Source organism: Flavobacterium akiainvivens, from assembly GCF_001278115.1.
In the GTDB taxonomy this organism is placed as follows: domain Bacteria; phylum Bacteroidota; class Bacteroidia; order Flavobacteriales; family Flavobacteriaceae; genus Flavobacterium; species Flavobacterium akiainvivens.
Genome location: NZ_LIYD01000005.1, coordinates 2,342,983 through 2,393,485, shown reverse-complemented (window position 1 = coordinate 2,393,485; position 50,503 = coordinate 2,342,983). Strand labels below are relative to the sequence as shown.

Sequence of the window (50,503 nt, the reverse complement as noted above, 5' to 3'; positions counted from 1 at the left end):
CCGCTAATGCGGATTTTTTTTGTTTTGCAGGTAGGGTATTTTAATTGTGGCCTGTTATATGGGCAGCAACAATCCAATTTTAAGTTAGGTATACATCACCTCAACAAGCTTAGATTAATAGAAAGTTTAGTTAAAAGTAGCAAACCCCATCTATACAGGTGGGGTTTTGTTATTTTGTTACCTTTTTACTCCGTTTTTACCCTTATGCCCTGTGTATGCCCGCTAAACTCAGGCGCATACATACTTTGTATGGTGGTAATGCCGTTGCTGAATTCGCCTGCATTATTTACGCGCAGGTCATACTCCAATACATAAGTGCCACGATTTACACGGTCGAAAAAGAAATGCGTGGCGGCATCGCGGGTGCTTTGGTAGTAGCCCAGGCCGTCTTTGTAATGATGGCCGCTTAGTACATCAACCGGTTCAAAGGCAGCGGCACGCATATCTTTAAGGTGCACATATTCGGCATCTTCGGTAAGGGTAACCACCAGGCGCACGGTAACCAGGTCGCCCACCTTAAGCGGCGATTTTTCGGTTATGGGCTCAAGGGTTATGTTTTGCACGGCGGTGTTTTTGCGGTACAGCTCTTTCTTTACACTCATGATGCCCTTTTGCGCAGGCTTTATTTTATCAAGGTTTTCAAAATACTGCCAGTACAGTCCGCCATATCCGGGTACTTTTCCATTATTCTGAACGGTTAGGGTAGCCATATCAGGCGTGATTTCCTCCGGTTTCCATTGCATTTTTATGTAGCCGGTACCGGCCTCTTTTTCAGTTTCCGAAAGCTTTTTGTCTAAAACCGCGGTGCTGCCCAGTGTAAACGTTGTTGTACCCTGAACGCTTAGCCAGTCGGTGCCTTTCATAAGCAGTGCATAAACCGCTTCGGTAGTAGCTTTTGTGGTGGGCCAGTGCTTGTTTTGTTTTTGCTTAATCAGCCACACGCGCATGGCATCTACACTTTTGGCGTCGTTATCAATTTCGGCGAAAGCCTCAATAAGCAACGCCTGTGTTTCTATGGGCGATTGGTACCACCACCAGCCCGGCTTGTTGCTGAGCCAGTGCATGCCTATCTCTTCATTATTAGCGCTTGACCCTTTAAGGTAGGTAAGTATTTTTTGTGCTGTGGCCTTTTCGCCAAAGCGGTGCATAACCAATGCTGCGAGGCCTTTTTCATAGAGGCTGTAGGTGCTCCACTTTTGTTTGGTATAAGCCAGGTAGGGCTTTATTGCCGCCTTTAGCGAATCGCCCACAGGGTACTGCTCCAGGTAAAAACTACGGGTGTATAAATAATGCAAATCGCTATACGGATTGATTATCTTAAACGCATCGTTTTTCTTACGGTTTTTTTCCTGTTGCTTGTGCCAATTTATAAACTGCCCGTCTATATACTTTACAGCCTTTTGGGTTATGCCAAATATGCGGGTACTGTCTGCCGGGGCTATGCCCAGTTTTTGCAGGTGGCCCAGCCCGGCGGCAATGTGGCGGGTAATGTACTCACTATCGTTATACCCCGGAAACCATGCAAACCCACCTGAGGCACTCTGGCGTTCTTCCAGCTTTTTGAGGTTGGCGGTAAGGCTGTTTTTAATCTTATCGAGGTCAAACAGTAGGGCCAGGCGGCTGTTTTGCTCTTCCTCAGTTTGGGCATCCAACACCCACGGGGTTTCGGCAAGGAGTATGTTTTTAAGTTCCTCATTTTGTTCCAGCCTTGGGGTAATGCCCGCCTTGCGCCATTCGGCAAATATGCCTGCAATTTTGGGGTTGCTGTTTATAATGTGTGCGGCAATGCTGTTAGCATAGTAGTGGGAAAACAACTGCTCGCTGCAATCGTGCTCATACTCCATAAGGTAGGGCAGCGATTTAAGCGCCAGCCAAGCCGGGTTGCTTGTGTACTCCAGCGTTATGCCTTGGTGGCGCAGGGTAGAGGAAGTGTTGCCTTTAAAATTCTCGAGCGTGTAGGTTTTGGTAGTGTTTTCGCGCACCCACAGCGGCAGGCTTTCGGTAACCAGCATGCTGTTGGGCAATACGGGCAGTATGTTTTCTTCGCCATCGGTAAAATTACCGGCCTTAGCCACTACTTTATATTGCACACCTTGTAACCCTACGGGTACGGCCACCTGCCAACTTACCGATGTATTGCCGCCTGCGCCAACGGTAAACGGCCTTGTGCTATTGGCGTTTAGCATTTGTGCATCTACAGGCTCAAAGGTAACGGCATCAAACAATTGCAGCATGGCGGTACCGGTTTGGGGCTCGGTGCCCAGGTTGGTTATTTTAGCCTGTATGGTAACAGTATCGGTTTCCCGCAGGAAACGCGGCATATTAGGCACCACCATAAGGTCTTTCTGGGTAAAGAATTTATTTTCAAAATAACCGCCCACGCCTTTTTTGGTATGCGCAAGCAGGCGCAGCTTCCATTCGCTTAGCGCTTCGGGGGTGGTAAAGCTAAAGGTAATGCTGCCGTTTTTATCGGTAGTAAGCTGTGGGTAAAAGAAAGCCGTTTCGTTAAAGTTTTTACGGGTTTGCACTGCGGCAAGTTCTTCTGCTGCTTTTTTGGTACTGATGATAATAACCCCGTTAGCGCCACGGTTGCCGTATATGGCTGTAGCCGATGCATCTTTAAGCACACTGACAGAGAGCACATCATTAGGGTTTATTTCCCGGAACTGGTCGGCATTTAGCGGAACGCCGTCTATAACATACAGCGGCTGTACACTGGCATCCATAGCAGCGTAGCCCCTTAAAATCACTGTACCATCTGCACGGCTTGAAGCTGTAGAGATGTTAAGCCCCGGCACCTGTGCCTGTAGGGTTTGTATGAAGCTGGCGTTTGACCTGCCTTCAATTTCCAGTGATGCAGCGCTTAAAGCCGCACTTTCAGATCTTTCATTCCACACCCTTGCTTTACGGGTTAGAGGCTTAAATTTTACTTCGTAGGCTACTTCATAATTTAAATCTCCGGCAACAGCAACGCTATCTGTGGCAATGGCATAATAGTTTTCTTTTACTCCGTATCCTATTACATAATCATCTACATCTACATCCAGTATTACATTTTCTACGCGTTTACCGGGTGTATATTCTACAGTTTTCCAGGTGTTGTAGTAACTAAACATAAGGTCTTCTCCTTTGGCTACATAAAGGGTATATTTACCGTTATAATCAGTTTTTGTACCTTCATGTGTACCTTTTATTGTTACGTTTACATCAGGTAAAGGATTTCCATCCGGCAGGGTTACCGTGCCTGTTACCTCCTCATCGCCCGGTTCTTTAATTTGCGATTTCGGTTCAAATTGTATGAAATAATTGTCCCTGCTTACAATATCAAAGCCATACATATAAAACCTATCGCTCTTTTTCTGGGGGTTATCTATGTCAACATCGCCATTGTCAAAACTACCGTAACGTGTGCCTTCTGTTGCAAACTCTTTATTGCCAATATAGCTTAACGGATAGTAATAGGTTTCAGGCTTATCCCACCCGGATACCCTGAACTGGTCGAGGGAGGCATCATACATACCTGCGAGTACCTCGGCTTCGTTGTTTTTGCCGTTTTTTATGGTAAACGACCATTTTTGTTCGCTGCCCGGGGCCAGTTTGTTACTAATAGTTTCGGTTTCTATGGTAACAGGCTCAGGGTCTTTGTACATGGCTGCAATTGCCTGGCCGGTAAAAAGCTGGTTTTGCCACACAAAGTCCATATTTATGCCCATTTGTGCATTAAGGTTTTTTGGTGCAGGGATTTTTACCACAGCCCTGCCGCCTTTAACCGTTACGGCCTGTTCGTGCAACACTTTATTATTGGCATGGGCTACAAGGTTGGCATACAATATGGGTAGGGCGGTGCGTATTTCCACTTCGGCATACCCCTTGTTGTAGGCGTCTTCATTGTTTATGATAGTGAAAGTAAATAGTTCGTAATCGGGCAGGTAGGTGTCTTTTTTGCGGATGAGCGTAAAGTCTTTGGTGCTTTTTTCTTCGCGCCCCAGCGAATCTTTTACCACAAACTCCATTTTATATGTGCCCGATGGCCAGTTTTTAAAATCAGTAAGCTGCAGGTTTTTGTCTTTGCCTGTGTGTATTTCTTTTACCAAATAAGGCTTAGCTTCAAACAGGGTATCGGCCTCACGTTTTTCATAAGGCACGTGCGGAAACAGGCGGATAAACTCCTCTTTAGGTATGGTTTGTAGTTCGGGTGCCTGCCATGGCCTGTTTGTAAGCAGGCGGCCTGCGCCTGTATTTTTATATACCTTTAGTGTGCCTGCTACTTTTTGCGGCTGGCTGTTGCTATTGTTTACAGTAAACATTACCGTGCCTCCTTTTTGTTCATCAATAACCTGGGGTACTGCCAGCTCGGGGAACAGCAATATTGAGCTGGCCTTTACCGAAGCCTCACCGCTGCGGGTTTCGCCGTTTACATCGGTAACATTGGCATATACGGTATAGATAAATGTGATGCCCGACTTTACGGCCTTATCATCGGCAGCTGCCTTAAAAGTTATGGTAAAATTACCCTGTGCATCGGCAGTAATGGTATCTTGTGCCACAAGCCCGCCTGTGTAATCGTTTCCTGAGCTGTAATCGCGCGAGTAACCAAAACGGTGCTGTACTGTGCGGCGAATGGTATAAACTACCCGGGCACCACCCAGCGGAGCCCCGCTAAACGATTTTGCCGTTGCGGTTGTGGTTATGCTGTCGTTAAGGGCATAGGCGCGGGTAACGGGGTTAAATTTAACCTCAAAGGTGGGGCGCTTGTATTCTTCTACACTAAAATAGGTGTAGCTGCTGCTTAGCGAAGCGTGGCCCCAAAACGGGTGCTCGTCTTTAGCGGCATTGTAGGCCGGGTCTTTTTCGGGCTCTTCATCTTCAGATACTTCAAACGTATAATCGCCTGTCATGCCGTTTTTAGGCAGGGCAAATTCACCTGCAAAAGAACCAAAATCATTGGTTTTTAAGCGCGCTTTATACACTACATTGTTATTATCATCAGAAACTTCAATATTAAAAAACACATTGGGCACAACGCTGTATTGCCCGTTTTTTCTTTGTGTGGCAATGGCTTTAAAAAATACCTTCTGGCCGGGGCGGTATATGGCACGGTCTAAATATTGGGCTACGCTTACATCTGTTTCGTCATCATCATTATTGTTATAATTGCGGTAATAGTTGTAAAAAGATGAGGTAAGGGTATCGCCCTCAAAGGTTATGGTAACCGGTGTGTACCGGTTGTTATCAGGATTATGCGCCAGGTCGGCACGCCCGTTTTTATTGGTTTTTACGGTTAAGGAGTCATACCGCACCAGGGCATCCTGCACGGGAGCGCCGGTAGTGGCTGTAGTTACAAAATACTGCGTTGTTTTGTTTGCTTGTTGCTTAGACAAAGACAGCCCTGTAGCCTGTATGCCTACAAACGCATATTCGTTACTGTCGGGATTTGTTGTGGCGGGGCAAAAGGCCACAATGTAACATCCTTTTTCCAAAGCAGGTAATGCCACCTCTGTAGTATAATTAAAGTAAGGCTGTGTTTTGGGCAGGGTATATTCTTTAACCAGTACAGGTGTGCCGTGTTTCAGCAGGCTGTCGTTATATGAGCTATTGTTGCCATAAGCCCCATACCTGTCAGTGTTTTTAGGGTAAGGCTGTTTGTAAATGGCAACGCGCACTTTGTCAAGGTTTTTAAAATCAAATTGTGCCAAAGAGGGTTGCCCCGGTAAAACATAGCTTTGTGCCTTTACCCTAAGTGTGGTGCTAACAATGGGCGCCCTGCGTGCTTCGGCTTCGGGGGTAACATCGTTTTTATCTTTAGCGGATATAATGGTGTTTAAAATATTTAGCGCCTGCCGTTTGTATTGCGGGTTTGTTTTTTTATCGGCCAGGTTAACCAGCAAATCAGCCTGTTGTATCATGGCACGGTAGGCAAAAGGGCTGTCTCCCCAGCGGGTTATTAGCTGCCCATAGGTTTGTAGCTGCATGGTACGGGCTTCGGGGTATTGATACCGGTAACGCTCTGCATAGCCCAGGCGGCGCAAAATGGCACGTTGCAGGCTGTAGCTGTCGTTTTGTTTTATGTAAAAAGCCTCGGTATCCTTACACAGCTTTAAAAGGGGCGCACTCTCAAGGCTGTCGTTTACTACCACCTGCTGAAAAGCGTGCTCATCGCCCAGCACCTTTGCCAGTTGCTCTTTTGGCAAGCTGTTGCGATAGGGAATGTTCATATTGAGGTAATTGAGGTAAGGCTCCAGCAAAAAGTCATACAGCGAACGTTTTGTTTTTGCCAGCACGGGTGCAAAATCTACTACTTCGGCATAGGCAGAAAGCGGTGTTTTATACAGCAGTGCGCGGTTGGCAATGCTGCGGGCAAAGGCGGCTGTTATGGCATCGGTAAAATTTTGGTTGCCCCATTCTTTAAAATTATCGGGGGTGGGGGAGGCCACATTGGTGCGCTGCGAGTAATTGTAGCCGTTATCCATATATATGGCGTAGAGCATCTGGGCATACAGGCTCTCCATATAAGCGGCGGTGGCGGGTGTTGCGGTTTTAATTTCGGCCTGCAGGTTTTTAAGTATTATAACCTGGGCATCGGCCTCAAGCATTTGCAGGTATTTGCTTTTATAAAAGAAAGCCTTGAGCAGCTGGGGCTCGTTGCGTTTTTTGCGGGCAAGGGCATAAACGGCATCGGTAGCGGCGGCGGCTTTTTTAAACTCACCCTGTGCTTCGAGTTTCATAATGTTATCCCATTGGCCGGTAAAATCCTGCGCGGTGGCGGCCAGGGTAAAGAGCAATGCAATGATGAGGTTTTTCATGTGGTTAACAGTTGATGGTTGTTGGTTGCCGGATTGCCCGAACGGTGCAATTAATGTACGGCTTTTTTAATAACGCTACAGTAGTGCCTGTACGTATAAGAGTACCTTTTTTTGCAAAAGGTTGGGAGGCAGTTGTAAAGTTTGGGTACAAAAAAGCCCCACACAGGGGACTTGGGTTATTTATATAAAAATGTCCTTATAGAAACCAAACGTTTTTCTGCGGTTGCCTTATCCGGCTTTGGCGGTAGCTGAGATGTTTGGGCGGCGGTTTCAATGGCGTTTAAAAGCGATTCGGCGGTGTGCATAAGGTGGTCATACTCTACATTGCCTGCCTTGATGTTTAATAGTTCATCGCGGTTAGGCACTTTTACGTTTAGTGTACCTTTGGTTAAAATGTGCAGGGCACTTTGCAGCAGCCTTATGGTGTGCATCATGTTTTTGCTGTCATAATTTTTGCCATGCCCGCTGTTTGTGTTGTAGCGCTCCTGGTTGCGTTTTTCTACCCAGTCCCAATACTCCCTATACTCTTTGCAGTAAGAAGAGTAGGCATCTTTATTGCAGTAAAGGTAAGCCGCTTCTTTTTGTCTGTTGGGTATAGGCGAAAGGAGTACCTGGTTGCTATGGGCATCGCGCACTATGCCTTTGTAGCCCAGGTTGCCGGTGGTGTCTGTAAAAAGGGCATATACGTCTTTGCTGTGCGGTATATTAACCAGGCCGCACTGCTCTTGTTGCAGGTTGTTTTCTACAAGCCATTGCTGTAGCGGCAGGGTACTGTAACCGGAAAGGATATAGCAAAAATCGGCCAGGCTTTTGCGCTCTTTGTCTACCAGGTTTACAATTTTCTTTTTAAGGCCTGTGGCTTTTTTTATTTGTGTGGCGGCATAACCGGCAAAGGTTTCCTTGCAAAGTTTTGACAGGAAATCGCTGAGCTGCAACTGCTCCATAACCGGATGGCGGTACAAAATACAGTCTTGCGGCGAGGCCAGAAGTTCGAGTATATTGGGGTTGTTTTTAGTGAGCAGTTCTACAAAACGGCCTATTTCATAATATACAATGTCGTTGGTTTCGTTACTAACCTGCGGAATGTATTCGGTGCCGTAAAAGACTTCTTTAGGCAGGTAGAAAACACCTTTTATATCAGTGTCAGACATGGGTGTGTCAAGCCCGAAGGACTTGCTGCCCGCTATGGCTTCAAACAATATAAGGTTGCGGTTTTTAAGGTCGTCTATGGTCATGCACGTTGTATTTCTTCGCGGAAAAAAGTTTCCAATTGGGCGTTTATCTTATGGCCTGCGCCCAGCTTAGCGGCGTTGTTACGGTTGTACTCTATGATTTCTTTAAGGAAATTGGTAATTACCGCCTCACGCGGATGCAGGTATTTTTCATCCTGCCCGGCTTTTATGGCCAGCAGTTGCTGTGCTTTTTGCTGTACTTCATGTGGCGCAAGGGGCAGCAGTTGGGCGAAAGCCACGGGCGGAATGGTGTTGTGGTCAATAATCCACTTGCCTGCCAGAGCCGACCGCAATGCATAAAAGTAGCTTTTAAGCTTAACGTGTTCGGCATCGCAAACCTCCATAAAGTTTTTGGTGGTGCCCAGGTAGTGGTGCAGCGTGGCAACGGGTGAAAAGCACTGCGCGGCAAAATCCTGCATTTGTGCCAGGAATTCCGGGTTAGTATAATAGGTTACCGGCGGAAAAAGCCACTCCAGCAGCGCACCGTTAGACTTAGCCAATAGTTGCAGGGTTTTATTGATGTCCCACCCGGAGCCGTCGAGGTCTTCGGCGGTCATGAATTCTATAACATCGGGTTTTTCCCAAAGGGAAAGGTATTCTACCGCCGGGCGCTTGTATATAAACCGGATATCATAATCGCTGTCGGGGCTGGCAAAACCCCAGGCGCGGCTGCCCGATTCTACGGCGTGCAGTATGGTTATGTTGTGCTGTTTTTCTATTTCAGATAGCTTGTTGAGGATGCTTTGGTGCATGGTGTGGTATTAAAATGTAAAAATAATCAGATTTTCCTTTTGCGCAGCGCCAGGTCATACTTTGTGGCATCGGTAAAAACAGGAAACTCAGGTACCTGGCCTTTTATAACCTCGCAGTAGGCGACATACATTTGGTATGCGGCGGTTTCAAAAGGCATTTTGCCCGTGCCGGTGCACAGGCCGGGTACGGCAACGCTGTGTATTTGGGGGCGCGAGGTGCAGGCCAAAAGTATGGCTTTCATGGCCAGGTAAGCATTAACCGATTCTGCCACCGGGCCGGGTACGTGCATGGTGGGGGCGCATACTACATATTGTGGCGTGGTGCCGGTAGGTATAATTTCGGCCTGGCCCACAAGGAGTTCGCCCAGTGGGAGTTGTTTAATCCTGTTTTGGAGCTCGGTTTGTATGCCCCAGCCAAATGTGCGCGAAAGGGCAAGGTCGAGCCCGCCATCCATAAACCCAAACGAGTTGCCGGGGCTTACCACGGCATTGCAGTCAGTAGTGGTTATATCGGTATTACGTATAGTAACGCCGGGCTCAAACTCAAAATGGGTGCCCCATGCCGCACCAAGGGCAGGTGTATTGTAATGGGTGAGCTGTATGTTGAGGTTTTTGGGCATGGGTTTAGTATTGTACCCAAATATAGTGTATTGGTTTTATTCTATCATGTTATCTGTAATTACGGCAGTGTGAATCCATTTGCCGTTTATTTTTTCCATAATAATAAGGTCTTTATAGTCAATTAAACTTGAAGCAGACGATATGGGTATCGCCCTGATATCTAAACAGAATAAAGCATATTTTTTATCTTTAGTATATACGGGTTTAGACAAGTATAAAACGTGATTTTTAGGAGATAAATGGCTGCTTATGAATTCATTTGTATTTAGGTTGCCTGTAGCAATTTGTACAGGTAGCGTAAAGTCTTCTTTTGTCCAGTTAACTTCTTTCTGAAATAATGTGTCTAATTTATTAATTTTTAGGCTGTCGAGTGGCATGGCAAGGTTTTGGTTGCCAATCTTTATTAAAGTATATGAATTATATTCATCTTTATTTGGATTTTGAAAGAGTTTTAGAATTCCACTTGAAGGTACAGGTTTTTCAACAACAAAAATAGTGTCATACTGTTTTTTGGTAAGCTGTGGATCTAAAAAAGCATTTATTACCTGCCTGTCTCTTTTTACAGATGAGCAGGAGGCAAGGGAAAGGATTAATAAGGAGTAAATGATTAACCATTTCATATTGAGGGATTTTTATAAAGGTACAAAAAAGCCCCGGTTGGGGCTTTGGATTTTAAGTATAGTAAAGCTGAAATCTTTTGATTAAATGCCATTTTCCATCCATTTCTTTATAAATACTGAGTATTCCTCCATAATGCTCACTAAAGGTTTCTATTAAAGCATATTTACCGTCATTTTTTATCCATGGACAGGTTAAACTCAAAATATTTATACCTACCACCTTTTTAGTTTCTTTATTGCGTTGGGTTGTATACGTTGTATGTATGTTTTTATCAAATAAGATTACCTTTTGGCCTTTAAAAATGTCTTTACTCCAAATTGAGGGGCAGTTGGGCTTAGGGTAAGATTTTTCAGGTATTTCACCAAAAATTTCATTAGCCTGCTCTTGTGTTAATTCCCCTGTTTTTAAACACCAGGTTTTTAACGCAGCAATATTATCATTAAAATTTGCAGTTTCCGGACGAATTACAATAGTATCTGCTAAGCTTAAAGATTGGTTTACAAGATCTGGATATTGGGTTAATTCGAGTTTTAATATATTCATTTCTGCATCTTTATTTTGTGCAGAAGAAATACTAACTGTTATTAAAAATACTAACCATTTCATATTGAGGCGTTTTTATAAAGGTACAAAAAAGCCCCGTTTGGGGCTTTTGGTTATGGTTGTTTTGTGAGAATGTATTCTTGCTGTGGTACACGCACTTCAGTAAACGGGCCGTCTTCTTCACGTACATAGTTTAAGAGCCCTCCCCAGTTTACTTTGATTTTTGCAGGTGTTCCAATCATTGCATCAATATGGGTTACAATAATGCTTACATCAAGGTAATTACGTTCAGGATCTTCAAAATCCAATATTATTTTTTTTCTGTTACCAACAGTAGAAGTGTAAATGTCTACGAGCGATGTTAGTACTATATTGTAGTCATATTCATCTGGATGGTTTATGTTTAAATTTGATAACGTATTAACAATTTCTACACCGTTTTGCACATACTTATATTCGCCAATTATCAAATCTTCATAATGATTAAATTGTGAAATATAAAACGCCTCTTTCTTTTGCAATGTTATTGTGAAAGAAGTGTTTGTGGCAGTGTTTTCAAATTTCCATGTACCAATGAATTTTCCAAATTCATTATCTAAATCTTTATACCATGCACCTGCAATGTCGTTATCAGCAACATCCAAAAGAGGTAGTACTGGTGATTGGCAATAGCAGGTTGATACGATTAAAAATACTAACCATTTCATATTGAGGAGTTTTTATAAAGATACAAAAAAGCCCCTTTTGGAGCTTTGGGTTATGGTTGTTTTGTGAGAATGTATTCCTGTTCGGGAACCCTTATTTCAGTAGGTTGGCCTTCTTCAACAAATGATAGCTGGCCTCCCCAGGTTACGTTAATTTTTGCAGGTGATCCAATCATGGCGGGTATAAACGTTACAATTATATTTACATCTAAGTAATCTCGTTGAGGGTCTTTAAAATTTAGTAAAATTTTTTTTCTACTACCTAAAGTAGCTGTGTTAACGTCTAATAACACATATCCTGTAATGTTATAATCGTACTCATCTGTATGTAATACATTTAAATTTGAGAGTGTGTTTACAATCTCCACGCCATTTTGTACATATCTGTATTCACCTACTAACAAGTCCTGATAGTAATTAAATAATGGGATATAAAAAGATTCTTTTTTTTGAAGTTTTATGGTAAATGATGTATTTGTAGCCGTGTTTTCAAATTTCCAGGTGCCAACAAATTTTCCAAATTCGTTATTTACATCTTTGTACCATGCACCTGCTACTTTGCTATCTGCCATATCTTCCATTGAAATTATGGGAGACTGGGCATTGCACCAAACTGTTATTAATACTACTAACCATTTCATATTTAGGCGTTTTTATAAAGGTACAAAAAAAGCCCCGTTTGGGGCTTTCATCAGATTATGAATAACGTTATGCTTCTAAAAAAGCTCCATTTTTTATCACGAAAGATAAAAATATCTACATAGCCGCCTTCTTCATCAATACTATGGAATATAAATGCATACTTTCTGTCTTGCCTTATAACTGGAACGGATAGCCAATGCTTGTATACGCCTATATATTTGGGGTTTATACTTTTGTTTTCACTATTTATCAGTTTTAACGTACGGTTTTCAAATAACATATTGTTAGTCCATTCTTTGACTTCTTCTGTTTTAAAGTGGGGAATACTATCTACACCAAAAATATCGTTAGCTTCCTGTGCTGTGAAGGTGCCATTTTCAACCAGCTCTTTTTTCAATTCTCCTAAATGTTGTACAGGTGCTGCCTGGCGGTAAAGAAACAAAGTATCTCCCGTTCTTCTTTTGTTCGGATACTCTTTTGTTACCCTGTTAAGTTCAAGAGTTGCTATTTCTTTTGCATCATTAGAAAGTTGCTGGCAATAGCAGGGAATTGAAAGTAAGATAAACAGGAGCTTTTTCATATTATTAATTTTGGCATTTAGGACTTAACGGAATAATTTGGTGGCCTAAGTGGAGAACAGGACTGCCGTCACTATATTGCGCAGGAGAATTATGTTCTTCAGCCCATATAGTGCCATATATATATTCTCCATCGGAATTCAAATTTCCATTCGAATCTCTATATAGTTCATTAAATGCATCAGTTGTTGTCAAGCCACCCCATGCCATAGCGTTATAATAACTATCAGGTAAGTTATATCCCTTACTCACCCCATATTGTTTCAAGCTATCAGCTATATTTCCAATTAAATGAAACATTATATCGTGTTGAGGTGTACCTGTGATAGGTGTAAACGGATTATATCCGGACGTTATTAACAAATTGCAAAAAGCCTCCATCAATTCTTCATAACTTGAATTTTCAGAGATAGAATTCAAATAACCATTTTGCTTTAAAAAAAACAGCATGGAATGTATACTTTCATGTATGGTTGTTGTTGCTATAGCTAAATCTGTTACTGTATTGAGATAATCATTTTTAAATGTAGTTATATAGGTATAAATAATGTTTCCATCATTATCAGTTATGTAAGGACCTATTTTTGTTGCGGCATTTGCTGCAGGATTATTAGTCGAAGCAACTGTATTATTCCTAATATTGTACATTGTAATAATTATTGCTTTCGAATGAAGTTAGAAAGATTTCACTCAAATAAGAATTGTTATTTATGACATCTTCAATTATTTCCGTTTGACATGGATAATCTCTTTTAAAATTCCTGTCAATTAAAATACTTGGCGGCAAAATTCCTAACTCCTGATCTTCGCCACAAGGGTTTGACGGGTCTACCAGTACGGGTTCACCACCATTTAAGCGAAGGTATCTTGGAGATCTACTAACCAAATACCATCTAACACGGTTTTCATATTCTTCATCGTCTTCCCCATCATTATTTGTATCACTGCCACCTTGCGCTGCCGCACTGACTAATGCAAGGTTTTGTGCCTGCACCAGCGTTTGGTTATAGCTGTAGCCGTATCCGCCGCCTGAGCCACCACCTGATGAACCACCGCCGCCTGATGAACCACCGCCACCGCCGTTTCCGGGTTCACCTTCGCCAGGTACGGGTATAGGGTTATATGGCTCTTCTTCACAAGGAAAACCATCTTCAACATCCAGTACTTCAAATGCTATATGGCCCCTGAAATTGCCAAAATCGGCCTTAAGTTCAAAATAATCATCAGCAAACTGGCCGTCCATGCGGTATTCTAATAATACGGTTTTGCTTTTACCAGATGCGCTGTCGCGTTTCATTATTACATTATAAAAAATATCATCTCCCGTTTGTGGCAGGTTTATGCGGTATGTAAAATTAGTTATACCGTTACGCTGCTTTATTTGGTATACTTCGGTATAATCAATGTAACGCTCAACATCATTTAAAGTCCGGGCTTTAGTAATGTCTGAGTTTACTTTTTTGGCAAGTTTCTCTATACCATTACCTTTTCTTAATACCATTTAAGCTCATCTCTTTTTTGTTGAGCTTCATGTCCGGTAAGTATCCTGTGGCGGGCTTTGTTAGTTAATAAAGTAGTTTGAGGGTTTGTTTCCAGATATTCATCCTGGCATTGAACAAATAAAAATGCTGCCATAACGAGCAGCAGCGGCCGCAGCCGTGTGAGGTACTTCATAGTAAGGAGATTTAAAGGTTTTGTTAAAGATAATTAATTGATTATTAGGGTGTTTTTATAAAACAGGTAATTAACAAAAAATTAGGTTAATTTTAACAAGATTCAGTTTTAGCGGTATAAAACGGTATTTCGTGCCAAATGCTTACTTTTGGCTAACCGCACTAAAAGCGGCTTTACACATGCGCACACATTTTATAGCTATAGGGGGCGCCGCTATGCACAACCTGGCCCTTGCCCTTTTTGATAAAGGATATAACGTTACCGGCAGCGATGATGCCATTTTTGAGCCCAGCCGCACCCGCCTTGATAAAAAAGGCCTGCTGCCCGCTGAGCTGGGGTGGTTCCCCGAAAGGATTACGCCCGATATTGAGGCCGTAATTTTAGGCATGCACGCCAAGGCCGATAACCCGGAGCTGCTGCGTGCGCAGGAGTTGGGGCTGACGATTTACAGCTACCCCGAATTTCTTTACGAGCAAAGCAAAAACAAAACCCGTGTGGTAATAGGCGGCAGCCACGGCAAAACCACCATTACCAGTATGATTCTGCACGTTATGCGCTATAATAATGTGGAGGTTGACTACATGGTGGGCGCGCAGCTGGAAGGCTTTGACAACATGGTGCACCTTACCGAAGACAATGATTTTATTGTGTTGGAAGGCGATGAATACCTGAGCAGCCCAATGGACAGAAGGCCTAAATTTCACCTGTACCAGCCCAATATTGCCCTGATTAGCGGCATTGCGTGGGACCATATTAACGTGTTCCCCACTTATGAAAACTATGTAGAGCAGTTTGAAATTTTCATACAGAAGATAAGCAACGGCGGTATTTTAATCTATAACGAAAACGACCCTGAGGTAAAACGCGTGGCTGAGGCGGCAACGAACCCAATTCGTAAGATTCCGTACAACACACCGGAGTATACCGTGAGCAACGGCACTACGCTGCTGGAAACCCCCGAGGGGCCTATGCCTATTGAAGTTTTCGGTGCACACAACCTGAACAACCTGGCCGGTGCCAAGTGGGTGTGCCAGTGTATGGGCGTTGACGAAGCCGATTTTTACGAAGCCATTGCCACCTTTAAAGGGGCCAGCAAGCGCCTTGAAAAAATTGCTGAAAACGGCCATAACGTAGCCTATAAAGACTTCGCGCATTCGCCCAGCAAGGTGGCGGCTACCACCAGGGCGGTTAAGGAGCAGTACCCAGACCGTACGCTGATTGCCTGCCTGGAGCTGCACACCTACAGCAGCCTTAACGCGGAGTTTCTTAAAGAATACCGTGGTGCGCTTGATGCGGCCGATGTGGCGGTGGTTTTCTACAGCCCCGATGCCGTTAAGATAAAGCAGCTTGAAGAAGTTACCTACGACCAGATTGCCAATGCTTTTAACCGTGAAGACCTGATTATATATACCAACCCGGCAGCCTTTAAGCAATATCTTTATGAACTGAAGTATGACACTAAAGGTGTAGCACTGTTGCTTATGAGCAGCGGCAACTACGGCGGGCTGGATTTTGAGGAGGTGAAGAATTTAATTTAGAAGTCAGAAATTAGAAGTCAGAATGAGCTTCACTCGTTGTTTTAACGGCTGAGTGGATTCCCCTCCCCCGGAGGGGTGCCCGTAGGGTGGGGAGGGTTTTTACGCACTAAAGTCCCACCCCGGCTTCGCCACCCCTCCGTGGGAGGGGAATAGCTTCACTCGCAAGTTCTTAAAGGGTTGAGTAAGCAACTTTAAACTTGAAACCTGAAACTTTGAACAAAAATTAAAAATGTCAAAAAAATCGGCTTCCATACCCGTGCACACCATGCCTAATGAATTTGGGCTGGGCATTGCCATTGCGCGGGCATCGGTTGAAGATTTAGAGGATATTGACGAAATAAACCAGGTACACCGTGATGCCTACCATGTTTTCTTTTTGCAGGAAAAGGGTACATCGCACATTGTGGTCGATTTTCAGGATTACAACCTTACGCCACAGTCCATAGGCTACATACACCCGCTACAGGTGCACCGCGTGGCAGCGCTTGTTGATGTTAAGTTTGTGGCGCTTATGGTTAATACAGAAAACCTTAACCCGGAGTATCTGGCGCTGCTGCAAAGTATTGCGCCTGTTAAGCCCCTTTCTTTATCGGGCGAGGCTTTTGCGCTGCTTATGGAGGCGGCATCGCTTTGCCTGAAACTGTATGAGCGTAAGGACGAAAAGTTATACCAACCGCTGCTTAAAGACAGCTGCAATGCGCTGGTGGGCCTTATTGCTGCCCAGTTTATAGCGCGCCCGCAAACGGCCGAAACACTCCCAAGGTTTGAAGCTGTTACCAAAGCGTTTAAAACGGAAGTTGAGCGCAGTTTCATCTCGCAAAAGCGCCCGGCTTATTATGCGCAAAGCCTTAACATATCTGTACCTTACCTTAACGAATGCGTTAAAAACGCCACCGGCCACCCCGTTACCTACCACATTGCGCAGCGCGTGGCGCTTGAGGCAAAACGCCTTTTGGTACATTCCGGTAAATCGGTTAAAGAAATTGCAGCCGATTTGGGTTATGACGATTATCCTTATTTTTCGCGCCTTTTTGCTAAAACCACCGGTATAACGGCTTTGGAGTTCCGGAGCAAAAACCGCGATTAGTCCAATACTTACTTTTTGCGCGGCATGGTTTGCCTTTTGTATACGGCGTTCATTTGCAGTATCAAAAAACGAACAATTATGCCCAGTGCACCAAAATGGCTGTTTGACGTGGTTGAACGCCTTATGCCAAAACTGCCCCAGCTACAGGTTAGCAGTACAGAAATGCTTTCGCCATCGCTAAAAAAGATACGCCTTGTGGGCGATGTTTCCCTCCTGGATTTCCGCGAAGGCTATTATATGGATTTCCGCGTAACCGATACCGATGTGCGGCGCTACAGCCCTACCTTTATTGATGCCCAAACCGGTATGCTGGAGCTCTTGGTGCACCTGCACGGCAACGGGCCGGGCAATGCGTTTATGGGTGCCCTTAAACCGGGCGATACCGTAGACGTTGCCCAGCCCCGCGGCCATAAGTATTATGACGATTCGGTTGAAAAATATGTGTTTTTTGGCGATGAAACATCGTTGGCGGCGGCCATGTCGTTCTACCGGTCGTTTAAGCACAACGGGCAGCAGTTTCGATTTTACTTTGAGCTGGACGAAGAAAACAAGGGTGTGCCGCAGCTGTTGGGCCTCGAAAACTGCGTGGTGTTGCGTAAAGATGGTTCGTGTACCGACCCGAAACGTATTGGCAGCCTTTCTGTTTTTCAGGATGCAGGGTGGCACGATGCCGTTTTTGTGCTTACGGGCAATGTAAAATCAGTACAGGCATTCCGCAAGGCGTTGAAGGGTGTTGCCAGAGGAAAGGTGCATACCCAGGGTTACTGGCTTGAGGGTAAAAAAGGATTGTAAACTATGGCTTTACGGTGCACGGTATTTTTTAACACAAAGGCCACCAATCCCGATAGCTATCGGGATCACAAAGAGCACAAAGCTTCAAAAATAAAATCATTTTGAAGTCCACAAAGCTTTGTGTTACCCTTGAGTCTAAACTATAATGTAGTATGATTTACGTATTTAAAACTTCGGTTGAAACCGAGAACGACATCCGCAAGCTGGCGCTGTATCTTGACGAACTGCTGCCGGATGCCCGATGGAATTTTGACCTTGACGACTGTGATAATATTTTGCGTATAGACAGCCGAGATGATATTGCCGAACCCGTTATTACGCTGTTGTTGGTTAGCGGCTTTGACTGCGAAGAACTGGAGTAATTTTTTAGGGAATGAGTGGCATTCCCCTCCTCCGGAGGGGTGGCGAAGCTGGGGTGGGATTTATAATATAAAGAAACCACCCCGCCCTACGGGCACCCCACCGGAGGAGGGGAATAGCTACACTCAGCCGCAAAACTGTAAACTGTGACTGAGACTGTAAACTACTTTATCTGAACCACCGGCCAGCCGTTGGCATCCCACTTTAATTCGGTAATGATAAGCTTGCTGGCACCGCCATCGGCAATAGAATAGCCATGTGCTACAAAATACTCTTTACCGTCTATTTTATATACCGAGTTGTGGCCCAGGGCAGCATATTTAACGCCATCGCCTATGGCAATATCGGTGCCGTTGCCGTCTATCATGTCATAGCCAGCCTTGTCCACATAAGGGCCGGTTACTGATTTAGACCTGCCCACCACCACATGGTAGTTGCTGTTTACGCCGCGGCAGCACATATCAAACGAGGCAAAAAGGTAGTAGTAGTCGCCGTGTTTGTATACAAAAGCGCCTTCAATCTGGCTGTCCTGCAGGCCATATTCGTAAGGCTTTTGGGCAGTGGGGCGGCGCGCAATGGTGTGCCATTCTTCGGGGTGGCTAAAGCCTTTCATATCCTTAGTCATCTTTACGGCCTTTAGCCCGTCCCAAAACGACCCAAATACAAACCAGGGCGTACCGGCATCGTCTACAATTACATTCGAATCTATGGCCTGCCACTGGTCGCGCCCCAGCACGCTTTGCACAATCTTGCCCTGGTCGGTCCACTTGTAGTTGGGGCTTTTCTGGTTCAGGGTGGGGCTGGTGGCATGGCCTATAGCCGCATCGGGTTTGCCGGGCGTGGCATTACAGGCATAAAAAATGTGGTATTGCCCCTGGTAAAAAATAACGTCAGGCGCCCAGATATCGCCCTTAAAATGAGGCAAGGCTTCAAGCACCCAGGCAGGTGTGGTTTCAAAAATGGGTTTGCCTTCTGTCCACGTTTTCAGGTCTTTACTGTACATGGTAGCAATGCCGGGGCCGGTGCCAAACACATAAAACGTATCGCCCTCCTTAGCCATAACGGGGTCGTGTATGCCGGGGTTTTTAGGGTTAAACGGCAATACGGGCAGGGTGGGTGGCGGTACTTCCTGGGCAAAAGCGGCACCTGTAGACAGTACAAGTGCGCAAAGTAATTTCTTAAGCATAATTTATAAATGTTTGTTTTACACTTATGCTAAGATATGAAAATTTCAAACGATATAGTTTTTGTTGCAGGTTTAAAGTTTAAAGTATAAAGTTTGAGGTTGGGCTGCGGTGCACAGTTGTAAAGACTGGGGGTATTGTGTATATTAGCCAAAACAAACCTCCTGCCAATCATGAAATTATTTAAACTCTTCAACAACAAAAAAGAAGTAGCAACCATAACAAACTATGCTGATTTTTGGGCCTGGTTTACTAAGCATGAAAAGGATTTTCATAAAGCAACAAATAAACAGGATAATCTTGAGAAGGCCTTTTTTAATAAGCTTCAGCCTCATCTTGAGCAAATTAAAAATGGTATTTGGTTTTTGGTAGGAATGTATGATGACAGTACTGCCGAGCTTATACTTACCGCAGAGGGCGATGCTACAACAATAGCTTTTGTTGAGGAGCTGGTGGCTGCTGCACCTGTATTGCCCGGCTGGCGGTTTACAGCACTTAAGCCTGAATATGGTATTGATAACGCTGCTGTAAATATGGCCGGTTATAGTTTTAATGATGATACCGTTAGTTTTTATGCTAATGAATTACAGGGCTATCCGGATGAGATTGATATTACTATTGTACATAAAGAGTACAGGAATGATAACCATGCAGATATTGCAAAGGGAACTTTTCTGTTTTTAGACCACCTGCTGGGCGAGTTAAATTTTATGGCGCTTATAGATAATATAAGTTTTAAAAGTCCCACCCAGGCTGAGGCAGAGTTGGTGCCTGTTGAAAAACTGAAGTCTTTTTTAATATGGCGCGAGAAAGAATTTGTAGAAAAATACAGTGGTATGCGGCATAATACAGCCGACGACAGTTATAGCGTTTTTGAAGCTGCATTGCAGGATGGTACTTTTGTTATTGCCACCATGAACACAACCCTACTTGATTGGGATGCTAAAGCCTCACACCCATGGATAGCCATTTTGAGCCTTAAATTTGAAGGCACAATGCCAGATGACGAAACAGATGGGCTGCTGCGGGAAATTGAAAATGGGCTTGACGTTGTACTAAAAGACTATGAAGGTTACCTTTACCTGGGGCATGAAACTAATAATGGCCTGCGCGAAATTTATTATGCCTGTAAAGATTTCAGGTTGCCCTCTAAAATGTTTTATGACGTTGAGAAAAAATATAGCAACAGGCTAAAAATATCAGCTGATATTTATAAAGACAAGTACTGGAAATCGTTTAACCGGTTTGTGTAACGTGCCAATTAAAATTCACGATATATCGTGAATTTTTTTTGAAGCGACCAAAATGTTTGCATTTGAAATCGTCAAAAATTTGATTGGTGGCCCTGATGGCATCATGCTAAAATCTAAAAGTGAAAAATTAAAGCTGAAAAATGTGCCGAACTTGTAAATACACAATACAACTTGTAAATATACGATACGTTTTAATGATGCATTTCAAACTCCGAAAGTGAAATATTAAGCTAAAAATTGCATTAAGTATTTCTTATTCAGTTTGTTAAATGTATTTTTTAGTAAGTTACTGTTTATTAAGTAATTATATGGAATTATTTTTTATACCTATAGTGCCCGGTAATTTTCCAGTCGAAGAGGCAGTCGTCAAGATTTTGGCCTGAGCCTATATTGTGCACCACCTTGTAGCGGCCATCGGCACCTTTTTTGTCTACCACAATACCTACATGCGGATGGTTTGCCGGTAGCATCCAGGTTACTATGTCGCCCACCTTGTAGTTTGATGCTTTGGTAGTTATGGCCATGCTTTCGCCTTTTCGGGTAAAGAAAACCTGTAGGTTGGGCACCCGGCGGTGGTCAATATTTGTATCCGGAGCCTTTAAGCCCCAGGCTTTTGGGTATTTAGAGAAGTTAGCTGCCATATCTTCATGTACTTCCTTTTGCAGGTCGATGTTCAGGGCACGGTAAGCCCTGATAATCACATCGGTACATACGCCTTTACCTTTAGGAACGTCGCCATTTGGGTAGGGGATTTTATAGTAGGTAGGGTCGTACTCCACCTCATTTTCAGTGAGTTGCAGGGCGGCATCGCTTAGCTTTCCGTAGAAGTCTTTTTCAGGTGCAGGTGCTTGGTTATCAGCTATGTTGGCGGTGGGAGATTGGGCGCATGCCAGGAGGAAAAGGAGTAACAGGTATTTCATAAGTGGTTGGTTTATAGGGCTAACGTACAGAAGTTGGCCCATATTGCCTTACCGATGCGAAAATTGCCTATTTTAGTACCCAACCAATCTAACATTCATGGAAGACACACAGGGCAATTTCTCCATAAAGTACTGGGCTGAAGACGATAAGCCCCGCGAAAAACTGATGCTAAAGGGCAAGGCCGCACTTAGCGATGCCGAGCTGATAGCTATCCTCATTGGTTCCGGCAGCCGTAACGAAAGCGCTGTTGAACTGAGTAAACGCATACTGAAAAGTGTTGATAATAAGCTAAATGCGCTGGGTAAACTGAGCCACAAACAGCTTATGGGCTTTAAAGGCATAGGCGAGGCCAAGGCCGTTACTATTGCCGCCGCCATGGAGCTTGGCCGCCGCCGCAGGGAAGAGGAAGGTGTTGATTTAAAGCAGATTACCTCAAGCAAGGCGGTGTTTGATATCATGCAGCCCATTATTGGCGAACTGCCCCACGAGGAGTTCTGGATCATCTATCTAAACAACTCTAACAAAGTGATTTACAAGGCGCAGCTGAGTAAAGGTGGGCTTACCGGTACAGTGGTAGATGCCCGTTTGGTATTTAAAACAGCACTGGAACACAATGCAGTAGGTATCATTTTATCGCACAACCACCCATCGGGAGCACTGAATGCCAGCGATGCCGACCGCCAGATTACCCGCCAGCTTAAAATGGCCGGACAAGCCTTGGATATCAAGGTACTGGATCATGTGATTATAACCGAAAAAGCGTATATGAGCTTTGCCGATGAGGGGATTTTGTAGCTGGCTTTCAGCAATTAGCCTTCAGCTGTCAGCTATTTATAAGCTTCAAAATGTTGTAATTAACATGAAATCTAATCGCTGAAAGCTAACAGCTAACAAGCTGACCGCTAATTAAACTGTTTCCTGTACTCCAGCGGGCTTATGTTTTCTTTGGCTTTAAACAGCTTACTGAATGATTGGGGATGCTCAAACCCCAGGCGGTAGGCTATTTCGCTAACCGTGAGTGGGGTGGTGCTTAGTATTTCTTTGGCCTTGTCTATCAGCTTGTTGTGTATGTGCTGCTGGGCGCTTTGGCCTGTGTGGGCACGCAGCATATCGCTAAGGTAACCGGGTGATACGTTAAGGTGGTCGGCTAAATCCTTAACCCTTGGCAAGCACGGGTCGGTGCCGTTAAAATGATCGGTAAGCAATTGTTCAAGATTGGCAATCAGGGTGTTATTGGCAATCTTTCGGGTAATAAACTGCCGGTTGTAAAAGCGGTTACTGTAGGTAAGCAGCAGCTCAATCTGGGCCACCATAACATCCTGGCTGTACTGGTCTATGGGCTGTTTGTATTCTTTTTCAATGCTCAGCATCAGGTTGTTAACCATGGTTTCCTCAGCGTCAGAAAGGTGCAGTGCCTCGTGTGTGGCATACGAAAAGAACCCACAATCCTTAATATTCCTGTCCAGGGCATATCCCCTTAAAAAATCAGGGTGAAATACCAGCCACATGCCGTTAACGCGCACATCGCTGCCCTGGGTGCTAATTACCTGGCCAGGAGCGAAAAAGGTCATAATACCATTGTCAAAATCATAGTAATTTTGGCCATATTTCATCTTGCCGTTAAAATCGCGCTTGGTGCAAATAGAGTAAAAATTGTATAACAGGCTGGTAACCTGGTCGTCTATAACGCAGGGCACATCGCTCAGGTTAATCACGCTAACCAGCGGATGCAGCGGTTGCGGTAGTCCCAGCAGGCGGTGAACATCTGATATTGAGTCGAGTACAACGTGTGTGGATACAGTTTTTTTCATAACATAAAGATAAGCAGGAAAAGCCACCTATGCGATGGCTTTTCTGCAATTGTTTTAAAATTAAAGGTTTACAAGCGTCATGCCCCAGTCGTTATAGCGCTGTCCGGTATCGGTCCCAAGAGGTATAATGCTTTCCAGCTTCTCGATTTCGGCAGGAGATAGTACAATATCCGCAGCTTCAATGTTTTGCTCCAGGTATTTAATTCGTTTTGTACCGGGAATGGGCACAAAACCTTTATTAACTGTCCATGCAATGGCCAGTTGCGATGCTGTAATTCCTTTATCTTTAGCGAGTTGGTTAATGGCTTCAACAAGCTCAAGGTTTTTGTAAAACTGCTCGCCCTGAAACTTAGGTATGGTACGGCGGAAATCGTCTTCCGGTAAATCATCAGGGCTTTTCAGATCACCCGAAAGGAAGCCCCTGCCCAGTGGCGAATAGGGTACAAAACCGATACCCAGCTCTTTAACCGTGTCAAGAATTCCGGCCTCCTCTACACTGCGTTCAAATAGCGAATACTCTGATTGCAGGGCACTTATGGGATGGGTGGCATGTGCACGGCGAATGGTTTCACTTGCTACTTCGCTAAGGCCAAGATAGCGTACCTTGCCTTCTTTAACCAAATCGGCCATGGCGCCAACAGTCTCTTCTACAGGTACTTCGGGGTCAAGACGGTGCATGTAGTACAGGTCTATATAATCAGTGCCCAGGTTTTTAAGAGATCGTTCAGCGGCCTTTTTTACATACTCCGGCCTACCGTTAATGCGCCATGTAATTTGCTCATTGTCATCAATTTCCCAGGCAAATTTAGTGGCTATAGTATAGCTGGTGCGATTACCGGCAATGGCTTTGGCTACCAGTCGCTCGTTAAGTAGCGGGCCATACAGGTCGGCCGTATCCAGGAAGTTACCGCCCAGCTCCAACGAACGGTGTATGGTGGTAATCGACTCATTTTCATTGGCTTTGCCATAAATATCGGCCCCGGCAATGGGCGACATACCCATGCACCCCAGGCCTACAGCAGGCACTACAAGGCCCTGGTTTCCTAAGTTTATTTTTTTGATGCTCATAAATAGTATTTTAATGATGTGATAATTGAACACTACAAAGTTCGCAGGATTTACCGGTTTGGGTTGTATCCAAATTGCGGAGGGTTGTATCCAAAACAAATACCAGCCCATTTCAGGGGCTGGCTTCAGGTTACTTATCTGCTATAAACGGGGCCTTCCCCGCAAAGCCATCCTCCTCAATCTGGTTTATTAAAAACCGGGCCAGGCTTGTGGCGCTTATGGCGTTCCCCGGGCAATCGGTCAGGCTAATGCTGATTTCCGGTTGGGCATCGGTAAGGGCAATCATCGGCAGGCGCACCATGGTCCAGCTTACATTGCTCTCGGCCAGTAGGGTGTATTCCTCCTGCCGGTTGTGGCTACTGGTAGGGTAGTTGGTATACATCCACCTGGTGGCGGCTTTTGCAGCCGGGCCTTTGGCATCGCCGGGTGCATCTACGTTAAGGCCCGCAATAACAATGTAGCGGCTAATGCCTGTATTGTGCATGGCTTTAAGTATATGGGCCGTAGCCCGGCTAAAAATAGTGTGCTCACTTTGTGGTATGCCTATACCTAATGTGCTTATAACCGCATTGCAGCCCGAAATGGTTTTTAAAACAGCATCATAATCTGTCACATTTCCTGTAATAATTTCAGCTAATGGGTTTGAAAAGGCAACACGCTCTGGGTTGCGTACAAGCATTTTAACGTGGTAGCCTTTGTGTAATAGTGCTTTAACCAGGTAAGTGCCTGATTTTCCGGTGCCGCCTATAACGGCAATTGTATGAGTATTCATGATTTTTCTTTATAAAATATGCAATAAAAAGTTATGCGGCATTTGCCGCGGGCAGGTTACTGCCAAATTGCTGATATTTTATAAAACCATTAAGATGTTATAAAAGTAGCTTATTTTGCGATTTTTTTGTAACATAGCGTTAAATTTTTAAGGAAAGTTTATATTAGCGCTGTGTTAATGTGTGCACAACGTGCCTGCTAAACGCCGTAAATTTGTATAAAAAAGAATTGCGATGGACAATTATACCGTAACCTTTTACTGCCGGGATTGCATAAACGTCCCGCAGGAAGAAAATGTGAGACAGGACAAGGTTTGCGGTGAAGTGTTAGATAAATTGTTGCAGCATAAGCTGGAACTGGTTGATTTTAACCTTACTGAAAACTACGATACCTATCCTGACAGCCACAAAAAGTCGAGCACGCTTCGAACTATAATTGAAATAAAGCTCGACCTGACCCGTGCCGACCTTGCCAGCCGCGAGGCCATTTACAACAAATGCCTGTATGCCATGCTGCAAAACAAGCTATACCTTAGCAAAGATGCACAGGCGGGGCACAATGGGCAGGAAAGACAACTACTGGTGTTTGATATGAAGCACCAGGCTGCATAAGCCGCACAGTTTTTAACTGCCTGCGGCTTTTATTTTCCTGCACCTTTTAGTAACTTGCAGCAAATATTTTCGACATATTTGTATGATACATACTAAAAGCCTCCATTTTTCGTATGGAAAAGGCACCGATTTCAATTTTCCGGATATAACGGCATCATCGGGCGACAGCCTGCTTATTACAGGTGGTTCAGGACGCGGAAAAACCACGCTGCTGCACCTTTTGGGTGGCCTTTTGCGCCCGCAAAGCGGCCAGGTGGTTGTAGAAGGTACTGATATTGCCACACTTTCAGAAAAAAAACTCGATACATTTCGCGGTAAAAATATAGGGCTGGTGTTGCAGCAAAACTACTTTGTGGCATCGCTCAGCGTGCTCGAAAACGTGGTGCTTGCCTCATGGCTGGCTACCGGCAAACAGGCCGAAACCAAAGCTAAAGAGCTGTTGGAGCAGTTAGGGCTTAAAGGCCAGGAGCACAAACTACCATCGCAACTCAGTATTGGCCAGCAGCAGCGCGTTAGCATAGCGCGTGCGCTTATTAACGAGCCCAAACTGTTGCTAGCCGATGAACCCACCAGCAGCCTTGACGACGAAAATGCCTACACCGTAGCCGATATGCTTAGCGGCCTTGCAAAGCAGTTTGGCACCGCGCTGGTTATTGTAACACACGACCAAAGGCTTAAAGACCGTTTCCCTAACCAAATATCGCTGTAAACATGATTACTAAAATAGCCTGGAAAAACATTTGGTTTAAGCCGCTAAATACGGTACTGAGCATTATACTGCTTACCTCAAGCGTAGCCATTATAACCCTGCTTATACTCCTTGAAAACCAGTTTGAACGTAAATTTAACGATAATATAGATGGTATAGACCTGGTGCTTGGTGCACAGGGCAGCCCGCTTCAGCTTATACTGTCATCAGTATACCAGGTAGATGCGCCTACAGGCAATATTGATTATGCCGAGGCCAAAACCTGGATGAAAAACCCGTTGGTAAAAAAAGCCATACCGCTTGCCTTTGGCGATAACTACCGCGGATTTAAAATAGTAGGCACCACGCCTGATTATCTTACCCATTATGGCGCTAAAATGCAGCAGGGTAAAGTGTTCAGTAAAAATTTTGAAGTAGTGGTAGGCAGTACGGTTGCCCAAAAAATGGGGCTTAAGCTGGGCGATACATTTTTTGGTTCGCATGGCGATTCGTCTGAAGGCGAAGTGCACGAAGACCACGCTTATATTGTTACCGGCATTGCTGCTGAAACCGGTAAGGTGGCAGATAACGTGATACTGTGCAACATACCCAGCGTGTGGGCCATGCACGAAGGCCACGACCACAACCACGAGGGCGAAGAATCCCATGATCATGAAGATCACGACCATGATCACGAAGCCCACGCAGGCGAGGAAGCCCACAACCATGAGGAGTATGACCACGACCATGATGCCCATGCAGGCGAAGAGGCCCATAACCATGAGGAACACGACCATGACCATGAAACCGTTATAAGCGAGGAAGGTAAAGAAATCACTGCCGTTATCCTTAAAATGCGCAACCCTATGTCGGTATTGGTGTGGCAGAACATGATACCCATGAACACTAAAATGCAGGCTGCCTCTCCCGGCAGGGAAATAAACAGGTTGTTCAGCCTGTTTGGTATTGGACTCGATGCCCTGCAATACCTGGCCTATGGCATAATGCTCATTTCGGGCATTAGCATATTTATTGCGCTGTACAACACACTAAAAGAACGTAAATACGAATTTGCCCTTTTACGCGTTAATGGGGCAAGCCGCCTGCAGCTGCTGATGCTGGTGCTTATAGAAAGCCTGCTGCTGTGCATAACCGGGTTTATTTTCGGCACGGTTGTTGGCAGGATTGCATTAAGCCTCATATCGGGCTCAAGCGAAACAGAGTTTAAGATATCATTTAACCCGCTTGAGTTTGTGTGGGAAAAGGAAGGATATTTGCTGGGGCTCACTATCTTTGTAGGGATTTTAGCTGCGGTAATCCCGGCGGTTAAGGCCTATAGTTTAAACATATCAAAAACACTTGCAAATGCGTAAGACATTTTTAATAGCATTAGTACTCTTATCAGGATTTTTACTGGCTTCTTTAGGGTTGCCACAAACACAATATGCGCCAAAAACCACTGCACATACTTTACATACGGCCACAGTAGCCGATACCCTTACCTGGAAACTGCTGGGGCAAATTAAGTATGTAAAAAAACCAAGCGATGATTACCCGGAAGGGGTTATGTATCCGGTGGTTAATACCTCGCTTAAAGGCAAGCAGGGCAAAACCATTGTTATGAGCGGCTTTATAATACCTATAGATAATAAAAGCTACGCTCTGAGCAAAAACGTATTTGCATCGTGCTTTTTTTGCGGACAGGCAGGCCCTGAAACCATTATGGGTATAAAATTTAAAAACAACGGCACCAAGCTAAAGACAGACCAGTATGTTACCCTTACCGGTACCTTCCGTTACAACGATAATGATGTAGATGACTGGATTTACCATATAGAAAATGCCGTGGTGGTAAGCAAATAATCATGAAGCTAAGTAATAAAAAAGCCGTTTTTTTTGACCTCGACCACACCCTGTGGGACTTTGAGAAAAACTCTGCGCTGGCTTTTGAATATATATTAAATAAAAACAGCGTTCCGGTAGACCTTGCTAAATTTATAGAACTCCATGTGCCTATAAATGCCGGTTACTGGAAACTTTTTCGCGACGGCCACATAACACAGCAGCAATTGCGCTATGGCAGGCTTAAAGATGTGTTTAATGCACTGGAGGTTACGGTAACCGATGAGCTTATTTTTAAACTTTCTGAAGAATACATCGCAACCCTTCCCACTAATAACCATCTATATGAAGGTGCCATAGAAGTGCTGGACTACCTAAAGCCTAAGTACAGCCTGCATATTATTACAAACGGGTTTCATACAGTGCAGGAGGGCAAAATAAAAAACGCTAACCTGGGCCATTATTTTGATACCATAACAAACTCTGACCTGGCCGGGTGCAAAAAGCCGCATCGCGATATTTTTGAATATGCCCTGCGCGTTTCGGGAGCTGAAAGGGAACAGAGTGTAATGATAGGCGATTGTATTGAGGCCGATGTGCAGGGTGCGCTTAACTGTGGCATAGACGCTATTTATTTTAATGAGCATGGCCTTGAGGCTGAAGCTTCGGTTATACAGGTGGGCCACCTGCTCGAACTTAAGAATTTACTGTAATGAAAAAAATACTTGCCTTTGCGGCCCTTTTATTTTCAGGTTTGTCTTTTGCGCAAAGCGCAGATATTAATGATTATAAATATGTTATAATCCCTGAAAAGTTTGAATTTTTAAAGGAGCCTAATAAATATAACCTGAACCAGCTTACCAAAATGCTTTTTGAAAAGCAGGGGTTTGAGGTGTATTACCCTAACGAGTCGCTACCGCAGGACCTTAATGCCAATAAGTGCAGGGCTTTGTATGGCAGCCTTGAAGATGAATCGGGCATGCTGAGTACATCGCTGGAAATTATTTTGAAAGATTGCAGCGGTAAAGAACTGTACCGTTCTGCAAAAGGGAAAAGCAAGCAAAAAGACTTCCAGAAGGGCTATTATGAGTCGCTTAGGAATGCCTCGGCAGATATGCAGGCTAACCTTAATTATAAGTATACAGGCAAAGACCCAATGGGTGCCGCGCTTGCCTCTCAGCAAACACCTACGCCACAGGCTGCACCAAAGCCCGCCGAACCTGCCCCCGTTGCCGCACAGCCACAGCAGGTTGTTAATGAGGCTACCCTGTTTGCACAACCCATTACAAACGGCTACCAGCTTGTAGACAGCACACCAAAGGTGGTGCTTAAAATATATAAAACCTCCCAGGCTGATTCTTACACGGCCATGGGCGATGGCAAAAATGGTGTAGTCTTTAAAAAAGGCAACGAATGGTTTTTTGAATACTACCAAGACGATAACCTTGTAAGCGAAAAACTGGATATAAAGTTTTAGTCAAAAGTCGAGTGTCATAAAGTTTAAACCACATCTAAGAGTGTGGTTTTTTTATTCAGCCTACCGGCTTTTGACCTTTGACTTTCCTGCTTTCGACTTTAAAAACTAATACCCATACTTCCCTTTCCAGCGGCGTTTTAAAAACTCGCGGTCGGCATTTTCGCGGCTGTTTTGCCCGGGTTCATAAAAGGTAGTGCCACTAATGGCATCGGGTAAAAATTCCTGTTCGGCAAAATTGTTTTCATAATCGTGAGAATATTTATACTCATCGCCATACCCCAGCTCTTTCATAAGCTTGGTGGGTGCATTGCGCAGGTGCAGCGGTACGGGCAGGTCGCCGGTTTGCTTTACAATACTTTGCGCCTGGCCAATAGCCATGTAAGTAGCATTACTCTTGGGTGAATTAGCCAGGTAAACGGCACACTGGCTCAGTATAATCCTTGATTCCGGATAGCCAATGGTACTCACCGCCTGAAACGTGTTGTTAGCCATAATAAGGGCGGTTGGGTTGGCATTGCCTATGTCTTCGCTGGCTAAAATAAGCATACGGCGGGCTATAAACTTAAGGTCTTCGCCGCCTTCAATCATTCGGGCAAGCCAGTATACGGCCCCGTTAGGGTCGCTGCCGCGCATACTCTTTATAAAAGCGGAAATTATGTCATAGTGCTGCTCGCCGGTTTTGTCATACAAAACGGTGTTTTTCTGGGCAAGCTGCATTACGCGGTCGTTGGTAATAACAATATCTTCGCCTTCGCTCGCATTAATAACCAGCTCAAACACATTAAGTAGCTTTCGGCCGTCGCCACCGCTAAGGCGCAGCAGGGCTTCGGTTTCCTGCAGGTCAATCTTTTTATTTAGTAGTGCTTTGTCCACCTCCATCGCCCTGTGCAACAAAGCCTCGAGGTCTTCTTTCGTAAAAGGGTTCAGCATATATACCTGGCACCTTGATAATAACGCGGGTATAACCTCAAAGCTGGGGTTCTCGGTTGTGGCGCCAATCAGTGTTACCCAACCGCGCTCAACCGCCGCCAGCAGCGAATCCTGCTGCGATTTGCTAAACCGGTGAATCTCGTCTATAAACAGTATGGGGTTTTTGGTGGTAAACATACCGCCGCTTTGCTTGGCTTTTTCAATAACCTCGCGCACGTCTTTAACACCGGCGTTAATGGCGCTAAGCTCATAAAACGGGCGGTTGCTTTCCTGTGCCATAATTTGCGCCAGGGTGGTTTTACCGGTGCCGGGTGGCCCCCATAAAATAAGCGATGGTATAATGCCGCGTTTTATTTGCTGCGTTAGCGAGCCTTCGGGGCCCACAAGGTGCAGCTGGCTTATATATTCAGATAAGTTCTTGGGGCGTATGCGTTCTGCCAATGGTGCTTCCATTGTGTAAAATTACGCAATAATTTTCTTCTGCTTTGCAGAAAAAATACTAAAACCCATCCTGCCATTTTAACAGGGAAAAATCTTTGGTCGTTTTTTTGACGTGCATAAGGCATGATAGACAGCAGGGACGACCAGTTAAAATTTTCGCCTTCGGTAATTGCCTGGCCATTTGCCGCCATATTTGTGCTGTGGCTGGTGTACTGGGTAGAGGTGCGTTTTAATATATACCTTAACGATTATGGCATACAGCCCCGAACCATAGTAGGGCTAAGGGGTGTTATCTTCAGCCCGTTTTTACACGGTAGCCTGGAGCATTTATACGACAACAGCATACCACTTTTTTTGCTTATAGCTGCCATGCGCTACTTTTACAGAAAAAGGGCGCTTGAGGTTATACTCTACGGGGTTTTGTTTTCAGGATTGTTTACATGGCTAATAGGCGAGAAGGGTAGTACCCACATAGGCGCAAGTGGGCTTATATATGTACTGGTTACCTTTATTTTTTTTAAGGGAATACAAACCGGTTATTTCAGGCTTGTGGCATTATCGCTAACCATTGTATTACTGTATGGCAGTATGATATGGTATGTTTTTCCGGATGTGGAAAAAGGCATAAGCTGGGAAGGCCACCTGGGCGGCTTTTTAAGCGGGGCGGTTTTTTCATGGCTGTATGACACCCCGGAATATAAAAAGCCCATACTTTACGACTGGCAGCGCCCGGACTTCGACCCAAAAGCAGACGCATTCATGAAGCGATTTGATGAAAACGGTATTTTCCATAACCCACCCAAACCTGAAGATATAGAAGTAGTGGATTATGAAATTGTAAGCCCGCTGCCGCCCTTAAGGATAGTATATACATTTGTGCAACGGCCTGATGAGGATAATTAGATTGTTCGATTTTTAGATTATTCGACTTCATGGATAAGAAGCTATTTGCCGTACTGTCGGATAATCCAACAATCCAACAATCGAATGATCTAAAAATCGAACCATCCAATAATCTAAAAAATTACCTTCTCTGCCTTACCGCTTCATACAAAAAAGCACCACAGGCAACCGATACGTTAAGCGATGATATGGTGCCAAACATAGGCAGTTTGGCTTTTTCGTCTACTATTTTAAGTACCGAAGGGTTAATGCCACGATCTTCGCTGCCCATAATAATGGCAAGTGGCTCTGCAAAAGATATGTCATAAATAGTGTCGTCAGTCTTCTCGGTAGCGGCAACGGTTTTAATGCCCGAGCCCTGCAGGTGGAAAATAGCGTCTTTAATATGCTCAACTTTACAGATGGGTACATTAAATACCGCCCCGGCCGATGTTTTAACCGTATCGCCGTTTACGGGGGCCGAACCCTGCTTTTGCACAATAATGCCGTCTACACCCGTGCACTCTGCCGTGCGGATTATGGCGCCAAAGTTGCGTGCATCGCTAAGCTGGTCCAGTATAAGGAACAGGGGAGTCTTGCCGCTTTCCAATACTTTTTCAACCAGTGTTTCAAGATTTTGAAACTTAATAGGGGCTATAGACGCTACAGCACCCTGGTGGTTGTTTGGCGTAAGCCTGTTAAGCTTTTCAACCGGCACATAGCTAAAGTTTACATTCTTTTGCTTTAGTACTTTAAGCAGGTCGCGCATCAGGTCGCCCTGTGCATCCTTCTGTATAAAAACCTTGTCTATTTCCTTGCCGGCATTAATGGCTTCTATAATGGCACGTATGCCAAATATCTGGTGTTCTTTTTCCATGTTGCAAAGATATTGTTTTCAGGGTAATAAAAAAGGCTGCCTTGCGGGCAGCCTAACTAACTAAATCAAATTAATCTTATTCGTCTTCTTCAAAACCTGTCCTGCGGAAGCCCGAAAAGATGAGAACCGTTTCAGGGTCATAATCAAATACCCCTTTAAAATAGATACTGTCTGCCACAACGCCTGATGGCGAGTGTGCGGCACCTTTAAGTATTTTGCCTTCTGTAATAGTTACAACAGAGTCGTCTGCACTATTTGGAGAGTCAGTAGCACTAAAAGTTAACGTCTCTAAATTATAGTCAAGCGGCGTTTCAAGCCACCAGCCGGTAAAGCTGTTGGCGCTGCCCACGCGGTCTGTAATAAACAGTGCGCCGTTATTATCATAGGTTTTGTGCAGGGTGTGGGTGGCATACAGGTTGCCGGCCTCATCGCTAATATCTATGTACCACTCGCCGTTTAGGGCCTGTGTGGGCATATTACCTGCATCATAATCGTCATACCCCTTGTCTTCGCATGATGTAAAAACCACCAAAAGCAAGGTTGCAAGTGCTGCTATATATCTGTTTTTCATGATTTTTTACTTTTAGAATTGAACCTGTGTTAAAGTTGATACAAACGTATAGGTAGTTTCAGCATCGGCCTGCCATACGGTTGTAAGTACAAGCTTATCAGTATCGGGGTCAACCGTTAGTCCTGTAATTTCAGACGACCCGCCAAAGTAAGTGTTGCTTTGTGTGCCCGGAAAACTAAAATCGTTTGCCGCAATGTTATTGGCAACAATTACCCCGCCCGGCGTTTCAGAATCGGCAATGGCCCGGCCAAAAAGGTACCATCCGCCAAAGGCGTCAGATATTTCATAGCTGCCATCGTCGTTTTGCCAAATCAGCATATACTCAATATCGGTATATGCAGATGCGGGTGCGCCCTGAGCACCATTCCTGAATACGGTAGAGGTATAAAGCCCTTCAATACTGTTAACAAGGTCGCCTGTGGTGGCTACAATAATCTGCCTGGTTTCAACACCTGCAAAGCCATCTTCATTTACTGCCGAATATTCTGCGGTATAAATGTCGGCTACGCTGGTATTAAGTGTGCCGTTGTAAATGTTACCACGGTATCGGCCTACATAGCGGGTAGTTACAGGAACTTCTTCTTCGCCTATCATGGCAATGGCGCCCGGGTCTGTAAAGGTGTCGCCTACGTTTAAGCGTATTTCGCTGTCTCCCTGCACTTCAATAACAGGATACACGGTTACCGTACTGTTTATTTCGTCTTCATAGCACGATGTAAGGGTAAATAAAGACCCAAACAATGCCAGTATAGTTAATTTATATAATGCTTTCATAGATTACAATTTTATTCTGGTTTTTGGTCCCACCAAACATTTTCGGTAACCGATGTTCTTTGGGTAATGTTAGGGTTTCTGTTTACTTCGTCATCAGGATAAAACAATACGCTTGGCACCTGTACGCCTGAAAGTATTGAAATAGCCGATGGTATGCGGTTGCCTATGCCATAATCCTGCGAACCTTCTGCCACCACTTCCGGAAACTTGGTGCGGGTAGATTCTATCCAGGCTTCAATATTGTTTACATAAGGCAATGCCGCCCATTTTTGTACCATGATTTGCCTTACATCATCTTCTACAACACCTGTTGGAATGTATTCGTAGGCACCGCCGGCTGAAGTGAAATTAGTAGCAAGAGTTATAGATTCTTCAGGTGTCCATGGCGATTCTTCTTCGTCTGTTGGGTCTGCATCAGTAAAAAAGTTTAACTGGTAGGTTTGGAATGATGCAAGCACCCCTGCATCATACATTTCCTTTGCTCCTGCACCTGCTGAGTAGCGTACCAGTGCTTCTGCCTGTAAAAAATATATTTCGGCAAGGCTTATAAAAAAGACAGGAGTGTTTGGCCTTATGTTAGGTCTGGCATAAGCGCTTGCTGTGTTATTAAAGTCATTACCTGTGCCTTGTGCTATAGAAGCATACGTGCCAGATGTACTTGGGGTGAAAACAGCACGTAGTCTTGGATCCTCATTTTCACTGTAAAATCCGGCAAGTGTGTTACTGGCAACATGGTTTACACCGCCAAGGCCGGTTTGCGAAAGTACATTTTCATAAAACGGGTTACGTTTGTTTACTGTATCATCAAAGTTTGTAAACTTGGCGTCTTCGGTAAGGAAATTGCCTTCAGCCAAAAGCGCTGTTACCGCAGCAGGGTTTGCAGCAGGTGTATATGCCATACGCAGGTACATTTTAAGTTTAAGTGTATTGGCAAATTGTATCCATTTGTCTATATCGCCTCTAAACAATATGTCCTGAGATGGATATAAGGCCTCTGTAGGGTTTGCGTTATAGGTTGCAACAGCAGCATCCATTTTCGCAATAAGGTCGGCATATATTTCTTCACCGGAGTCTACAATTGGTGTAATGTTTTCCGGCCCGTTAAGCGCTTCGCTATAAGGTACGTCATCAAAAAGGTCTACCAGTAGCTGATAGGTATACGCCCTTAACACCTCTGCCATTAGCAGTGTGGCAGTATCTTCGCTGGCAGTACTTTCTTCGGTAACATACTTAAGGTCGTTAAGGCAGCCGGCATAAAGCTCTGTCCATATATCGTTAGCATACGCAGTATTAAGGTTGTATGAATCTATATTTTCATACTGGCTGGCGCTTGGAGCCTGCGTGTGGTATTGTGTATAAAATCCGCCAAGATTTGTAAGTTCGCCTCCCATTACTACGGCGATAGATGCCTCGGCAGCTGTAAGTGCAAGCCCGCTGTTAATTTCAGCCGGAAAGTTAGGGTCGTTATTTATATCGAGCTCACTCTCGCACGAGCTAAAAAGGCCAATGCAAAATATAATGAGTAGTTTATATGTATTTTTCATCTTGATTTTTTTTAAAAGTTAGCTTTTAAACTAAAGCCATAGCTCCTGGTTGAAGGGTTTGCGCTAAATTCACCAAACTGGGCCTGCAGGTCTGTACCAAAAGTAGATACTTCAGGGTCTATATACTGGTTGTTGCTTGGTGTCCATATAAACAGGTTACGGCCAATAAGCGAGAAGGTTAAGCCTTGTATAAAGGTGCCTTCCAGTACTTTGGTGGGTAGCTTGTAGCTTAATACAACCTCGCGCAGTTTTATGAAAGATTTGTCTATAACCGTATACCTTGCAAGTGCATCGGCGCGGTAGTAGTCGTCCATGTGTTCAACATCTACAGGTGTGGTATTGGGTGAGTAGGTAGTGTTGCCGTTTCCGTCAACTTCCCTCACAACCGAGTTTGGTACTACAAACGGCTGCCTGTCGTTTACCATGGTGGTTATAGAGTTACCGGTAAACCTTGTAATATCGGCAGTACGGCTGTACATAAGGCCACCCTGGCGAATATCAAATGTAAAATCAAGAGAAAGCCCTTTCCAGCTCAGGTTGTTGCCTATACCCATTGTGTAGTCATATTGGGTATCGCCATATACATCTTTTGTAGATGCAGCTACCGGTATACCGTTGGTATCTACCACAATGTTTCCGTTGGGGTCCATTTCCGGAACGTAGCCATATATTAAGCCTATTGGCTGGCCTTCGCGGGCAATAAACTGTGTGGTGCTAAGGCCGCCCAGTTCTACCTGCTCAATCCTGTCGTCAAGCTCTTCAAGTATTGTGTTGTTGGTGGCAAAGTTTACGCTGGTGGTCCAGTTAAAGCCATCAGGGTTTTTAAGCCATCCCAGGGTTAATAAGGCTTCAAAACCTTCGCTGGCCAGGGTGCCCACGTTTGCGGTTTGGTTAGTATAGCCGCTGCTTGGTGCAAAAGGCAGGTTTAGTATCTGGTTTTCAATTTTTGCATTATAGTAGGTAGCATCAAGCGTTATCCTGTTGTCTAAAAATGCAAGTTCAATACCCAGCTCTATTTCTTTCCTTCTTTCAGCCTTAAGGTTAGCGTTAGCTGCCCTGTTGCCTATACTGTAAGCACTGGTGCCGTCTATAGGGTATACCAGGCTGCCAAATCCCTGAGAGATGTTTGCAGGCACGTTAACCGAATTTACCTGGTAAGGGTCTGTATCTACACCGGTTTCACCATAACCCACCCTTAGCTTACCGTAGTTAAAGGTGTCTGAAGAGCCCAATGTCCTACTGAAAACCCAGCTGGCATTAGCGCCTGAATAAAACACGCTTCGGTTAGCCTGCGGCAGGGTAGAGTACCAGTCGTTCCTGAAGTTTCCTGTTAAGAAAAGCTGGTCGTCATAAGATATGGTTGTGGTGTTGTAAAGGCCATATAGTTTTCTTGTGCTTCTTGAAGATGCCACAACCGGAATTTCGGCGCTGTTTGTAAGCGAATAAAAATCAGGTATATCCTGGCTGGCTACAGATGCGCTGTATGAGTTTGCCTCACGTGTGTTTACGTTAAAACCAAAGGTTGACTGCAGGCCAAATTTTTCGCTTAATGTAAAGTCAAGGTTGTAAAGCAGGTCGTGGTTAAGCTGCTTTATGGTGTTTGATGCTTCAAGGTAGCTGCCCGGGGTTTCAGACGAAGTAATGTCGTTAGGGCTGCCCGGTGCGGCGTCAAGCCTGGCGTTCCATACACGGGCAAGGTCGGTATAGGTATCTACACCAAAACGATAGGTAGCGCTGCTCCAGTCGTTAAATTCATAGCTAAATTCAACCGAGCCATAAAATCTTTCTTTGTTGTAATCAGATCCGTTTTCATTAAGGCTCCAGTATGGGTTTGTAACACCATAAGGAGTGTAGTAATTGCTTACGTTATGAAAAGGGTTGTTGTAGTCTTTAAACTCTGTAATAGGTATATCAGTAGGAATCTGCATCAGGTTGTTGTAAACCGATAAGCCCTGGCCGGTAGCTACAGAGCTGCCGCTGGTATTAACATAGTTCATGTTGCCGCTTATGGTTATTTTATTAACCTTGGTAGATCCGGCAAGGCCTATTGTGTTTCTTTCAAACTTATCGGCATCAGTAGGATATATACCATCCTGTTGCAGGTTTGAATAAGAAAGCCTTACGCTGCTGTCTCCGCTGCCCCCTGCTACAGAAAGCGAGTTGAGCTTAGAAGTACCTATATCAAAGAAGTTTTCAAGCTGGTCCGGCTGAAAAGAATAGCGTTTTAGCAACTGGCTGTTGTCTACAACGTTGCCCCATACGTGGAGTTCGTTATCAAAGCGTGGGCCCCATGAACCGTTTTCGCCAAGGTAGTGCACACCATCCCATCCCTGCCCAAAGCTTGACTGATACTTAGGTGTGCGCGATATTTGTGTGAGGAATGTTGTTGAAGTAAAGTCGATAGTCATTTTACCGGCCTTACCTTTTTTTGTGGTAATCATAATTACACCATTTGCAGCCCGTGCACCATATAGTGCCGCTGCCGATGCGCCTTTAAGTATGGTCATGCTTTCAATGTCTTCGGGGTTAATATCGGCAGAGCCGCGCCCAAAGTCATAACCGCCATTAAGGCTGTTTGAAAAATTGGTCTGGTTGTTAATAGGCACACCGTCTACCACATAAAGCGGCTGGTTAGAGCCCGAAAGTGTGTTAAAGCCTCTTATGATTACCCCTGATGATGCACCGGGGTCTGTAGAGGCGTTTGAAATGGTAACACCGGCAACTTTGCCCTTAAGGGCGTCTGCTATATTGCCCTGCGAACCCCTTACAAGTTCTTCTGCCCGCACGGTTGTGGTTGCAGCACCTATAGAGGCTTTTTCCCTCTTAATACCTACTGCGGTAATTACCACCCCTTCAAGCACTGTAGATTCTTCGGCAAGTGTTACATCTAATGTTGTAGAAGCTGCCAAAACTTCTTTTGTAGTCATGCCAATGAAGCTAAATACCAGGGTTTGGGTAGGGGTTGCACTAATCTGGTATTTACCGTCAAAATCAGTAGATGTGGCCGTGGTAGTGCCCTTTACTACTACCGATGCCCCCGGTACAGGCATGCCGCTGGCGTCTTTTACCGTTCCGGAAACTGTTCGTTCCTGGGCAAACGAAATCTGCATCACTAACGCTGTGAGAAGCGTCAGCAAAAACTGCTGGTGTGTTTTCATTTAATAAAATTTGAGTTAGTATCTCAAATGTCGATTAAATTACTGTTAACAGCAAGTTAATTATGATAAATTTTAGATAAATTAAGAAAATATTAATTGATTTAACAAGTAATATTGTTAAAATGATGCTTTAAAACTAATGTGAACTATAGAGTTTGATAGCTTTATTGACTGGTCTTTTGTGGTTCCGTTAGCATAAACAATGTTAAAGAGGCCGTTTTTTGTTAAAAGCCCAAAGCCGAAGCCTAAACTCAGCAGGTTGTTTTCAATGTTTGAGGCTTTATCCTGAAAATACCCATAGTCGGTGATAGAATGTATGTATAGCCCGGGTGATAATACATAGCGGTATTCGGCCATTAGTGCGGTAAATAGGTTGGCCTGCAGGCTGTTTTCATTAAAGCCGCGTATGGAGTTAATGCCTCCAAAACGGTAAAGCTCATTTATTATATAGGTGTCGCTCTTTAAATAATAAGAATGGCTTTTAAGATTAATGATGTTTTTTTTGTTGAGGTACAGGTTGTGGCTTGCAAAAGCCTGACCGAAATACTGGCTTTGGTTACCGGTATTGCTGTCGCGGCTGCCTAAGCCGCCTTTTAGCTGTAATGTTGTTTTTTGCGGAAACAGAAAATCATCTATGCTAAAAGCGGCATACTCATAGGTTGAGGTAAAAAATGTGCTCTCATAATCAGTCAGGCTGCTGGTGTCGGCATTTTGTATGTCAACCGATTGTGTTCTTTGGTAACCCAGGTACAGCTTTGAGTTGTAGCTAAAGTAGTAGCCCAGGTTCAGGTCGGTCATGGTGTTTTGAAACGTGCTGTCCTGTTTAAAAATCTTCAGGCTGGCTTTTGCGCCTATCGGTGTCTTAAAAAGATAGGGCAGTTCTGTACCAAGGTTGAAGGTGGTTTGCTGGTTGCCGTCGCTTTTCCAGTACAGGTTAAATTTTTCACCACCGTTAATAATGTTGTTTAGTGCTAAGTCTACATAGCCGTTAAAGCGCACTTTGTTGCTGGTGTCGTCATTGCCAAAGCCCACAAAGCCATCAAAAGTATTGGCATTTGCCTTTTGCAGGTATACATAAACTTTGGTGGTGTCCTGCTTAAATAAAATTTCGGGGTAGCGGGGCAGGGTTACAAAGCGCAGGCTGTTAAAATCGTTATACACCCGTTGCAGGTTGTTCTTGTTAAAGGTTTTGCCTTTGTATTGCTTTGTAATGTTTTTGCGTATGCCTTCCGGAAATTTGGCATACCCTTCAATAACAATGTCATCCAGGGTGCGCTGCTTCTCAATTTTAATGCTGAGTGTTGCAATAAGGTTGTGGTTTGCTTTAGTGTGATTTGTAAGCTGAAGTGTGCTTATAGAATACCCTTGTTGTTCTAACAGTGCCATGTTGGTATTCATGAAGCTTTCAACTTCGGTAAAGCCAAGGGTAATGGTGTCTTTGGTTATGTTGAGTAATTCTTTCTCCTTCTGCGCAAGCGTGCCGGTATATATGTGTATGGCTTTTGTTTTTTCTCCAACCGAAAAATTATATATAAATAAAGAGTCGTTGGCTTTTATGTTGCCCAGTTCGCGGCTTTCAAGGTAGCCCAGCCTTTGCAGGGTGTTGGTTAGCAGGTTGGCCTCGTCTGCTATGGATTTTGCATTGGCATGGTCTTTTTTGTAGCTGACAGAATCTATAATTTTAGTTTCGGCTGTGGTTTTTCCTTCAAATTTTGCGTGCAGGGTTTGTGCTTTTACGCTAAAAGCACATAGTAGTATTATGTATATAAGGAGTGATTTTTTCAATCGCGGGTTTTATGCTGTACAAAATAACGCAAATATTACAGAAAAAATATGTGCGGGTTAAGACTTGGGGATGGGTTTGAAAATTAATGGATTAAGCGTTTGTTTTATAATTTTTAATTTTTACATTTGCAGCCCGTAAAAAGCGGGTTTATTAAACATAAGAAATTTTTAGTATTAATTATGCCAACAATTCAACAATTAGTAAGAACAGGGAGAACCCAGATAACTAAGAAGAGTAAATCGGCTGCTTTGGATTCTTGTCCTCAAAGGAGGGGTGTTTGTACACGTGTTTACACTACTACGCCAAAAAAACCAAACTCTGCAATGCGTAAAGTTGCAAGGGTGCGTTTAACAAATGGTAATGAGGTAAATGCTTACATCCCGGGTGAAGGACACAATCTTCAAGAGCACTCGATAGTATTAGTTAGGGGCGGAAGGGTAAAAGACTTACCGGGTGTAAGGTATCACATTGTACGTGGTGCTCTTGATACGGCAGGTGTAGCAGGTAGAACTCAAAGGAGGTCTAAGTATGGTGCTAAGCGTCCAAAACCAGGACAGGCAGCAGCTGCTCCGGCAAAAGGTAAGAAAAAGTAATTATTAAAAGCTTTTAAACAAAAGACATGAGAAAAAGACAAGCTAAAAAAAGGCCACTTTTACCGGATCCGAAATTTAATGACCAGCTGGTAACACGTTTTGTGAATAACCTAATGTGGGACGGTAAGAAATCTACAGCTTTTAATGTATTTTATGATGCTATAGAGATCGTTGAAAATAAAAAACAAGACCAGGAGAAATCAGGTCTTGAAGTATGGAAAGATGCTCTTACCAATGTTATGCCGCACGTAGAAGTACGTAGCCGCAGGGTAGGTGGTGCTACATTCCAGATACCAATGCAGATTCGTCCTGACAGGAAAATCTCTATGGCTATGAAATGGATGATACTTTATGCAAGGAGGAGAAATGAGAAATCTATGGCTCAAAGGCTGGCTAACGAAATTCTTGCTGCTGCAAGGGAAGAAGGTGCTGCTGTTAAAAAGAGGATGGATACTCATAAAATGGCTGAGGCTAACAAAGCATTCTCTCACTTTAGATTCTAATTACTAATATAGCATAAAGAAACAACTAAAATGGCAAGAGATTTAAGATATACACGTAACATAGGTATTGCTGCCCACATTGATGCCGGAAAGACTACAACTACAGAGCGTATTCTTTTCTATACCGGTAAATCTCACAAAATAGGTGAGGTGCACGATGGTGCTGCTACTATGGACTGGATGGCTCAGGAGCAGGAAAGGGGTATTACAATTACTTCAGCTGCTACAACCTGTACTTGGAACTTTCCAACTGAGCAGGGTAAAGCGCTTCCTGAAACTAAAGATTACCACTTTAACATTATTGATACCCCGGGACACGTTGACTTTACCGTAGAGGTAAACCGTTCGCTAAGGGTTCTTGATGGTCTTGTATTCCTTTTTAGTGCGGTTGATGGTGTTGAGCCACAATCTGAAACTAACTGGAGGCTTGCAGATAACTACAGGGTTCCACGTATGGGCTTTGTAAACAAAATGGACCGTCAGGGTTCTAACTTCCTTGCTGTTTGCCAGCAGGTAAAAGACATGCTTAAGTCTAACGCTGTGCCGTTGGTTCTTCCAATTGGTGAGGAGCAGGACTTTAAAGGTGTGGTAGACCTTATCAAAAACCAGGCTATCATATGGCATGACGAAACACAGGGAGCTACTTTTGACATCGTTGCTATACCTGAAGATATGAAAGACGAAGTACACCAGTACAGGTCTCAGCTTATCGAAGAGGTTGCTGCTTATGATGAAAACCTTCTTGAGAAATACATGGAGGATGAAAACTCTATTACTGAAGAGGAAATCAACGAAGCGTTGAGGAAAGCTACCATAGATATGGCTATCATCCCTATGCTTTGTGGTTCTTCGTTCAAAAATAAAGGTGTTCAGTTTATGCTTGACTCGGTTTGTAAATTCCTTCCTTCGCCTCTTGATAAAGAAGCTATTGAGGGTACAAACCCAGATACAGAGCAGCCTATTACTCGTAAGCCATCTGTTGATGAGCCGTTCTCGGCACTTGCGTTTAAAATTGCAACTGACCCTTATGTAGGCCGTCTTGCGTTCTTTAGGGCTTATTCTGGCCGTCTTGATGCGGGTTCTTATGTTCTTAACAACCGTTCAGGTAACAAAGAGCGTATCTCTCGTATCTACCAGATGCACGCTAACAAGCAAAACCCTATTGAATATATTGAGGCTGGTGATATTGGAGCTGCTGTAGGTTTTAAAGATATCAAAACGGGTGATACCCTTTCTGATGAGAAAAACCCAATCGTTCTTGAAAGTATGAACTTCCCTGATCCGGTAATCGGTATCGCGGTTGAGCCTAAAACTAAGGCTGACGTAGATAAAATGGGTATGGCTCTTGCTAAACTTGCTGAAGAAGACCCTACGTTTACTGTAAGGACTGACCATGCTTCAGGACAAACTATTATCTCTGGTATGGGTGAGCTTCACCTTGATATCCTTGTAGACCGTCTTAAGCGTGAGTTTAAGGTAGAGGTTAACCAGGGTGAGCCTCAGGTGGAGTACAAAGAAGCTATTACACGTGCTGCTAACCACAGGGAAACTTACAAAAAGCAATCTGGTGGTCGTGGTAAATTTGGTGATATCGTATTCCGTCTTGAGCCGGCTGACGAAGTTGACGGCAAAGTGCCAATGGGCCTTCAGTTTGTTAACGAAGTTAAAGGTGGTAACATTCCAAGGGAGTTCATCCCTGCGATTGAAAAAGGCTTTAAAGAGGCTATGAAACAAGGTCCTCTTGCAGGTTATGAAATGGATAGTATGAAAGTTACCCTTATAGATGGTTCATTCCACCCGGTTGACTCTGATGCACTTTCATTTGAACTTGCTGCTAAAATGGGTTATAAAGAAGCTGCGCGTAGTGCAGGTGCTGTAATCCTTGAGCCTATCATGAAGCTTGAAGTGCTTACTCCGGAAGAAAACATGGGTGATATAGTGGGTGACCTTAACCGTCGTCGTGGCCAGATAAACAACATGGACGACAGGGCAGGTTCTAAAGTAGTAAAAGCCAGCGTGCCTCTATCTGAGATGTTTGGTTATGTAACTACACTAAGGACACTATCTTCAGGCCGTGCTACTTCTACAATGGAGTTCTCTCACTATGCTGAAACACCATCTAACATTGCAGATGAGGTAATCAAAAAAGCAAAAGGTAACGCTTAATTTACAAAAGAAATGAGTCAAAAAATCAGAATAAAACTAAAATCATACGATCATAGCCTTGTAGACAAGTCTGCAGAGAAGATTGTTAAGACTGTAAAAAGTACAGGTGCAGTGGTAACCGGTCCTATTCCGTTGCCTACTCACAAAAAAATCTTTACTGTACTACGTTCTCCACACGTAAACAAAAAGTCTCGTGAGCAGTTTGAAGTAAGCTCTTACAAAAGGCTTCTTGATATTTACAGCTCTTCTTCTAAAACCATCGATGCCCTAATGAAATTAGAGCTTCCAAGTGGTGTAGAAGTTGAAATCAAAGTGTGATAATCTACGCTTTATATATAAAAGCCCCGGTATTTTCCGGGGCTTTTTGTTTTTGCAAACCGGCTCTAAAAGCTAAGTGTTGCGTAATAAATTTAGATTCTTGTAGTTACGCGAAAAAACTTGCAAAAAACTATTTGTAAAGTGTTGTGTATAAGAAAAAGATAATTAACTTTGCGCCCTCAAAAGGGAGCAGTGTGTTCTGTTCTCAGTATTAATAATTATTTAAAAGTTTAATATGTCTGGGTTAATTGGTAAGAAAATCGGCATGACCAGTATTTTTGACGAGAATGGTAAAAACATACCATGTACCGTTATAGAAGCTGGACCATGCGTTGTTACCCAAGTCAGAACCAACGAGGTTGACGGGTATGAAGCGTTACAACTTGGTTTCGATGACAAAACTGAAAAGCACACCATTAAGGCGGAAGCCGGCCACTTTAAAAAAGCGGGTACTGTTGCTAAGAAGAAAGTTGTTGAATTCAAGGAGTATGTAGAAGAGTACAAACTGGGTGATGTAATCACTGTAGATTTGTTTACAGAAGGTGAATTTGTAGATGTTCAGGGTGTGTCTAAAGGTAAAGGCTTCCAGGGTGTTGTAAAACGTCACGGTTTTGGTGGTGTTGGTCAGTCTACCCACGGTCAGCACAACCGTCTTAGGGCGCCGGGTTCTGTTGGTGCGTCGTCTTATCCTTCAAGGGTATTTAAAGGCATGCGTATGGCAGGAAGAACAGGTGGAGAAAATGTAACAGTACAAAACCTTAGAGTTTTAAAGGTGGTGGCAGACAAGAACCTTCTTGTTGTTAAAGGTGCTATACCAGGACACAAAAACTCTTACGTAATCATTCAGAAGTAATGGAAGTAAAAGTATTAGATATCAACGGAAAAGAAACTGGCAGGTCGGTAACCCTTTCTGATTCAGTATTCGCAATTGAGCCTAATAAGCATGCTGTTTACCTGGACGTTAAACAATATCTTGCTAACCAAAGGCAAGGTACGCACAAAGCAAAAGAGCGTAACGAAGTAACAGGTAGTACACGCAAAATCAAAAAACAAAAAGGTACCGGTACTGCCCGTGCAGGTAGTGTTAAAAACCCTTTGTTTAAAGGTGGTGGTACAATCTTCGGTCCAAGGCCAAGGAGCTACAGCTTTAAATTGAACAAAACCCTTAAGCGTCTTGCCCGTAAATCGGCTCTTACACTTAAGGCTCAGGAATCAAATTTGGTGGTAGTTGAGAACTTCGATTTTGAAACTCCAAACACTAAAAATTTCATTAACGTTTTGAAAGCTTTAGGGTTAGAAAACAAAAAATCTTTGTTTGTGTTGGGTGATACAAATAAAAATGTATATTTGTCCTCACGCAATTTGAAGGCTACCAGTGTTGTAACTTCTTCAGAACTAAGTACTTACACGATACTTAACGCTAATAGTGTTGTTCTGTTTGAAGGTTCTGTAGCAGGAATTGAAGAAAATTTAAGCAAATAATAGGGATATGAGTATCATAATTAAACCTATCGTCACTGAAAAAATAACCAAAGACGGCGAAGTTTTTAACCGTTTTGGTTTTGTTGTTGACAAGAAAGCTAACAAGATTGAGATTAAGAAAGCTGTTGAGGCTGCTTATGGCGTTTCTGTTACTGAAGTTAACACAATGAACTACAGGGCTGATAGAACGGTTAAATACACTAAGAGTGGTTTAATCTCTGGTAAAACAAATGCTTACAAAAAAGCAGTTGTACAGGTAAAAGAAGGAGAAACAATAGATTTTTACAATAATATCTAATTAAAATGTCAGTTAGAAAATTAAAACCTATTACCCCGGGTCAGCGTTTTAGAGTTGTAAATAGCTTTGACACTATTACAACTGATAAGCCGGAGCGTTCTTTGATCGCACCGAAAAAAAACTCAGGCGGTAGAAATAGTCAAGGAAAAATGACCATGCGTTACACAGGCGGTGGTCACAAGCAAAGGTATCGTATTATAGATTTTAAAAGGGCTAAAGCAGGTGTTCCTGCTACCGTTAAAACTATTGAGTACGATCCTAACCGTTCAGCGTTTATTTCCCTATTAACGTATGCTGACGGTGCTAAAACTTATGTAATTGCACAAAACGGACTTCAAGTTGGTCAAACCGTAGTTTCTGGAGAGAATGCTGCTCCGGAAATCGGTAATGCTCTTCCTTTAAGCAAAATTCCTCTTGGTACTGTTATATCTTGCATCGAACTACGTCCTGGTCAGGGTGCTGTAATTGCGCGTAGCGCAGGTACATTTGCCCAGCTTATGGCAAGGGATGGTAAATATGCTACAATAAAAATGCCGTCTGGTGAAACAAGGCTTATCCTTCTTACCTGTACTGCAACTATTGGAGCTGTTTCTAACTCAGATCACCAGCTTATCGTTTCTGGTAAAGCAGGTAGGTCTCGTTGGTTAGGCCGCAGGCCAAGGACAAGGCCGGTAGCTATGAACCCTGTTGATCACCCAATGGGTGGTGGTGAAGGCCGTTCTTCTGGAGGTCACCCACGCTCAAGGAAAGGTCTTCCGGCTAAAGGTTACAGGACTCGTTCTAAAGTTAACCCGAGTAATAAGTATATCGTAGAACGTAGAAAGAAATAATTAGTAAGATATGGCACGTTCATTAAAGAAAGGACCTTTCGTTCACTATAAATTAGACAAGAAAGTTCAGGAAAATATCGAAAAAGGTAACAAAGGTGTGGTTAAGACATGGTCTCGCGCTTCTATGATTACCCCGGATTTTGTTGGACAGACTATCGCAGTACACAACGGTCGTCAGTTCGTACCGGTTTACGTTACAGAGAATATGGTAGGTCATAAATTAGGAGAATTTTCGCCAACACGCTCTTTCAGGGGCCATGCTGGTGCTAAAAACAAAGGAAAAAAATAAGTCATGGGAGTTCGTAAAAGAGAAGCAGCAGATGCAAGGAAAGAGGCTAATAAGTCAATTGCTTTTGCAAAATTGAACAACTGCCCTACCTCTCCAAGGAAAATGCGCATAGTTGCAGACCTTGTAAGGGGCCAAAAGGTAGAATTAGCCCTAAATATATTGAAATTCAACTCAAAAGAAGCTTCACGCAAACTTGAAAAACTTCTTCTTTCTGCTATCAACAACTGGCAGCAGAAAAATGCAGAAGAAAGCCTTGAGGATGCTGGCCTTTTTGTGAAGGAAATCAGGGTAGACGGTGGTATGATGCTAAAAAGGCTTAGGCCTGCACCACAGGGCCGCGCCCACAGGATAAGGAAACGCTCTAACCACGTTACTATAGTACTTGGAGCTACAAACAATAATACACAAAGCAATTAATAAACAGTATGGGACAAAAAACAAATCCAATAGGAAATCGCCTTGGTATCATCAGGGGTTGGGATTCTAACTGGTATGGTGGAAACGATTACGGCGATAAGATTGCCGAAGATCACAAAATCAGGAAATATATCCATGCCCGTTTATCTAAAGCTAGTGTAAGCAAGGTAATCATCGAGAGGACCCTTAAGCTTGTAACCGTTACTATCACCACTGCCCGTCCCGGTATTATTATCGGTAAAGGTGGTCAGGAGGTAGACAAGCTGAAAGAAGAACTTAAGAAAATTACTGACAAAGAGGTTCAAATCAACATCTTTGAAATTAAAAGGCCTGAGTTAGATGCATACCTGGTTGCTACCAGCATTGCCCGCCAGATTGAAAGCCGTATCTCTTACAGGAGGGCTATTAAAATGGCTATCGCTGCCGCTATGCGTATGAATGCAGAAGGTATTAAAGTGATGATCTCTGGCCGTCTTAACGGTGCTGAAATGGCACGTTCAGAAAACTTCAAAGAAGGACGTATTCCTCTATCAACTTTCCGTGCTGATATTGATTATGCACTTGGTGAAGCTCACACTGCTTACGGCAGGATGGGTATTAAGGTGTGGATCATGAAAGGCGAGGTTTATGGAAAAAGAGATCTGTCTCCGTTAGTAGGTATGGACAAAAAACAGTCTAAACCTTCAGGATCTCAGGACAGGCCCCAGGGCGGACGCCCTAACAGGGGTGATGGTAAATCTGGCCAGCGCAAAAGAAAGTAATTTTTTAAACTAAAGAGAAATGTTACAACCTAAAAGAACAAAATACCGTAAGGTACAGAAAGGTAAGATGAAAGGCGTGTCTCAAAGAGGCCACGAACTTTCTAATGGTATGTTTGGTATAAAATCTTTAGATTCATCTTTTATCACTTCTCGTCAAATTGAGGCTGCGCGTATTGCTGCAACCCGTTTCATGAAAAGGGAAGGTCAGTTGTGGATTAAAATATTCCCGGATAAGCCTATCACTAAAAAACCTCTTGAGGTACGTATGGGTAAAGGTAAAGGTGCTGTTGAATATTGGGCAGCCGTTGTTAAACCGGGAAGGATAATGTTTGAGGTAGGTGGCGTGCCACTATCTGTAGCAAAAGAGGCACTTCGCCTTGCTGCTCAGAAACTACCGGTTAAAACTAAATTTATTGTTGCGAGAGATTTCGAAGCATAATCCAATTTTATTATGAAACAATCAGACATTAAAGATCTATCTGCAGCTGAGTTACAAGGTAAACTTGGTGAGTTACAGAAAACATATGCCGACCTAAAATCAGCTCACGCGATTTCTCCTATTGAGAATCCACTGCAAATAAGGTCTCTAAGGAGGTCTATTGCACGTGTAACAACTGAGCTAAGCAAAAAGTTACAATAATTGTAGTCTGCTGACAAGATGGAAGAAAAAAGAAATTTAAGAAAAGAGCGTATAGGTGTAGTTACCAGCAACAAAATGGATAAATCTATTGTAGTTGCACAAACAACAAAGGTAAAACACCCGTTATATGGTAAGTTCGTACTAAAAACTAAAAAGTTTGTAGCACACGACGAAAAAAATGACTGTAACATTGGTGATACAGTAAGGATTATGGAAACACGTCCTTTGAGCAAAACCAAATGTTGGAGGCTAGTAGAAATCATTGAAAGAGCGAAGTAATTATGGTACAACAGGAATCCAGACTAAAAGTAGCAGATAACACGGGAGCTAAAGAAGTTTTAACTATTCGTGTACTTGGAGGAACGAAACGTCGTTATGCCTCTGTTGGAGATAAAATTGTAGTAGCAATTAAAGATGCAACACCAAACGGTAACGTTAAAAAAGGTGCTGTTTCTACTGCAGTTGTTGTACGTACCAAAAAAGAGGTGCGCCGCGCTGACGGTTCATACATCAGGTTTGATGACAATGCCTGTGTATTGCTAAACGCCGCCGGTGAAATGAGGGGTACCCGTGTTTTTGGCCCGGTTGCAAGGGAACTTCGTGAGAAGCAATTCATGAAAATTGTATCATTGGCACCTGAAGTGCTTTAATTGTTATTGAGATGATAAAGCTAAAAATAAAATCAGGAGACACGGTAAGGGTAATTGCCGGCGACCATAAAGGTAGCGAGGGTAAAGTACTTCGTGTGCTTCGTGAGAAAAACAAAGCGGTAGTAGAAGGTGTTAACCTTGTGTCTAAGCACACAAAGCCAAGCGCTAAAAACCCTCAGGGTGGTATCGTTAAGAAAGAAGCTCCTATCCATATTTCTAACATTGCACTTGTAGATTCTAAAACTAAAGAAACTACTAAAACAGGTGTTAGGAAAGAAGGAGATAAGAACGTAAGGTTTTCAAAAAAAACTAATCAAGTATTATAGTAATGGCTTATATACCTAGATTAAAACAAGAATATAAGGACAGGGTAGTACCTGCACTTAAAGAAGAGTTCGGCTATAAGAACGTAATGATGGTTCCAAAACTTGAAAAAATCGTTCTTAGCCGTGGTGTAGGCGCTGCTGTATCTGATAAGAAACTTATCGACTATGCGGTAGATGAACTTACAAAAATTACCGGCCAGAAAGCAGTATCTACCATTTCTAAGAAAGACGTTGCTACGTTTAAACTTAGGAAAGGTATGCCAATTGGTGCTAAAGTAACCCTTCGTGGCGAAAGGATGTATGAATTCCTTGATAGGCTTATTACAGCTTCTCTTCCACGAGTGCGTGATTTTGGCGGAATTAAGGCTACAGGTTTTGACGGTAGGGGTAACTATAACCTTGGTGTTACTGAGCAAATCATTTTCCCTGAAATTGATATTGATAAAGTAAACAAAATATCAGGTTTAGATATTACCTTTGTAACTTCGGCTCAAACCGATAAAGAGGCAAAGTCTCTATTAGCAGAATTAGGTTTACCTTTTAAAAAGAATTAAGACATGGCTAAAGAATCAATGAAAGCCCGCGAGGTAAAAAGAGCGGCTATGGTAGCAAAGTATGCTGAAAAAAGGAAGGCTCTTCTTGAAGCCGGAGATTATGAAGGCCTGCAAAAACTGCCTAAAAACGCTTCACCTGT

55 protein-coding genes (1 of these 55 cut by a window edge) are annotated in these 50,503 nt (G+C 43.7%); 31 read left to right on the top strand and 24 right to left on the bottom strand.

Annotated elements, in window-relative coordinates; genetic code table 11:
• Positions 1-185 precede the first annotated feature (185 nt).
• From AM279_RS10805 to AM279_RS10750, 12 genes are all read right to left on the bottom strand, one after another.
• Entirely contained in the window at positions 186-6,803 is a 6,618-nt protein-coding gene (locus AM279_RS10805) for an alpha-2-macroglobulin family protein (protein WP_054408004.1), read from the bottom strand.
• Between the two features lie 176 nt (positions 6,804-6,979).
• Positions 6,980-8,038, bottom strand: coding sequence for a DNA polymerase beta superfamily protein (locus AM279_RS10800; protein WP_054408002.1), 1,059 nt, complete (start codon positions 8,036-8,038; stop codon positions 6,980-6,982).
• Entirely contained in the window at positions 8,035-8,787 is a 753-nt protein-coding gene (locus tag AM279_RS10795; protein WP_054408000.1) for a nucleotidyltransferase domain-containing protein, read from the bottom strand. The genes AM279_RS10800 and AM279_RS10795 overlap by 4 nt, the downstream gene beginning before the upstream one ends.
• A 26-nt stretch (positions 8,788-8,813) precedes the next feature.
• The gene (locus AM279_RS10790) at positions 8,814-9,407 is read right to left on the bottom strand and encodes a macro domain-containing protein (RefSeq protein WP_054407998.1); all 594 of its coding nucleotides are present in this window, start codon (positions 9,405-9,407) and stop codon (positions 8,814-8,816) included.
• Between the two features lie 36 nt (positions 9,408-9,443).
• Positions 9,444-10,028: a hypothetical protein gene (locus AM279_RS10785; RefSeq protein ID WP_054407996.1), complete on the bottom strand. Its 585-nt coding sequence runs from the start codon at positions 10,026-10,028 to the stop codon at positions 9,444-9,446.
• Between the two features lie 52 nt (positions 10,029-10,080).
• Positions 10,081-10,635 (bottom strand): hypothetical protein, encoded by a 555-nt coding sequence (locus AM279_RS10780; RefSeq protein ID WP_054407995.1) that lies wholly within the window; start codon positions 10,633-10,635, stop codon positions 10,081-10,083.
• Positions 10,636-10,685: 50 nt separating this feature from the next.
• Positions 10,686-11,279 carry a DUF6705 family protein gene (locus tag AM279_RS10775; RefSeq protein ID WP_143090294.1) on the bottom strand — a complete coding sequence of 198 codons (594 nt, stop codon included), beginning with the start codon at positions 11,277-11,279 and terminating at the stop codon, positions 10,686-10,688.
• 50 nt (positions 11,280-11,329) lie between these two features.
• Positions 11,330-11,917, bottom strand: coding sequence for a DUF6705 family protein (locus AM279_RS10770; RefSeq protein ID WP_143090295.1), 588 nt, complete (start codon positions 11,915-11,917; stop codon positions 11,330-11,332).
• Positions 11,918-11,967: 50 nt separating this feature from the next.
• A complete protein-coding gene (locus AM279_RS10765) occupies positions 11,968-12,498 on the bottom strand; it encodes a hypothetical protein (protein WP_054407990.1) in 531 nt (176 codons plus the stop codon).
• A 4-nt stretch (positions 12,499-12,502) separates the two neighbouring features.
• A complete protein-coding gene (locus tag AM279_RS10760) occupies positions 12,503-13,144 on the bottom strand; it encodes a hypothetical protein (RefSeq protein WP_054407989.1) in 642 nt (213 codons plus the stop codon).
• On the bottom strand, positions 13,131-13,997 hold the full coding sequence (locus AM279_RS10755; RefSeq protein ID WP_054407987.1) for a hypothetical protein: 867 nt from the start codon (positions 13,995-13,997) through the stop codon (positions 13,131-13,133). Before AM279_RS10755 ends, AM279_RS10760 begins: the two co-directional genes overlap by 14 nt.
• On the bottom strand, positions 13,988-14,170 hold the full coding sequence (locus AM279_RS10750) for a hypothetical protein (RefSeq protein WP_054407985.1): 183 nt from the start codon (positions 14,168-14,170) through the stop codon (positions 13,988-13,990). Before AM279_RS10750 ends, AM279_RS10755 begins: the two co-directional genes overlap by 10 nt.
• 179 nt (positions 14,171-14,349) lie before the next feature.
• Here AM279_RS10750 and AM279_RS10745 point away from each other — a divergent pair, with 179 nt between their 5' ends.
• The 4 genes from AM279_RS10745 (at position 14,350) to AM279_RS10730 (ending at position 17,949) form a co-directional block, all read left to right on the top strand.
• The gene (locus tag AM279_RS10745) at positions 14,350-15,708 is read left to right on the top strand and encodes a UDP-N-acetylmuramate--L-alanine ligase (protein ID WP_054407984.1); all 1,359 of its coding nucleotides are present in this window, start codon (positions 14,350-14,352) and stop codon (positions 15,706-15,708) included.
• A gap of 229 nt (positions 15,709-15,937) precedes the next feature.
• Entirely contained in the window at positions 15,938-16,795 is an 858-nt protein-coding gene (locus tag AM279_RS10740) for an AraC family transcriptional regulator (RefSeq protein WP_054407983.1), read from the top strand.
• A 78-nt stretch (positions 16,796-16,873) separates the two neighbouring features.
• Positions 16,874-17,587 carry a siderophore-interacting protein gene (locus tag AM279_RS10735; protein ID WP_054407981.1) on the top strand — a complete coding sequence of 238 codons (714 nt, stop codon included), beginning with the start codon at positions 16,874-16,876 and terminating at the stop codon, positions 17,585-17,587.
• A 152-nt stretch (positions 17,588-17,739) separates the two neighbouring features.
• On the top strand, positions 17,740-17,949 hold the full coding sequence (locus AM279_RS10730) for a hypothetical protein (RefSeq protein WP_054407979.1): 210 nt from the start codon (positions 17,740-17,742) through the stop codon (positions 17,947-17,949).
• A 161-nt stretch (positions 17,950-18,110) separates the two neighbouring features.
• Here AM279_RS10730 and AM279_RS10725 read toward each other — a convergent pair whose 3' ends face one another.
• Positions 18,111-19,133 (bottom strand): family 43 glycosylhydrolase, encoded by a 1,023-nt coding sequence (locus tag AM279_RS10725; protein WP_054407978.1) that lies wholly within the window; start codon positions 19,131-19,133, stop codon positions 18,111-18,113.
• Between the two features lie 171 nt (positions 19,134-19,304).
• Between AM279_RS10725 and AM279_RS10720 the strand changes: the two genes are divergently transcribed.
• On the top strand, positions 19,305-20,384 hold the full coding sequence (locus tag AM279_RS10720) for a DUF695 domain-containing protein (protein ID WP_054407977.1): 1,080 nt from the start codon (positions 19,305-19,307) through the stop codon (positions 20,382-20,384).
• Positions 20,385-20,698: 314 nt separating this feature from the next.
• On the opposite strand, the gene AM279_RS10715 is transcribed toward AM279_RS10720, so the two are convergent.
• The gene (locus tag AM279_RS10715) at positions 20,699-21,304 is read right to left on the bottom strand and encodes a DUF1287 domain-containing protein (protein ID WP_074961376.1); all 606 of its coding nucleotides are present in this window, start codon (positions 21,302-21,304) and stop codon (positions 20,699-20,701) included.
• A gap of 97 nt (positions 21,305-21,401) precedes the next feature.
• Between AM279_RS10715 and radC the strand changes: the two genes are divergently transcribed.
• Positions 21,402-22,100: a RadC family protein gene (gene radC / locus AM279_RS10710; RefSeq protein ID WP_054407975.1), complete on the top strand. Its 699-nt coding sequence runs from the start codon at positions 21,402-21,404 to the stop codon at positions 22,098-22,100.
• A 107-nt stretch (positions 22,101-22,207) separates the two neighbouring features.
• Here radC and AM279_RS10705 read toward each other — a convergent pair whose 3' ends face one another.
• From AM279_RS10705 to AM279_RS10695, 3 genes are all read right to left on the bottom strand, one after another.
• Positions 22,208-23,116 carry a helix-turn-helix domain-containing protein gene (locus AM279_RS10705; RefSeq protein ID WP_054407973.1) on the bottom strand — a complete coding sequence of 303 codons (909 nt, stop codon included), beginning with the start codon at positions 23,114-23,116 and terminating at the stop codon, positions 22,208-22,210.
• Positions 23,117-23,176: 60 nt separating this feature from the next.
• The gene (locus AM279_RS10700; protein WP_054407971.1) at positions 23,177-24,184 is read right to left on the bottom strand and encodes an aldo/keto reductase; all 1,008 of its coding nucleotides are present in this window, start codon (positions 24,182-24,184) and stop codon (positions 23,177-23,179) included.
• A gap of 130 nt (positions 24,185-24,314) precedes the next feature.
• Complete coding sequence (locus AM279_RS10695) at positions 24,315-24,956, bottom strand: NAD(P)-dependent oxidoreductase (protein ID WP_054407969.1); 642 nt, start codon at positions 24,954-24,956, stop codon at positions 24,315-24,317.
• A gap of 232 nt (positions 24,957-25,188) precedes the next feature.
• Here AM279_RS10695 and AM279_RS10690 point away from each other — a divergent pair, with 232 nt between their 5' ends.
• The 6 genes from AM279_RS10690 (at position 25,189) to AM279_RS10665 (ending at position 29,573) form a co-directional block, all read left to right on the top strand.
• Positions 25,189-25,566: a hypothetical protein gene (locus AM279_RS10690; RefSeq protein ID WP_054407967.1), complete on the top strand. Its 378-nt coding sequence runs from the start codon at positions 25,189-25,191 to the stop codon at positions 25,564-25,566.
• 82 nt (positions 25,567-25,648) lie between these two features.
• Positions 25,649-26,275, top strand: coding sequence for an ABC transporter ATP-binding protein (locus AM279_RS10685; protein WP_054407965.1), 627 nt, complete (start codon positions 25,649-25,651; stop codon positions 26,273-26,275).
• A gap of 2 nt (positions 26,276-26,277) precedes the next feature.
• On the top strand, positions 26,278-27,627 hold the full coding sequence (locus tag AM279_RS10680) for an ABC transporter permease (protein WP_054407964.1): 1,350 nt from the start codon (positions 26,278-26,280) through the stop codon (positions 27,625-27,627).
• A complete protein-coding gene (locus AM279_RS10675) occupies positions 27,620-28,117 on the top strand; it encodes a hypothetical protein (RefSeq protein WP_054407962.1) in 498 nt (165 codons plus the stop codon). Before AM279_RS10680 ends, AM279_RS10675 begins: the two co-directional genes overlap by 8 nt.
• 2 nt (positions 28,118-28,119) lie before the next feature.
• On the top strand, positions 28,120-28,809 hold the full coding sequence (locus tag AM279_RS10670; RefSeq protein ID WP_054407960.1) for a YjjG family noncanonical pyrimidine nucleotidase: 690 nt from the start codon (positions 28,120-28,122) through the stop codon (positions 28,807-28,809).
• A complete protein-coding gene (locus AM279_RS10665) occupies positions 28,809-29,573 on the top strand; it encodes a hypothetical protein (protein WP_054407958.1) in 765 nt (254 codons plus the stop codon). Before AM279_RS10670 ends, AM279_RS10665 begins: the two co-directional genes overlap by 1 nt.
• 105 nt (positions 29,574-29,678) lie before the next feature.
• Here AM279_RS10665 and AM279_RS10660 read toward each other — a convergent pair whose 3' ends face one another.
• On the bottom strand, positions 29,679-30,956 hold the full coding sequence (locus tag AM279_RS10660; RefSeq protein WP_054407957.1) for a replication-associated recombination protein A: 1,278 nt from the start codon (positions 30,954-30,956) through the stop codon (positions 29,679-29,681).
• A 111-nt stretch (positions 30,957-31,067) separates the two neighbouring features.
• Between AM279_RS10660 and AM279_RS10655 the strand changes: the two genes are divergently transcribed.
• Entirely contained in the window at positions 31,068-31,847 is a 780-nt protein-coding gene (locus tag AM279_RS10655) for a rhomboid family intramembrane serine protease (RefSeq protein WP_054407955.1), read from the top strand.
• A 121-nt stretch (positions 31,848-31,968) separates the two neighbouring features.
• Here the strand turns inward: AM279_RS10655 and rlmB are convergent, their stop codons facing one another.
• The 6 genes from rlmB to AM279_RS10625 all read right to left on the bottom strand — a co-directional run bounded on the left by rlmB (position 31,969) and on the right by AM279_RS10625 (position 40,535).
• The gene (rlmB, locus tag AM279_RS10650; protein ID WP_054407953.1) at positions 31,969-32,703 is read right to left on the bottom strand and encodes a 23S rRNA (guanosine(2251)-2'-O)-methyltransferase RlmB; all 735 of its coding nucleotides are present in this window, start codon (positions 32,701-32,703) and stop codon (positions 31,969-31,971) included.
• Positions 32,704-32,779: 76 nt separating this feature from the next.
• On the bottom strand, positions 32,780-33,274 hold the full coding sequence (locus AM279_RS10645; protein ID WP_054407952.1) for a lipid-binding protein: 495 nt from the start codon (positions 33,272-33,274) through the stop codon (positions 32,780-32,782).
• Positions 33,275-33,286: 12 nt separating this feature from the next.
• Entirely contained in the window at positions 33,287-34,048 is a 762-nt protein-coding gene (locus tag AM279_RS10640) for an immunoglobulin-like domain-containing protein (protein ID WP_054407950.1), read from the bottom strand.
• Positions 34,049-34,059: 11 nt separating this feature from the next.
• Positions 34,060-35,592, bottom strand: a complete 1,533-nt coding sequence (locus AM279_RS10635; RefSeq protein WP_054407948.1) for a SusD/RagB family nutrient-binding outer membrane lipoprotein — start codon at positions 35,590-35,592, stop codon at positions 34,060-34,062.
• Positions 35,593-35,603: 11 nt separating this feature from the next.
• Entirely contained in the window at positions 35,604-38,750 is a 3,147-nt protein-coding gene (locus AM279_RS10630; RefSeq protein ID WP_236688515.1) for a SusC/RagA family TonB-linked outer membrane protein, read from the bottom strand.
• A 117-nt stretch (positions 38,751-38,867) separates the two neighbouring features.
• On the bottom strand, positions 38,868-40,535 hold the full coding sequence (locus tag AM279_RS10625) for a BamA/TamA family outer membrane protein (RefSeq protein WP_054407945.1): 1,668 nt from the start codon (positions 40,533-40,535) through the stop codon (positions 38,868-38,870).
• A gap of 180 nt (positions 40,536-40,715) precedes the next feature.
• Here AM279_RS10625 and rpsL point away from each other — a divergent pair, with 180 nt between their 5' ends.
• The 18 genes from rpsL to rpsN all read left to right on the top strand — a co-directional run.
• A complete protein-coding gene (gene rpsL / locus AM279_RS10620) occupies positions 40,716-41,129 on the top strand; it encodes a 30S ribosomal protein S12 (RefSeq protein ID WP_054410270.1) in 414 nt (137 codons plus the stop codon).
• Positions 41,130-41,155: 26 nt separating this feature from the next.
• Positions 41,156-41,632 (top strand): 30S ribosomal protein S7, encoded by a 477-nt coding sequence (rpsG, locus tag AM279_RS10615; protein ID WP_054407943.1) that lies wholly within the window; start codon positions 41,156-41,158, stop codon positions 41,630-41,632.
• A 30-nt stretch (positions 41,633-41,662) separates the two neighbouring features.
• Entirely contained in the window at positions 41,663-43,798 is a 2,136-nt protein-coding gene (gene fusA / locus AM279_RS10610) for an elongation factor G (protein ID WP_054407942.1), read from the top strand.
• A 12-nt stretch (positions 43,799-43,810) separates the two neighbouring features.
• The gene (rpsJ, locus tag AM279_RS10605; RefSeq protein WP_020213633.1) at positions 43,811-44,116 is read left to right on the top strand and encodes a 30S ribosomal protein S10; all 306 of its coding nucleotides are present in this window, start codon (positions 43,811-43,813) and stop codon (positions 44,114-44,116) included.
• 235 nt (positions 44,117-44,351) lie between these two features.
• Positions 44,352-44,969, top strand: coding sequence for a 50S ribosomal protein L3 (rplC, locus tag AM279_RS10600; RefSeq protein WP_054407940.1), 618 nt, complete (start codon positions 44,352-44,354; stop codon positions 44,967-44,969).
• The gene (gene rplD, locus AM279_RS10595) at positions 44,969-45,598 is read left to right on the top strand and encodes a 50S ribosomal protein L4 (RefSeq protein WP_054407939.1); all 630 of its coding nucleotides are present in this window, start codon (positions 44,969-44,971) and stop codon (positions 45,596-45,598) included. The genes rplC and rplD overlap by 1 nt, the downstream gene beginning before the upstream one ends.
• Before the next feature lie 7 nt (positions 45,599-45,605).
• Entirely contained in the window at positions 45,606-45,896 is a 291-nt protein-coding gene (gene rplW / locus AM279_RS10590) for a 50S ribosomal protein L23 (protein WP_054407937.1), read from the top strand.
• A 5-nt stretch (positions 45,897-45,901) separates the two neighbouring features.
• Complete coding sequence (gene rplB / locus AM279_RS10585; RefSeq protein ID WP_054407936.1) at positions 45,902-46,726, top strand: 50S ribosomal protein L2; 825 nt, start codon at positions 45,902-45,904, stop codon at positions 46,724-46,726.
• A gap of 10 nt (positions 46,727-46,736) precedes the next feature.
• Positions 46,737-47,015 carry a 30S ribosomal protein S19 gene (gene rpsS, locus AM279_RS10580; protein ID WP_014085019.1) on the top strand — a complete coding sequence of 93 codons (279 nt, stop codon included), beginning with the start codon at positions 46,737-46,739 and terminating at the stop codon, positions 47,013-47,015.
• A 3-nt stretch (positions 47,016-47,018) separates the two neighbouring features.
• On the top strand, positions 47,019-47,432 hold the full coding sequence (gene rplV / locus AM279_RS10575) for a 50S ribosomal protein L22 (RefSeq protein WP_054407934.1): 414 nt from the start codon (positions 47,019-47,021) through the stop codon (positions 47,430-47,432).
• A gap of 8 nt (positions 47,433-47,440) precedes the next feature.
• Positions 47,441-48,193 (top strand): 30S ribosomal protein S3, encoded by a 753-nt coding sequence (gene rpsC, locus AM279_RS10570; protein WP_054407933.1) that lies wholly within the window; start codon positions 47,441-47,443, stop codon positions 48,191-48,193.
• 19 nt (positions 48,194-48,212) lie between these two features.
• The gene (gene rplP, locus AM279_RS10565) at positions 48,213-48,632 is read left to right on the top strand and encodes a 50S ribosomal protein L16 (RefSeq protein ID WP_054407931.1); all 420 of its coding nucleotides are present in this window, start codon (positions 48,213-48,215) and stop codon (positions 48,630-48,632) included.
• A gap of 12 nt (positions 48,633-48,644) precedes the next feature.
• Positions 48,645-48,833 (top strand): 50S ribosomal protein L29, encoded by a 189-nt coding sequence (gene rpmC / locus AM279_RS10560; protein ID WP_054407929.1) that lies wholly within the window; start codon positions 48,645-48,647, stop codon positions 48,831-48,833.
• A gap of 18 nt (positions 48,834-48,851) precedes the next feature.
• On the top strand, positions 48,852-49,112 hold the full coding sequence (rpsQ, locus tag AM279_RS10555; RefSeq protein ID WP_054407927.1) for a 30S ribosomal protein S17: 261 nt from the start codon (positions 48,852-48,854) through the stop codon (positions 49,110-49,112).
• Between the two features lie 2 nt (positions 49,113-49,114).
• On the top strand, positions 49,115-49,483 hold the full coding sequence (gene rplN / locus AM279_RS10550) for a 50S ribosomal protein L14 (RefSeq protein ID WP_014166275.1): 369 nt from the start codon (positions 49,115-49,117) through the stop codon (positions 49,481-49,483).
• An 11-nt stretch (positions 49,484-49,494) separates the two neighbouring features.
• Complete coding sequence (gene rplX, locus AM279_RS10545; protein ID WP_054407926.1) at positions 49,495-49,809, top strand: 50S ribosomal protein L24; 315 nt, start codon at positions 49,495-49,497, stop codon at positions 49,807-49,809.
• Positions 49,810-49,811: 2 nt separating this feature from the next.
• Positions 49,812-50,363, top strand: coding sequence for a 50S ribosomal protein L5 (rplE, locus tag AM279_RS10540; RefSeq protein WP_054407924.1), 552 nt, complete (start codon positions 49,812-49,814; stop codon positions 50,361-50,363).
• A gap of 3 nt (positions 50,364-50,366) precedes the next feature.
• On the top strand, positions 50,367-50,503 hold the 5' portion of the coding sequence (rpsN, locus tag AM279_RS10535; protein ID WP_054407923.1) for a 30S ribosomal protein S14. 133 nt of this gene lie beyond the right edge of the window; 137 of the gene's 270 nt are visible here — the first part of the coding sequence; the start codon lies at positions 50,367-50,369; its stop codon lies off the right edge, out of view.

What these genes read in the sequence shown, in the direction of transcription:
- AM279_RS10805 (WP_054408004.1), bottom strand. Translation starts at nt 6,803, where the DNA reads ATGAAAAACCTCATCATTGCATTGCTCTTTACCCTGGCCGCCACCGCG.
- AM279_RS10800 (WP_054408002.1), bottom strand. Translation starts at nt 8,038, where the DNA reads ATGACCATAGACGACCTTAAAAACCGCAACCTTATATTGTTTGAAGCC.
- AM279_RS10795 (WP_054408000.1), bottom strand. Translation starts at nt 8,787, where the DNA reads ATGCACCAAAGCATCCTCAACAAGCTATCTGAAATAGAAAAACAGCAC.
- AM279_RS10790 (WP_054407998.1), bottom strand. Translation starts at nt 9,407, where the DNA reads ATGCCCAAAAACCTCAACATACAGCTCACCCATTACAATACACCTGCC.
- AM279_RS10785 (WP_054407996.1), bottom strand. Translation starts at nt 10,028, where the DNA reads ATGAAATGGTTAATCATTTACTCCTTATTAATCCTTTCCCTTGCCTCC.
- AM279_RS10780 (WP_054407995.1), bottom strand. Translation starts at nt 10,635, where the DNA reads ATGAAATGGTTAGTATTTTTAATAACAGTTAGTATTTCTTCTGCACAA.
- AM279_RS10775 (WP_143090294.1), bottom strand. Translation starts at nt 11,279, where the DNA reads ATGAAATGGTTAGTATTTTTAATCGTATCAACCTGCTATTGCCAATCA.
- AM279_RS10770 (WP_143090295.1), bottom strand. Translation starts at nt 11,917, where the DNA reads ATGAAATGGTTAGTAGTATTAATAACAGTTTGGTGCAATGCCCAGTCT.
- AM279_RS10765 (WP_054407990.1), bottom strand. Translation starts at nt 12,498, where the DNA reads ATGAAAAAGCTCCTGTTTATCTTACTTTCAATTCCCTGCTATTGCCAG.
- AM279_RS10760 (WP_054407989.1), bottom strand. Translation starts at nt 13,144, where the DNA reads ATGTACAATATTAGGAATAATACAGTTGCTTCGACTAATAATCCTGCA.
- AM279_RS10755 (WP_054407987.1), bottom strand. Translation starts at nt 13,997, where the DNA reads ATGGTATTAAGAAAAGGTAATGGTATAGAGAAACTTGCCAAAAAAGTA.
- AM279_RS10750 (WP_054407985.1), bottom strand. Translation starts at nt 14,170, where the DNA reads ATGAAGTACCTCACACGGCTGCGGCCGCTGCTGCTCGTTATGGCAGCA.
- AM279_RS10745 (WP_054407984.1), top strand. Translation starts at nt 14,350, where the DNA reads ATGCGCACACATTTTATAGCTATAGGGGGCGCCGCTATGCACAACCTG.
- AM279_RS10740 (WP_054407983.1), top strand. Translation starts at nt 15,938, where the DNA reads ATGTCAAAAAAATCGGCTTCCATACCCGTGCACACCATGCCTAATGAA.
- AM279_RS10735 (WP_054407981.1), top strand. Translation starts at nt 16,874, where the DNA reads ATGCCCAGTGCACCAAAATGGCTGTTTGACGTGGTTGAACGCCTTATG.
- AM279_RS10730 (WP_054407979.1), top strand. Translation starts at nt 17,740, where the DNA reads ATGATTTACGTATTTAAAACTTCGGTTGAAACCGAGAACGACATCCGC.
- AM279_RS10725 (WP_054407978.1), bottom strand. Translation starts at nt 19,133, where the DNA reads ATGCTTAAGAAATTACTTTGCGCACTTGTACTGTCTACAGGTGCCGCT.
- AM279_RS10720 (WP_054407977.1), top strand. Translation starts at nt 19,305, where the DNA reads ATGAAATTATTTAAACTCTTCAACAACAAAAAAGAAGTAGCAACCATA.
- AM279_RS10715 (WP_074961376.1), bottom strand. Translation starts at nt 21,304, where the DNA reads ATGAAATACCTGTTACTCCTTTTCCTCCTGGCATGCGCCCAATCTCCC.
- radC (WP_054407975.1), top strand. Translation starts at nt 21,402, where the DNA reads ATGGAAGACACACAGGGCAATTTCTCCATAAAGTACTGGGCTGAAGAC.
- AM279_RS10705 (WP_054407973.1), bottom strand. Translation starts at nt 23,116, where the DNA reads ATGAAAAAAACTGTATCCACACACGTTGTACTCGACTCAATATCAGAT.
- AM279_RS10700 (WP_054407971.1), bottom strand. Translation starts at nt 24,184, where the DNA reads ATGAGCATCAAAAAAATAAACTTAGGAAACCAGGGCCTTGTAGTGCCT.
- AM279_RS10695 (WP_054407969.1), bottom strand. Translation starts at nt 24,956, where the DNA reads ATGAATACTCATACAATTGCCGTTATAGGCGGCACCGGAAAATCAGGC.
- AM279_RS10690 (WP_054407967.1), top strand. Translation starts at nt 25,189, where the DNA reads ATGGACAATTATACCGTAACCTTTTACTGCCGGGATTGCATAAACGTC.
- AM279_RS10685 (WP_054407965.1), top strand. Translation starts at nt 25,649, where the DNA reads ATGATACATACTAAAAGCCTCCATTTTTCGTATGGAAAAGGCACCGAT.
- AM279_RS10680 (WP_054407964.1), top strand. Translation starts at nt 26,278, where the DNA reads ATGATTACTAAAATAGCCTGGAAAAACATTTGGTTTAAGCCGCTAAAT.
- AM279_RS10675 (WP_054407962.1), top strand. Translation starts at nt 27,620, where the DNA reads ATGCGTAAGACATTTTTAATAGCATTAGTACTCTTATCAGGATTTTTA.
- AM279_RS10670 (WP_054407960.1), top strand. Translation starts at nt 28,120, where the DNA reads ATGAAGCTAAGTAATAAAAAAGCCGTTTTTTTTGACCTCGACCACACC.
- AM279_RS10665 (WP_054407958.1), top strand. Translation starts at nt 28,809, where the DNA reads ATGAAAAAAATACTTGCCTTTGCGGCCCTTTTATTTTCAGGTTTGTCT.
- AM279_RS10660 (WP_054407957.1), bottom strand. Translation starts at nt 30,956, where the DNA reads ATGGAAGCACCATTGGCAGAACGCATACGCCCCAAGAACTTATCTGAA.
- AM279_RS10655 (WP_054407955.1), top strand. Translation starts at nt 31,068, where the DNA reads ATGATAGACAGCAGGGACGACCAGTTAAAATTTTCGCCTTCGGTAATT.
- rlmB (WP_054407953.1), bottom strand. Translation starts at nt 32,703, where the DNA reads ATGGAAAAAGAACACCAGATATTTGGCATACGTGCCATTATAGAAGCC.
- AM279_RS10645 (WP_054407952.1), bottom strand. Translation starts at nt 33,274, where the DNA reads ATGAAAAACAGATATATAGCAGCACTTGCAACCTTGCTTTTGGTGGTT.
- AM279_RS10640 (WP_054407950.1), bottom strand. Translation starts at nt 34,048, where the DNA reads ATGAAAGCATTATATAAATTAACTATACTGGCATTGTTTGGGTCTTTA.
- AM279_RS10635 (WP_054407948.1), bottom strand. Translation starts at nt 35,592, where the DNA reads ATGAAAAATACATATAAACTACTCATTATATTTTGCATTGGCCTTTTT.
- AM279_RS10630 (WP_236688515.1), bottom strand. Translation starts at nt 38,750, where the DNA reads ATGAAAACACACCAGCAGTTTTTGCTGACGCTTCTCACAGCGTTAGTG.
- rpsL (WP_054410270.1), top strand. Translation starts at nt 40,716, where the DNA reads ATGCCAACAATTCAACAATTAGTAAGAACAGGGAGAACCCAGATAACT.
- rpsG (WP_054407943.1), top strand. Translation starts at nt 41,156, where the DNA reads ATGAGAAAAAGACAAGCTAAAAAAAGGCCACTTTTACCGGATCCGAAA.
- fusA (WP_054407942.1), top strand. Translation starts at nt 41,663, where the DNA reads ATGGCAAGAGATTTAAGATATACACGTAACATAGGTATTGCTGCCCAC.
- rpsJ (WP_020213633.1), top strand. Translation starts at nt 43,811, where the DNA reads ATGAGTCAAAAAATCAGAATAAAACTAAAATCATACGATCATAGCCTT.
- rplC (WP_054407940.1), top strand. Translation starts at nt 44,352, where the DNA reads ATGTCTGGGTTAATTGGTAAGAAAATCGGCATGACCAGTATTTTTGAC.
- rplD (WP_054407939.1), top strand. Translation starts at nt 44,969, where the DNA reads ATGGAAGTAAAAGTATTAGATATCAACGGAAAAGAAACTGGCAGGTCG.
- rplW (WP_054407937.1), top strand. Translation starts at nt 45,606, where the DNA reads ATGAGTATCATAATTAAACCTATCGTCACTGAAAAAATAACCAAAGAC.
- rplB (WP_054407936.1), top strand. Translation starts at nt 45,902, where the DNA reads ATGTCAGTTAGAAAATTAAAACCTATTACCCCGGGTCAGCGTTTTAGA.
- rpsS (WP_014085019.1), top strand. Translation starts at nt 46,737, where the DNA reads ATGGCACGTTCATTAAAGAAAGGACCTTTCGTTCACTATAAATTAGAC.
- rplV (WP_054407934.1), top strand. Translation starts at nt 47,019, where the DNA reads ATGGGAGTTCGTAAAAGAGAAGCAGCAGATGCAAGGAAAGAGGCTAAT.
- rpsC (WP_054407933.1), top strand. Translation starts at nt 47,441, where the DNA reads ATGGGACAAAAAACAAATCCAATAGGAAATCGCCTTGGTATCATCAGG.
- rplP (WP_054407931.1), top strand. Translation starts at nt 48,213, where the DNA reads ATGTTACAACCTAAAAGAACAAAATACCGTAAGGTACAGAAAGGTAAG.
- rpmC (WP_054407929.1), top strand. Translation starts at nt 48,645, where the DNA reads ATGAAACAATCAGACATTAAAGATCTATCTGCAGCTGAGTTACAAGGT.
- rpsQ (WP_054407927.1), top strand. Translation starts at nt 48,852, where the DNA reads ATGGAAGAAAAAAGAAATTTAAGAAAAGAGCGTATAGGTGTAGTTACC.
- rplN (WP_014166275.1), top strand. Translation starts at nt 49,115, where the DNA reads ATGGTACAACAGGAATCCAGACTAAAAGTAGCAGATAACACGGGAGCT.
- rplX (WP_054407926.1), top strand. Translation starts at nt 49,495, where the DNA reads ATGATAAAGCTAAAAATAAAATCAGGAGACACGGTAAGGGTAATTGCC.
- rplE (WP_054407924.1), top strand. Translation starts at nt 49,812, where the DNA reads ATGGCTTATATACCTAGATTAAAACAAGAATATAAGGACAGGGTAGTA.